At 44.6% G+C, this 52738-nt stretch carries 78 protein-coding genes and 2 tRNA genes (2 of these 80 cut by a window edge); 9 read left to right on the top strand and 71 right to left on the bottom strand.

The window, feature by feature from the left end; translation table 11 throughout:
* The 4 genes from HDCHBGLK_RS01330 to HDCHBGLK_RS01345 form a co-directional block, all read right to left on the bottom strand.
* Window position 1 carries a 1-nt sliver of an ABC transporter ATP-binding protein gene (locus tag HDCHBGLK_RS01330; protein WP_004606891.1) on the bottom strand. The gene continues 773 nt to the left of window position 1, outside the view, so a 1-nt sliver of its 774-nt coding sequence is all that appears in the window; the start codon is cut by the window's left edge — 1 of its three bases falls inside, at window position 1; the stop codon falls past the left edge of the window.
* 146 nt (window positions 2–147) lie between these two features.
* Entirely contained in the window at window positions 148–333 is a 186-nt protein-coding gene (locus HDCHBGLK_RS01335; protein ID WP_004606892.1) for a ferredoxin, read from the bottom strand.
* A gap of 63 nt (window positions 334–396) precedes the next feature.
* Window positions 397–1326 (bottom strand): carbamate kinase, encoded by a 930-nt coding sequence (gene arcC, locus HDCHBGLK_RS01340; RefSeq protein WP_004606893.1) that lies wholly within the window; start codon window positions 1324–1326, stop codon window positions 397–399.
* A 104-nt stretch (window positions 1327–1430) separates the two neighbouring features.
* Window positions 1431–2009 carry a CD3073 family putative ECF transporter S component gene (locus HDCHBGLK_RS01345; RefSeq protein ID WP_004606894.1) on the bottom strand — a complete coding sequence of 193 codons (579 nt, stop codon included), beginning with the start codon at window positions 2007–2009 and terminating at the stop codon, window positions 1431–1433.
* A gap of 201 nt (window positions 2010–2210) precedes the next feature.
* Between HDCHBGLK_RS01345 and HDCHBGLK_RS01350 the strand changes: the two genes are divergently transcribed.
* Entirely contained in the window at window positions 2211–2735 is a 525-nt protein-coding gene (locus tag HDCHBGLK_RS01350; protein ID WP_009248824.1) for a CD3072 family TudS-related putative desulfidase, read from the top strand.
* A 43-nt stretch (window positions 2736–2778) separates the two neighbouring features.
* Here HDCHBGLK_RS01350 and HDCHBGLK_RS01355 read toward each other — a convergent pair whose 3' ends face one another.
* On the bottom strand, window positions 2779–3015 hold the full coding sequence (locus HDCHBGLK_RS01355; protein WP_004606896.1) for an HPr family phosphocarrier protein: 237 nt from the start codon (window positions 3013–3015) through the stop codon (window positions 2779–2781).
* Between the two features lie 257 nt (window positions 3016–3272).
* On the opposite strand from HDCHBGLK_RS01355, the gene HDCHBGLK_RS01360 reads away from it, so the two are divergent.
* Window positions 3273–4454 carry an IS91 family transposase gene (locus tag HDCHBGLK_RS01360; protein ID WP_039909242.1) on the top strand — a complete coding sequence of 394 codons (1182 nt, stop codon included), beginning with the start codon at window positions 3273–3275 and terminating at the stop codon, window positions 4452–4454.
* Between the two features lie 35 nt (window positions 4455–4489).
* Entirely contained in the window at window positions 4490–4684 is a 195-nt protein-coding gene (locus tag HDCHBGLK_RS01365; RefSeq protein ID WP_004607984.1) for a hypothetical protein, read from the top strand.
* A gap of 260 nt (window positions 4685–4944) precedes the next feature.
* Here HDCHBGLK_RS01365 and HDCHBGLK_RS01370 read toward each other — a convergent pair whose 3' ends face one another.
* Window positions 4945–5973, bottom strand: coding sequence for a hypothetical protein (locus HDCHBGLK_RS01370; protein ID WP_004605815.1), 1029 nt, complete (start codon window positions 5971–5973; stop codon window positions 4945–4947).
* 321 nt (window positions 5974–6294) lie between these two features.
* Complete coding sequence (locus tag HDCHBGLK_RS01375; protein ID WP_050755125.1) at window positions 6295–6483, bottom strand: hypothetical protein; 189 nt, start codon at window positions 6481–6483, stop codon at window positions 6295–6297.
* Window positions 6484–6657: 174 nt separating this feature from the next.
* Here HDCHBGLK_RS01375 and HDCHBGLK_RS01380 point away from each other — a divergent pair, with 174 nt between their 5' ends.
* Window positions 6658–7065 carry a hypothetical protein gene (locus HDCHBGLK_RS01380; RefSeq protein ID WP_004605818.1) on the top strand — a complete coding sequence of 136 codons (408 nt, stop codon included), beginning with the start codon at window positions 6658–6660 and terminating at the stop codon, window positions 7063–7065.
* A gap of 41 nt (window positions 7066–7106) precedes the next feature.
* Here HDCHBGLK_RS01380 and HDCHBGLK_RS01385 read toward each other — a convergent pair whose 3' ends face one another.
* The 59 genes from HDCHBGLK_RS01385 to HDCHBGLK_RS18870 all read right to left on the bottom strand — a co-directional run bounded on the left by HDCHBGLK_RS01385 (window position 7107) and on the right by HDCHBGLK_RS18870 (window position 44422).
* Window positions 7107–7412, bottom strand: coding sequence for a hypothetical protein (locus tag HDCHBGLK_RS01385; RefSeq protein ID WP_004605819.1), 306 nt, complete (start codon window positions 7410–7412; stop codon window positions 7107–7109).
* Window positions 7413–7416: 4 nt separating this feature from the next.
* Window positions 7417–7596 (bottom strand): hypothetical protein, encoded by a 180-nt coding sequence (locus HDCHBGLK_RS01390; protein WP_004605820.1) that lies wholly within the window; start codon window positions 7594–7596, stop codon window positions 7417–7419.
* 15 nt (window positions 7597–7611) lie between these two features.
* Window positions 7612–8268, bottom strand: a complete 657-nt coding sequence (locus HDCHBGLK_RS01395) for an IbrB-like domain-containing protein (RefSeq protein ID WP_004605821.1) — start codon at window positions 8266–8268, stop codon at window positions 7612–7614.
* Window positions 8249–9637, bottom strand: a complete 1389-nt coding sequence (locus tag HDCHBGLK_RS01400) for a DUF3440 domain-containing protein (protein ID WP_233440724.1) — start codon at window positions 9635–9637, stop codon at window positions 8249–8251. Before HDCHBGLK_RS01400 ends, HDCHBGLK_RS01395 begins: the two co-directional genes overlap by 20 nt.
* Complete coding sequence (locus HDCHBGLK_RS01405) at window positions 9567–10979, bottom strand: DEAD/DEAH box helicase (protein WP_004605823.1); 1413 nt, start codon at window positions 10977–10979, stop codon at window positions 9567–9569. The genes HDCHBGLK_RS01400 and HDCHBGLK_RS01405 overlap by 71 nt, the downstream gene beginning before the upstream one ends.
* Window positions 10969–12138, bottom strand: coding sequence for a hypothetical protein (locus HDCHBGLK_RS01410; protein WP_039909441.1), 1170 nt, complete (start codon window positions 12136–12138; stop codon window positions 10969–10971). Before HDCHBGLK_RS01410 ends, HDCHBGLK_RS01405 begins: the two co-directional genes overlap by 11 nt.
* A gap of 340 nt (window positions 12139–12478) precedes the next feature.
* Window positions 12479–13417 (bottom strand): CHAP domain-containing protein, encoded by a 939-nt coding sequence (locus HDCHBGLK_RS01415; RefSeq protein ID WP_050755126.1) that lies wholly within the window; start codon window positions 13415–13417, stop codon window positions 12479–12481.
* A 64-nt stretch (window positions 13418–13481) separates the two neighbouring features.
* Window positions 13482–13655 carry a hypothetical protein gene (locus HDCHBGLK_RS18715; RefSeq protein WP_004605826.1) on the bottom strand — a complete coding sequence of 58 codons (174 nt, stop codon included), beginning with the start codon at window positions 13653–13655 and terminating at the stop codon, window positions 13482–13484.
* 82 nt (window positions 13656–13737) lie between these two features.
* A complete protein-coding gene (locus tag HDCHBGLK_RS01420) occupies window positions 13738–14175 on the bottom strand; it encodes a phage holin family protein (RefSeq protein WP_004605827.1) in 438 nt (145 codons plus the stop codon).
* On the bottom strand, window positions 14176–14313 hold the full coding sequence (locus tag HDCHBGLK_RS18720) for a hypothetical protein (protein WP_154648384.1): 138 nt from the start codon (window positions 14311–14313) through the stop codon (window positions 14176–14178).
* A gap of 56 nt (window positions 14314–14369) precedes the next feature.
* Window positions 14370–14750 carry a hypothetical protein gene (locus tag HDCHBGLK_RS01425; protein WP_004605829.1) on the bottom strand — a complete coding sequence of 127 codons (381 nt, stop codon included), beginning with the start codon at window positions 14748–14750 and terminating at the stop codon, window positions 14370–14372.
* Between the two features lie 398 nt (window positions 14751–15148).
* Window positions 15149–15961 (bottom strand): hypothetical protein, encoded by an 813-nt coding sequence (locus HDCHBGLK_RS01430; protein ID WP_004605831.1) that lies wholly within the window; start codon window positions 15959–15961, stop codon window positions 15149–15151.
* On the bottom strand, window positions 15962–16897 hold the full coding sequence (locus tag HDCHBGLK_RS01435; RefSeq protein ID WP_004605832.1) for a Gp37-like protein: 936 nt from the start codon (window positions 16895–16897) through the stop codon (window positions 15962–15964).
* A 41-nt stretch (window positions 16898–16938) separates the two neighbouring features.
* Window positions 16939–17778 carry a hypothetical protein gene (locus tag HDCHBGLK_RS01440; protein WP_004605833.1) on the bottom strand — a complete coding sequence of 280 codons (840 nt, stop codon included), beginning with the start codon at window positions 17776–17778 and terminating at the stop codon, window positions 16939–16941.
* Window positions 17779–20916 (bottom strand): phage tail tape measure protein, encoded by a 3138-nt coding sequence (locus tag HDCHBGLK_RS01445; protein WP_004605834.1) that lies wholly within the window; start codon window positions 20914–20916, stop codon window positions 17779–17781. It abuts the gene before it with no gap.
* Window positions 20900–21223: a hypothetical protein gene (locus HDCHBGLK_RS01450; RefSeq protein WP_004605835.1), complete on the bottom strand. Its 324-nt coding sequence runs from the start codon at window positions 21221–21223 to the stop codon at window positions 20900–20902. The genes HDCHBGLK_RS01445 and HDCHBGLK_RS01450 overlap by 17 nt, the downstream gene beginning before the upstream one ends.
* Complete coding sequence (locus HDCHBGLK_RS01455) at window positions 21223–21522, bottom strand: hypothetical protein (protein WP_004605836.1); 300 nt, start codon at window positions 21520–21522, stop codon at window positions 21223–21225. Before HDCHBGLK_RS01455 ends, HDCHBGLK_RS01450 begins: the two co-directional genes overlap by 1 nt.
* Before the next feature lie 50 nt (window positions 21523–21572).
* Window positions 21573–22139, bottom strand: a complete 567-nt coding sequence (locus HDCHBGLK_RS01460) for a hypothetical protein (RefSeq protein WP_004605837.1) — start codon at window positions 22137–22139, stop codon at window positions 21573–21575.
* Window positions 22129–22506 (bottom strand): hypothetical protein, encoded by a 378-nt coding sequence (locus HDCHBGLK_RS01465; protein WP_004605838.1) that lies wholly within the window; start codon window positions 22504–22506, stop codon window positions 22129–22131. The genes HDCHBGLK_RS01460 and HDCHBGLK_RS01465 overlap by 11 nt, the downstream gene beginning before the upstream one ends.
* Window positions 22506–22922, bottom strand: a complete 417-nt coding sequence (locus HDCHBGLK_RS01470) for an HK97 gp10 family phage protein (RefSeq protein ID WP_004605839.1) — start codon at window positions 22920–22922, stop codon at window positions 22506–22508. The genes HDCHBGLK_RS01465 and HDCHBGLK_RS01470 overlap by 1 nt, the downstream gene beginning before the upstream one ends.
* Window positions 22915–23229, bottom strand: a complete 315-nt coding sequence (locus HDCHBGLK_RS01475; RefSeq protein WP_004605840.1) for a phage head completion protein — start codon at window positions 23227–23229, stop codon at window positions 22915–22917. Before HDCHBGLK_RS01475 ends, HDCHBGLK_RS01470 begins: the two co-directional genes overlap by 8 nt.
* 1 nt (window position 23230) lies before the next feature.
* Window positions 23231–23542, bottom strand: a complete 312-nt coding sequence (locus tag HDCHBGLK_RS01480; RefSeq protein ID WP_004605841.1) for a phage head-tail connector protein — start codon at window positions 23540–23542, stop codon at window positions 23231–23233.
* A gap of 11 nt (window positions 23543–23553) precedes the next feature.
* Window positions 23554–24564 carry a major capsid protein gene (locus tag HDCHBGLK_RS01485; protein ID WP_004605842.1) on the bottom strand — a complete coding sequence of 337 codons (1011 nt, stop codon included), beginning with the start codon at window positions 24562–24564 and terminating at the stop codon, window positions 23554–23556.
* Window positions 24565–24594: 30 nt separating this feature from the next.
* Window positions 24595–25203 carry a phage scaffolding protein gene (locus tag HDCHBGLK_RS01490; protein ID WP_130574551.1) on the bottom strand — a complete coding sequence of 203 codons (609 nt, stop codon included), beginning with the start codon at window positions 25201–25203 and terminating at the stop codon, window positions 24595–24597.
* 100 nt (window positions 25204–25303) lie between these two features.
* Complete coding sequence (locus HDCHBGLK_RS18725) at window positions 25304–25456, bottom strand: hypothetical protein (protein ID WP_154648385.1); 153 nt, start codon at window positions 25454–25456, stop codon at window positions 25304–25306.
* 51 nt (window positions 25457–25507) lie between these two features.
* On the bottom strand, window positions 25508–25999 hold the full coding sequence (locus HDCHBGLK_RS01495) for a hypothetical protein (protein ID WP_039909447.1): 492 nt from the start codon (window positions 25997–25999) through the stop codon (window positions 25508–25510).
* A 55-nt stretch (window positions 26000–26054) separates the two neighbouring features.
* On the bottom strand, window positions 26055–26351 hold the full coding sequence (locus tag HDCHBGLK_RS01500; RefSeq protein WP_004605846.1) for a hypothetical protein: 297 nt from the start codon (window positions 26349–26351) through the stop codon (window positions 26055–26057).
* Between the two features lie 9 nt (window positions 26352–26360).
* Complete coding sequence (locus HDCHBGLK_RS01505) at window positions 26361–27137, bottom strand: minor capsid protein (RefSeq protein WP_004605847.1); 777 nt, start codon at window positions 27135–27137, stop codon at window positions 26361–26363.
* The gene (locus HDCHBGLK_RS01510) at window positions 27121–28521 is read right to left on the bottom strand and encodes a phage portal protein (protein WP_004605848.1); all 1401 of its coding nucleotides are present in this window, start codon (window positions 28519–28521) and stop codon (window positions 27121–27123) included. The genes HDCHBGLK_RS01505 and HDCHBGLK_RS01510 overlap by 17 nt, the downstream gene beginning before the upstream one ends.
* Before the next feature lie 10 nt (window positions 28522–28531).
* A complete protein-coding gene (gene terL / locus HDCHBGLK_RS01515) occupies window positions 28532–29941 on the bottom strand; it encodes a phage terminase large subunit (RefSeq protein ID WP_004605849.1) in 1410 nt (469 codons plus the stop codon).
* Complete coding sequence (locus HDCHBGLK_RS01520; protein ID WP_004605850.1) at window positions 29934–30410, bottom strand: transposase; 477 nt, start codon at window positions 30408–30410, stop codon at window positions 29934–29936. The genes terL and HDCHBGLK_RS01520 overlap by 8 nt, the downstream gene beginning before the upstream one ends.
* Before the next feature lie 20 nt (window positions 30411–30430).
* A complete protein-coding gene (locus HDCHBGLK_RS19180; protein ID WP_233440726.1) occupies window positions 30431–30937 on the bottom strand; it encodes a GNAT family N-acetyltransferase in 507 nt (168 codons plus the stop codon).
* A gap of 97 nt (window positions 30938–31034) precedes the next feature.
* Window positions 31035–31107, bottom strand: a tRNA-Ile gene (locus HDCHBGLK_RS01530).
* Between the two features lie 254 nt (window positions 31108–31361).
* Window positions 31362–31820, bottom strand: a complete 459-nt coding sequence (locus HDCHBGLK_RS01535; protein WP_004605851.1) for a hypothetical protein — start codon at window positions 31818–31820, stop codon at window positions 31362–31364.
* Window positions 31821–31832: 12 nt separating this feature from the next.
* Window positions 31833–32882 carry a tyrosine-type recombinase/integrase gene (locus HDCHBGLK_RS01540; RefSeq protein WP_004605852.1) on the bottom strand — a complete coding sequence of 350 codons (1050 nt, stop codon included), beginning with the start codon at window positions 32880–32882 and terminating at the stop codon, window positions 31833–31835.
* A 173-nt stretch (window positions 32883–33055) separates the two neighbouring features.
* On the bottom strand, window positions 33056–33742 hold the full coding sequence (locus HDCHBGLK_RS01545) for a hypothetical protein (RefSeq protein WP_004605853.1): 687 nt from the start codon (window positions 33740–33742) through the stop codon (window positions 33056–33058).
* A gap of 14 nt (window positions 33743–33756) precedes the next feature.
* Window positions 33757–34602 carry a DNA-methyltransferase gene (locus HDCHBGLK_RS01550; RefSeq protein WP_004605854.1) on the bottom strand — a complete coding sequence of 282 codons (846 nt, stop codon included), beginning with the start codon at window positions 34600–34602 and terminating at the stop codon, window positions 33757–33759.
* A 77-nt stretch (window positions 34603–34679) separates the two neighbouring features.
* Entirely contained in the window at window positions 34680–34838 is a 159-nt protein-coding gene (locus tag HDCHBGLK_RS18730) for a hypothetical protein (protein WP_004605855.1), read from the bottom strand.
* 23 nt (window positions 34839–34861) lie between these two features.
* Window positions 34862–35086 (bottom strand): hypothetical protein, encoded by a 225-nt coding sequence (locus HDCHBGLK_RS01555; protein WP_039909448.1) that lies wholly within the window; start codon window positions 35084–35086, stop codon window positions 34862–34864.
* A 26-nt stretch (window positions 35087–35112) separates the two neighbouring features.
* On the bottom strand, window positions 35113–35904 hold the full coding sequence (locus HDCHBGLK_RS01560) for a DNA adenine methylase (protein ID WP_039909449.1): 792 nt from the start codon (window positions 35902–35904) through the stop codon (window positions 35113–35115).
* On the bottom strand, window positions 35846–36028 hold the full coding sequence (locus HDCHBGLK_RS18735; protein WP_004605858.1) for a hypothetical protein: 183 nt from the start codon (window positions 36026–36028) through the stop codon (window positions 35846–35848). Before HDCHBGLK_RS18735 ends, HDCHBGLK_RS01560 begins: the two co-directional genes overlap by 59 nt.
* A gap of 19 nt (window positions 36029–36047) precedes the next feature.
* Window positions 36048–36266, bottom strand: coding sequence for a hypothetical protein (locus HDCHBGLK_RS01565; protein ID WP_130574552.1), 219 nt, complete (start codon window positions 36264–36266; stop codon window positions 36048–36050).
* Between the two features lie 46 nt (window positions 36267–36312).
* Window positions 36313–37428 carry a phosphoadenosine phosphosulfate reductase domain-containing protein gene (locus tag HDCHBGLK_RS01570; RefSeq protein WP_004605860.1) on the bottom strand — a complete coding sequence of 372 codons (1116 nt, stop codon included), beginning with the start codon at window positions 37426–37428 and terminating at the stop codon, window positions 36313–36315.
* Window positions 37415–37909: a ParA family protein gene (locus HDCHBGLK_RS01575; RefSeq protein WP_004605861.1), complete on the bottom strand. Its 495-nt coding sequence runs from the start codon at window positions 37907–37909 to the stop codon at window positions 37415–37417. The genes HDCHBGLK_RS01570 and HDCHBGLK_RS01575 overlap by 14 nt, the downstream gene beginning before the upstream one ends.
* Before the next feature lie 32 nt (window positions 37910–37941).
* Window positions 37942–38130 carry a hypothetical protein gene (locus HDCHBGLK_RS01580; RefSeq protein WP_004605862.1) on the bottom strand — a complete coding sequence of 63 codons (189 nt, stop codon included), beginning with the start codon at window positions 38128–38130 and terminating at the stop codon, window positions 37942–37944.
* Window positions 38131–38132: 2 nt separating this feature from the next.
* Window positions 38133–38411, bottom strand: a complete 279-nt coding sequence (locus HDCHBGLK_RS01585; RefSeq protein WP_004605863.1) for a hypothetical protein — start codon at window positions 38409–38411, stop codon at window positions 38133–38135.
* A gap of 2 nt (window positions 38412–38413) precedes the next feature.
* Window positions 38414–38551, bottom strand: coding sequence for a hypothetical protein (locus tag HDCHBGLK_RS18740; protein ID WP_004605864.1), 138 nt, complete (start codon window positions 38549–38551; stop codon window positions 38414–38416).
* Between the two features lies 1 nt (window position 38552).
* Complete coding sequence (locus tag HDCHBGLK_RS01590) at window positions 38553–39131, bottom strand: hypothetical protein (RefSeq protein ID WP_004605865.1); 579 nt, start codon at window positions 39129–39131, stop codon at window positions 38553–38555.
* Between the two features lie 16 nt (window positions 39132–39147).
* Window positions 39148–39975, bottom strand: coding sequence for a conserved phage C-terminal domain-containing protein (locus tag HDCHBGLK_RS01595; protein ID WP_233440728.1), 828 nt, complete (start codon window positions 39973–39975; stop codon window positions 39148–39150).
* A 5-nt stretch (window positions 39976–39980) separates the two neighbouring features.
* Complete coding sequence (locus tag HDCHBGLK_RS01600; protein WP_004605867.1) at window positions 39981–40394, bottom strand: hypothetical protein; 414 nt, start codon at window positions 40392–40394, stop codon at window positions 39981–39983.
* Between the two features lie 114 nt (window positions 40395–40508).
* Complete coding sequence (locus tag HDCHBGLK_RS01605; RefSeq protein ID WP_004605868.1) at window positions 40509–40799, bottom strand: hypothetical protein; 291 nt, start codon at window positions 40797–40799, stop codon at window positions 40509–40511.
* Window positions 40796–41344: a hypothetical protein gene (locus tag HDCHBGLK_RS01610; protein WP_004605869.1), complete on the bottom strand. Its 549-nt coding sequence runs from the start codon at window positions 41342–41344 to the stop codon at window positions 40796–40798. Before HDCHBGLK_RS01610 ends, HDCHBGLK_RS01605 begins: the two co-directional genes overlap by 4 nt.
* Window positions 41344–42057, bottom strand: a complete 714-nt coding sequence (locus HDCHBGLK_RS01615) for a hypothetical protein (RefSeq protein WP_004605870.1) — start codon at window positions 42055–42057, stop codon at window positions 41344–41346. The genes HDCHBGLK_RS01610 and HDCHBGLK_RS01615 overlap by 1 nt, the downstream gene beginning before the upstream one ends.
* Window positions 42044–42658, bottom strand: coding sequence for an HD domain-containing protein (locus HDCHBGLK_RS01620; RefSeq protein WP_004605871.1), 615 nt, complete (start codon window positions 42656–42658; stop codon window positions 42044–42046). Before HDCHBGLK_RS01620 ends, HDCHBGLK_RS01615 begins: the two co-directional genes overlap by 14 nt.
* Before the next feature lie 100 nt (window positions 42659–42758).
* Window positions 42759–43088, bottom strand: a complete 330-nt coding sequence (locus HDCHBGLK_RS01625; protein ID WP_004605872.1) for a hypothetical protein — start codon at window positions 43086–43088, stop codon at window positions 42759–42761.
* 68 nt (window positions 43089–43156) lie between these two features.
* Entirely contained in the window at window positions 43157–43417 is a 261-nt protein-coding gene (locus HDCHBGLK_RS01630; RefSeq protein ID WP_004605873.1) for a hypothetical protein, read from the bottom strand.
* A 4-nt stretch (window positions 43418–43421) separates the two neighbouring features.
* Window positions 43422–43670, bottom strand: a complete 249-nt coding sequence (locus HDCHBGLK_RS01635) for a hypothetical protein (RefSeq protein WP_004605874.1) — start codon at window positions 43668–43670, stop codon at window positions 43422–43424.
* 279 nt (window positions 43671–43949) lie between these two features.
* Entirely contained in the window at window positions 43950–44261 is a 312-nt protein-coding gene (locus tag HDCHBGLK_RS01640; RefSeq protein WP_004605876.1) for a hypothetical protein, read from the bottom strand.
* Window positions 44258–44422 (bottom strand): hypothetical protein, encoded by a 165-nt coding sequence (locus HDCHBGLK_RS18870; protein WP_004605877.1) that lies wholly within the window; start codon window positions 44420–44422, stop codon window positions 44258–44260. The genes HDCHBGLK_RS01640 and HDCHBGLK_RS18870 overlap by 4 nt, the downstream gene beginning before the upstream one ends.
* A gap of 141 nt (window positions 44423–44563) precedes the next feature.
* Here HDCHBGLK_RS18870 and HDCHBGLK_RS01645 point away from each other — a divergent pair, with 141 nt between their 5' ends.
* The 3 genes from HDCHBGLK_RS01645 to HDCHBGLK_RS01655 all read left to right on the top strand — a co-directional run bounded on the left by HDCHBGLK_RS01645 (window position 44564) and on the right by HDCHBGLK_RS01655 (window position 47109).
* Window positions 44564–44938, top strand: a complete 375-nt coding sequence (locus tag HDCHBGLK_RS01645; RefSeq protein ID WP_004605878.1) for a helix-turn-helix domain-containing protein — start codon at window positions 44564–44566, stop codon at window positions 44936–44938.
* 420 nt (window positions 44939–45358) lie between these two features.
* On the top strand, window positions 45359–45844 hold the full coding sequence (locus HDCHBGLK_RS01650) for a hypothetical protein (protein WP_004605879.1): 486 nt from the start codon (window positions 45359–45361) through the stop codon (window positions 45842–45844).
* 167 nt (window positions 45845–46011) lie between these two features.
* The gene (locus HDCHBGLK_RS01655; protein ID WP_004605880.1) at window positions 46012–47109 is read left to right on the top strand and encodes a tyrosine-type recombinase/integrase; all 1098 of its coding nucleotides are present in this window, start codon (window positions 46012–46014) and stop codon (window positions 47107–47109) included.
* 160 nt (window positions 47110–47269) lie between these two features.
* On the opposite strand, the gene HDCHBGLK_RS01660 is transcribed toward HDCHBGLK_RS01655, so the two are convergent.
* Window positions 47270–47344, bottom strand: a tRNA-Pro gene (locus tag HDCHBGLK_RS01660).
* A 143-nt stretch (window positions 47345–47487) separates the two neighbouring features.
* Between HDCHBGLK_RS01660 and dapB the strand changes: the two genes are divergently transcribed.
* On the top strand, window positions 47488–48285 hold the full coding sequence (dapB, locus tag HDCHBGLK_RS01665) for a 4-hydroxy-tetrahydrodipicolinate reductase (RefSeq protein ID WP_004605881.1): 798 nt from the start codon (window positions 47488–47490) through the stop codon (window positions 48283–48285).
* Between the two features lie 96 nt (window positions 48286–48381).
* Window positions 48382–48696: a YbjQ family protein gene (locus tag HDCHBGLK_RS01670; RefSeq protein ID WP_004605882.1), complete on the top strand. Its 315-nt coding sequence runs from the start codon at window positions 48382–48384 to the stop codon at window positions 48694–48696.
* Between the two features lie 69 nt (window positions 48697–48765).
* Here the strand turns inward: HDCHBGLK_RS01670 and HDCHBGLK_RS01675 are convergent, their stop codons facing one another.
* From HDCHBGLK_RS01675 to HDCHBGLK_RS01690, 4 genes are all read right to left on the bottom strand, one after another.
* Window positions 48766–49353 (bottom strand): nucleotidyl transferase family protein, encoded by a 588-nt coding sequence (locus tag HDCHBGLK_RS01675; RefSeq protein ID WP_004605883.1) that lies wholly within the window; start codon window positions 49351–49353, stop codon window positions 48766–48768.
* Between the two features lie 94 nt (window positions 49354–49447).
* The gene (locus tag HDCHBGLK_RS01680) at window positions 49448–51028 is read right to left on the bottom strand and encodes a DEAD/DEAH box helicase (RefSeq protein ID WP_004605884.1); all 1581 of its coding nucleotides are present in this window, start codon (window positions 51026–51028) and stop codon (window positions 49448–49450) included.
* Window positions 51029–51109: 81 nt separating this feature from the next.
* Window positions 51110–52609: a PH domain-containing protein gene (locus HDCHBGLK_RS01685; protein ID WP_130574553.1), complete on the bottom strand. Its 1500-nt coding sequence runs from the start codon at window positions 52607–52609 to the stop codon at window positions 51110–51112.
* Window positions 52587–52738, bottom strand: partial view of a PH domain-containing protein gene (locus tag HDCHBGLK_RS01690; protein WP_004605886.1) — the 3' end only. 358 nt of this gene lie beyond the right edge of the window; 152 of the gene's 510 nt are visible here — the last part of the coding sequence; its start codon lies beyond the right edge, outside the window; its stop codon occupies window positions 52587–52589. Before HDCHBGLK_RS01690 ends, HDCHBGLK_RS01685 begins: the two co-directional genes overlap by 23 nt.

Here is a 52738-nt window from a genome sequence, read left to right on the forward strand (position 1 = left end):
TTGCTCTCTCCTCACATCATCCTTGTCACATAGTTTCATTGTACTAGTAAACTAGTACAATAATATTATATTTTGTACTCTTTGTCAATAGTTCCGCACGAAAAACCGGAGATGCAGCATAGATATGCTGCATCTCCGGCAGATTTCCTATTCTTCAATATCAATTACGGATACAGGACAACTGTCCCTTGCCTCCGTTGCCGCGCTTTCATACTCAGGCGCCACATCCGCATATGCTTCAGCAACACCGTCATCATTAAACCGGAACACTTCCGGGCAGGCTGCTACGCAAGCCCCGCATGAGATACAGCCTTCATTGACTCTGGCTTTCATAGTTCATTCCTCCTTGCATTTTTCAAGTAGTATGCCCTATTTTTCCAATTCTACTCGTGTCCATTATTTTATAATGGTACCGGTTCTGCCTTTGAGCGCATCCTCCAATTTATCAAAGGATGTAATCAACGCCCTTCTTCCTTCACGCTTCTCTATAAACGCTACAGACGCGCTGAACTTTGGAAGCATATTGTACTCGCCGAAATGGCCTTCTTCCATATACTGTCTGGCCTGTTCTATGGTAATCTCGCCCAGTTCCTCTTCCTGCGGCCTTCCCATATTGATCTTGACCTTTTCAACGCTGGTCAGGATGAGCAATTCGTCCGCATCCACCTCTTCCGCAAGCTTGCCGGCCGTCAGATCCTTCTCGATGACTGCGCTGGCGCCTTTTAGATGATTGTCCTGCTTTAGTACCGGAATTCCTCCTCCTCCGCAGGCCACAACGATCTGATCTGCATCCAGAAGCGCTTTGATGGCATCAATCTCTACAATGCTGACCGGATTTGGCGCAGATACGATGCGGCGGAATCCCTTTCCTGGCTCTTCCACCACATAATTGCCTTTCTTACGCTCTTCATTGGCTTCTTCTGCATTCATATAGCGCCCCAGCACTTTCGTCGGCGTATAGAATGCCTCATCATAAGGATCTACGATCACCTGGGTAAGAATCGTACTGACCGTCCTGTATATCCCGCGGTTCAGAAGTTCCTCCCGGATACCATTCTGCAAGTCATATCCAATGTATCCCTGGCTCATGGCAGAGCATACGGACATAGGAGCTGCCGTGTAGTCCTGATGCGCCTTGCCAAATTCATTCATAGCCGTATGGATCATTCCTACCTGGGGCGCATTGCTATGTGTGATTGCCACCTGGCAGCCATTCATGATCAGATCTGCGATTATCTTTGATGTCTTCTTTACCGCTTCCTTCTGCTCTGGCAGGGTGGTGCCAAGGGCACGGTGTCCTAGTGCAACTACAACTCTTTTCTTCATCGTCTATACCTCTGCTTTTTTGAAAAATACTATTGTGAAACATAAGAAAATTATAGTATCTTTCTATAGAAAATGCAATGTTGGATTTGAACTGCGCAGGGGCACTATGCTTTTGCTTTTCTCTGCAGCATGCAGGCTGGTTTCAATGTCGCCGGCATGGACTTAATAAGAAGATAGATGATCAGGCATGAACCGATCTTATCTACCAGGTTATTGGCAAGTTTTGGAAGGAAAGAAGCGGCAAATATGCTTGCACCGCTCTGCTTAAGCCAGACAACCGCCACATCGGAAATCGTTCCCGTAAGTCCTCCATATACGGCGATTCCAATCGGCGTTCCAATAATCGGAGCGATAATTCCAATCGCGATTCCCGCGATCACTACATTGACAAGCGTAAACCTCGCCTTGCGGAAAATAAATCCGATAACCAGGCCGATCGCGATATTTACCAGCATAAATGGCATATCCGTCATTCCATTTAAGATCGCGGTCAGGAAATTAGTAAGACCTCCAACCGCAGCGCCATACCATGGGCCGAAATATATGGCGATGAAGATCGTGCCGATGGTATCCAGGTAGACCGGGAACTTGATCATTGCCATTACAATCCCAAGGACAATATTAATGGCGATTGCAAGCCCGCACATCATAAGTTTCATTGTGTTAGAAATTTCTTTGTTCATAGTGATTCCTCATTCCTTTGTTTATTTCATTGCTACGCTGTAATCGTATCAGCTGGTCTCATAGTTTTCCAATCATTATTTATAATAGATAGGGAACTATATTATATTTTTCTATAGCCTTTCCGGTTCAAGAACTGGTACAATAGTCCTGTCGATAAATGAAAATCAGCCAGCACATTCATGTGTTATAAGGAGTATCCCATGAAACAGAAAATTGTTATAGTCAGCCATTGCTTTCTAAATGATGCCGCCAAGCTCCGCAATCAGGACGCTGCGGATATGGAGCAGGAAAGGACAAAAAAGCGGTCATTCCTGAAGGAATTATTAGAACAGGGAATTGAAGTTCTCCAGCTGCCCTGCCCGGAATTCATCCTATATGGATGCAACCGCTGGGGACACGCCGCTTCCCAGTTCGATACGCCGCATTTTCGTCAGGAGGCCAGGAATATGCTACTGCCGATCGTCATGCAGCTGGAGGAATACGCAGCCTATCCGGACCGCTATGACATTCTGGGCGTCTACGGCATCAATGGCAGTCCCAGCTGCGGAGTAGACTATACCTACGACGGAGACTGGGGCGGCGAGCTTGGAGGCAAGGATGCCCCCTGCCAGTTAGATAAGGCGTACAGGCCCGGCATTTTTATGGATGTCTTTGCAAAACTACTGGAGGAAAGGCATCTCTCCATAAAGTTCTACACGCTGGATGCCGAAAACCGCCCCATATAAAGAAGGCAGGGCCACTCGCCCTGCCTTCTGATTCATCCTCTGGCTATGCCGCCACGATATACTTGCTGATCTCTTTAAGCACCTCATCGCAGTCTTCACTGTATATTCGCAGTTTCAACCGATTGCCCAGACCTAGCGCAATAATCCCCAGCAGGGATTTGGCATCTGCCACCGAGTTGCTGCCTCGCAGAATATCCATGCTATATGGGAAGCGTTCTACTGTATTTGTAAATTCTACTACTTCATCCGGGTTTTTGAATTGAATGATTACCTGGCTCATGTGGAATACTCCTTTCTCTCATTACTTATATATGTATCCAGCCCATAGCCGTTACCATACATCGATTTCATTCTTCCCATATATCTTACCCGGAAAAAGGAAAATTTATACAATCTAATTCCTAACGTGTTTTCCTTTTTTTGATGCCATTTGCTGGCGACAAATAAAAATAGTGTCTTCGACACTTCAACTCCCCTGCCCCTCAATCATGAGGGATAGGGGTTTCTTTTTGCTTCATTTTGCTTCATAATGGTCTTATGAATATCTTACAAAAAATTTTTATCGAACATTATGAAGAAATGATTTATCTTCAACATCCTCGTGATGCTATTGTTGAGAATGTAGAAAAAATGATTCATTGTGGCGATCCATCTTATGGTGGCGCCATGTATATTTGTCCCAATTGTGGTAATTTCAAATTTACTGCTTTTCGTTGTCATTCTCGCTTCTGTCCAACTTGTGGTAACATGTATTCCATTGACAGAACTACTGCTATGTCTTTTAAGATTATTGATGTACAACATCGGCATTGTGTTTTTACCATTGATGATTCTTTGCGGCCTTTTTTTCTTAAAGACCGTTCTCTTCTTAACTGCCTTTTTTCGGCAGTCAACAGCGTGATTTCTCGTATGTTCCATAAAGAAAATAAATCTGAATTATTTACTCCTGGATTTATTTGCGTCCTTCATACCTTTGGCAGAGATTTAAAATGGAATCCTCACATTCACTGCCTTGTTTCTGAAGGTGGTGTTGGTAATACTCTTTCCTGGCGACACTTCAAACATTTTAACTATCATTTTTTACGTGATGCGTTCCAAACTGCTCTTTTAAATGAACTCCATCAAAAAATAGGTCCAGCTTTCAAAAAAGTAAAATCTGCTATCTATGCAAAAGATAAAAATGGTTTTTATGTTCGCGCCATGCCTAACAAGTGTAATCCTTCTCAGGTTATCAAATATATCGGTCGTTATCTTGGCAGACCTGTTATTGCTACTTCTCGCATTGATTCTTACGATGGTGATTTTGTCACCTTCCATTACAACCGTCATGAAGACAATAAACTTATTACAGAAACTGTTCCTGTTTTGGAATTCATTGACCGCTTAACACAACACATCCCTGAAAAACATTTTAAAATGATTCGCTATTATGGTATTTACGCTCGTCACCGTAATTCTGACAATTTTTTACGAAAAGCCATTTCCAGAGAAAAACATAACTTTTTTCTTTCACTCAATAGGTGGCGTGATTCAATCTTACATTCTTTTGGTTACGATCCTTTAAAATGTCCGAACTGTGGAAAAACCATGCTATTTTTAGAACTATATTTTAATCATAATCCTGTTCCTTTGCATGAATTATACGAAAAGGCTATGCAAAAACATAGATGTCGTTCGCCTGCCTCGTTTTCATATCTTCCAAAACCTCTTTTCTCATGATAAACTCAATATATCTTAAGAACGGAGGCCACACTATGAAACGTATAACAGAAGCAGAACTCGCAAAGGAACTAAGGGAACAGTACATTAAAAATCCACCAGAAGGTATGACTTCTAAAGAAGTCCATGACATGAGTGACGACGAACTTCTGGATATGGATTATTTCTTACATGAATTTGATAACCTTGATGATGACGATTTTGGTGAAGAGGGCTTTTACATCTTTTAATCCAAACCGTCTGATTCACTATGCCCGCTTTTGAGCGGGCTATTTTAGTCCCCAAGTTCTCCGAAAGGAGAACTTTCCTATAAAGCGAAAAAAGGCATAACTTCCAGTTATAGAAGTTATGCCTTTTGAAAGTCGGGGTAACAGGATTCGAACCAGTTGAAAATACCGTAAACATAGCGTATTTACTTGGCTTGTGAAATCCGTGTTGCATTTCGTGTTGTATATAATTTTTATTGGTCAACTAAATAGAAAATTTCTATTTAGTTACATTTTTTTTCAGAAATATACCGAGATAATAATTCAATCTCTTCATCTTTTATGACGCCTTGGAAATATTCTAAAATAAAGTTTATTCCACCAATGCCGTCACTTTTATCTCCATTATTTTTCCAGTTTTCGTATAGTTCTAATATTTCTGGTTCTATTTTGTGGGAAGTTACATAATTCCGCGCTTTGAGCGTTTCCGTCTTAAGAATTTCTCCAATTTCTTTAAACGGCTCTTCTCTTCCCGTTAATTTATAGACACTATTGATTTTCTCAATAACATCCGAAACAAAAAGAGGATTTTTGGTATATGCATCCAACTCTACATAGGATGCATCAAGGATTTTTCTATATTTTAGATATTTTTCTATTTTGTTCTTATTTCTATCATAGATTTTATCAATGATTTTTGTTATTTCTTTTCTTTCCTCCTCCGTTATTTTTGCTATGGTATCAAATTTAACAGTTTTATCTTGTTCTTGGAATACAAGAACACTTATTGGACTCGAAATATGAAGCCGCTCCTGTAATTCTTTTCCTTTTAAATCCCCGTCCTTGCAGTAATCAAAATTGTTAATTGTTACTGCCTGATATGCAGAAGCATATTGGATTAAATGAGGTGGCAATGTTCCAATTACAAATTTATCTTCAATGTCTTCCGGGTTAATGTTTCCAGTAAAAACTGTAGCATTGGGATACATAACCTTGAGGATTTCAATTGTCCCATTGTGTCTAGATACAATGATTTCCTCCTTGTCTTCCTCCTTATCTTCCCACTGCACAATCAACTTATTAACATCTAAATCGGCGTTAAATAAGTCCTCAGAGGTATTAAATACCATTCCTCTCGGAAGTACCGGCGCATAATATTTCATGATCCCCATTTCTGCCATTATCGCCGGAGATAACGAAGATACTATTTCTTTTCTTCTGTATCTGTTGGAGTTCTCGGCATAATCTTTTAATGCCTGAAATCCGTATGCTTTTATAGTACAATTACTCAATATCTCATTTAACTTTTTCATATTCATACCTCTTTTCAATTTTTTTATTATGTGCTATTATTGTAGGGGAGCGGTGGCAAGCCCGCCCTCCTTTGCTTCTCTCTATATCTTTTTGTGTATCTTCTCGGAGTTCTTTTAACTCCTTCTTAGCCGTCTCTATATCCCCTTCTCTCCAGCAATTCATTTAATTTGTCCAAGTCTCTTTTTAGCCTTCTTAAATATGCCACAAATTCTTTCATATCTTCCATGAAACTCCTTTCCGATATTGTTAAGTGTTGCTTGCCTCTCTTAACTATCTTTATTATATACTATAGCGCGCTATATGTCAATAGCATTAGCGCACTAATTTGAAATTCTCTCAATTTTTTCATTGATCGCATCCAAATAGAATTGTCTCATGCTTGGATATCCGGCTTTTTTTGCAGCCTTTTCGTATCGCTCGAATTCTTCTGGCTTTACGCGAAACCTTATCTCCTTTAATTTATCCAGGTAGTTCATTGTATACTCTTTCTGCTTTTCATTGTAGGCCATTTTCCCACCTTCCTTCCTTTCTTCTTTATAAAGTATAACATGCAACACATTAGTGCACTATATGCATAATGCACTAAATTAGTGCGCTAATTTTAGTAGACTTGTCAGTTGAAATATAGGGCGCTATAGTTTATAATGTAATTACAAGGAAAGGAAAATGAAGGAGGAACAAAAATGAGCGAAATAGATACTATTATAAACAGGATTTATGGGATGAAAAGAAACCCCATAGCATTATCATCCCTAAACGCTGAGGAATATAATGATTATGAAGTCATCACGGAAATGCGTTATGAAAAGCGCGATATAAGTTGGGAGGAAAATTGGGAATGCGGAGAAGAGGTAGGATATAAGTACTGCTATGCATTCAAGCCCGGACGGCTTATCTATGACAAGCTGCTTGATTGCAATACTTATACCTATGGATCTGTATTAAGTTTGTATAAACTCTCTCAGGAGGATGATGGGAAAGATTATTTTGACCCAGATAAGGAAATCGAGATAGACGAATTCCGCTATATAGTCACAGACGAATGCAAGGAAATGAAGGAACATCTTAAAAGGATGGATTTATTTCACTAGATCGAAACGGCCTATCCAGCTTGAACAGGATAGGCCGCTATTTATACCTCGAACCATTCCTCCCCAATCATCAATCCAAGGCTCATATCATATTCTCCATCACAGATCACATGCCCCTTATGCATCCGATACCCTTTTTCCAGCACGTATCTGCATGGGAACGGGCATTCGTACATGTCAAGATCTCCATTATCCTCTGCCTCTGAAAGCAGGCATTCTGGTATTGCCATAATCACATGGCCGGTTTCCATATCGTTATAATAATAGTTGAATTCCTTCAGTTCCTCTGGAATTCCCGCATAATTGTCCTTCGTGATTCCGCTTAGTCCTTCATGGCTTCTTCTCAACCTATCATCTCCTCTTCTTCTCTATTATGATCCGGTCCTCGTCCATATACAGGACGACCTCACGCTCTTCCGGCGTTATGCCAAGCACCCTCACCATTTCGGCAGGAAGGCAGACCTTGTAGTTTACGGAATTCCTTCCGGCTGTCCCTCCGGCCCTTCCGATTATTATATTCCTTTCTACCACGCCATCACCTTCCTTCTATTCCTCATAGTATTTCCCCTTGAATTCTTCCCATGATCTGCTGAACTCATGGTTCATGAATGCTTCCTTCAGGCCTGTGATCTGCTTCAGCCTTATGACCTCATCCAGATCCATTCCAAGCCGCCTGCATATCTTCTCGTCATCCCATCCCATCTGCGATAGTTCCAGGACGATTTCCGACATTGGGCGGATTCCATGAGTTCCACGCGCCCGGTTATGGCGGATGGTAGATCCTATCCTCTCATCCTCCGTCTTGTCTATCGTTGACACGGGGAGATATTCATGCACCCTGTTTCGGATGTCTGCATGCTCCCTTCCCACGCGGTTTCTGTGGAACCCGTCCACGATCTCCCGGGTTCCATCCCCTAAGTCATAGGTTACAATAGGCATCGTGTACCCGTCAAGTTTTATCGACTCGTAAAGCAGCCTCATTTCCGGGCCAGCGACATGATTCGGATTATACTCGTTCGCATGTACGTCCTCCTGCCTTACCCACTGTATGCAGTCGCAAGGCTCGTCCCTGAACGGGCTGACCTCGTGCAGGCATCTCCTTGCGTGATTCAGCGCCTCTACCTTTTCCTTATCATCAAGGCATCCGATCTCCTCTGACAGTTCGCGCGCTAGTTCCTCTATCCTATTCATTCTCTTGTCCATGCTCTTCCGCCTCCATTTTCTCCGCTATCCTCTTGAGCCTCTTGCTGTCCGTGTCCCTGGGCCTGATGATGTTGCTGTATTTCTTCTTCAGTTCGAACAGGCGCTTCACGTCGGACTTGGTCTCTCCAAAGGAAAGCCTCGACATCCAGAAGTCGTTCTTCTCGATCGCCCGCGCTATCCTCCTCCATGACGCGGCCTTCTTGGCTGACTCTAGTTTCCTGTCTGCCTCATCCGGGATATTGTCGGCCGATATGCCCTCCTGCTTCTCATACCATCCAAGAAACGTTGATATCTTCCTGTAGTAGTGGTCCCGCACTTCCGGGGCGTACATCCCGATGCTCTCAAGCAGGAATACCGCGTACTGCTCCCATGTCATTCCATCCGGCTTTTCCGACCTGATGTTCCCGAGAAGGGAGGATCTGCAATAGATGTTCCCGAAGTTTACGCCATACACCCGGTCCAGGACCTTTTCCCACGTCTCCGGCTCAAGCGTTCGGAACTGATCAAGCCCCTTCCGCTGGTCATCCCCGTACGGCTGGCATAGGCGCTGCTCGTATATGGATACCCCGTTCTTATTCATCAGCTCGTAGATCTCGTTGAACAGGAGTCCGTATCTTGCCACCGCCGTCCAGTCATCCTCTGTCCTCCAGTCATAGAGCGGATAGAAGTTCCAGCAGTCCAGCGCCTCTGATTTGCAGTGCGCCCTCGTAGTCCATCCGTAGTCCTTGTATCGCTCCTTTGTCCCACTGATGATCGTCCGAAACCGGTTCAGCGACTCGTCTGACCGTATGCCGATTCCCGCCGCCGTCTTCCCGCCATGCTTCTCGTTATACCATTTCGCAAACCATTGGATGAATTCCTCGAATTCCATCCCGCGGAAGAACCAGTCCCAGCCTTCCGGGTGATCGTCCTCCGTGCACAGGATGATATCGTCCCTGCGGCTCGGGCAGTCGCGCACCCATTTCTCCCGGTCCTTCTTATCCCAGCAGATCCATTTCGGCTGTATTGCAGATACCGCGTTTCTTAGCGATAGCGGCATTGCCACCCAGTACCACTCGTCCACGACATCCCTCGTGGCATCTATCAGATCGTTCACGTGGTCGATCGTGGCCTTGTACTGCGCCTCAAGATCTATATACAGGACAGAGAACCTCTTTCCCGCCTTTCGCGCCTCCTGCGCCATCAGCTGCAGCATGATCGAACTGTCCTTTCCTCCTGACACTGACACGTAATAGTTATCAAACTCCCTTAAAACGGTCTGGTATCTCAGGATTGCTGCATCATATACGTTGATATCCTTATATACCTTCGGCATCTTCATCCTCCAATTCATTGCAATCGAATACTTCATGGCTGTATCGGCTCCCATACACGTATCTCTCCAGAGCCTTCATCCTGTCCCCTGACTTCCCGATATCGCTCTTGATACATTCCAGGATATTCTCCTTCCTGCTGAGGCATTTCAGGATCTGCTCGTCTATCGTATTCTCGGCGCATATATCCGTGATATATACGTCATGGCCCTGGCCGAGCCTGTGAACGCGGTCCTCCGACTGCATCCGTTTCCCAAGATCCCAGTCGTTGGACATGTATATGATATTGTGGCAGAACTGTAGGTTCAGCGAGAATCCCGCGCAGTTCCTATTCGCAATGAGGTAGTCGCTGTCTCCGGCGAACCGGCGAAGCGCGATATCCCTCTTTCTCTGCGGCACCTTTCCGTCAAATCTTACCGCTCCCGGAATGATCCTGCAAATCTGCTCGATCTCTGACTCGTACCGGCAGAATATGATCGTCTTTTCTTCCGCCAGGATATTCATTAACATTTTTATCCTTGGATTGTCCATCGGGTCATGGAACATCTCTACGGCATCGAAGTGCGAACCTGATTTATTGAATATGAGCCGCTTTCCCGATATGATGGCCTGAAGCCCCGAAAAAAGCCTGTATATCGTTTCCGGCTTCCATTCGTCCACCTCGAGCATCAGCCTGCCTGCGGCTTCCGCATACTCTTGCAGCTGCTCTTCCGTAAGAGAGAAATAAGAGGTTTCATAATGCTTTTTCGGAAGTTTCATGCACTGCTCCTTTGTGATCTGGAACGTGTACGGCCCTATCTTCTCTGCCAGATAGTCCGTGTTCAGGACGTTCCTCAGTTTCCCGTACTCGTCATATTCCAGATGGTTAGCCGCAAAACTCCAGTAACTCCTATATCCCAGTATCCTCCAGTCCAGGAGATAGAACTGCGCGTACAGGTCTGCCTCGTTCCTCGATATCGGCGTTCCGTTCAGGATCATCCTATACGGGCATTTCTCCGCGATCCTGCGTATGTTCTCTGTCCGATATGCGCGGCTGTTCTTCACAAGCAGGCTCTCGTCTATGACGAGAAAGCACCGCTTCCTCTCGCTGACGGATATCAGGTATGAGATCGCCCGTATGCTCGTGCTGAGCGTCTCTATTCCGCAGATCGTGAAGATGCCCAGCATCTCGTCCGGGCATTGCTTGACGATCTCTCTCTTTATATTCTCCTTTGCCGAGCATGGGCATAGCCATATCACGGCATCTATCTTTTTTTTCTCGTATCTTATCCTGGCAATCTCAAGGGCAGTGATCGTCTTTCCCGTCCCCTGCTCCATGAACAGTGCCCCCACCTTGATCCCTATGAGTTTTTCTACCGCTTCCTTCTGGTGCGGAAGGAGTTCATTCTTAAGCCTCATCTTTCAGATCCTCTATGATTGCCCTGGATGATTCAAGGACTTTGCGAAGCCTTTCCTCATCCGTTGGCTTCTTCCTGTCCGGCTCTCTGACATCCGCTTTCCGGTATCCGTTCGTCTCCTCTGCCTTGCGCTTCTCTTCCATTCTCGCACGCTTCGAATACCGGAATCCCATTGTCTCGGCAAAATCATCCAGTTCCCTATAAAATTCTGCCGGAACCATCATGCATCCGTCCCTCCATGCTGCTCCCGGGAGTTTTCTGGCCGCCTGATACAGCGTGTCATTATATCCGTCCCAGCATATGGCGAACATCTGCCGCTTCGCGTTCCACTTGATCCATCTTCCCGTCTCTTCCTCAAAGCCTACAGATATGGCCATCTGCCTTGTCCATTCGCTGTAGAACATTACCGTGAATCCGTTTGCCAGCAGCGCGTTCCCGATCTCTGCCGCCCTGTCATCTATGGCTCCTGTGAATTCGTCTATCGCCTTTTCCCATGCGCTTCCATTCCACCGGAATCCCTTTTCCTTTACGATCCCGATAAAATCATCATCCTTCACGTAGCGCGCTTCAAGGCTTCCTGAATCCGATACTGACAGCCTGACTATTCCAGGCTTGACCGGATTTTCCGGTGCCACTGCAAGCCGGATGTCCTCATCGATCATCTCTTCCATCACGTCCTTGGGAATCTCTTCCTCCTTTTTCAGATATTCCCTTGCAAAGATGATCAGCGTCTTATGCGCTTCGGATCTCCTGTCTATCCAGAATCTCGCATCCGTATGCGCCATGCATCCGCAATCGACCGCCTCTGCCAATTCTTCCTTGTCCATTTGTTTCCTGGATCCATCCTCGCATTCGATCATGACGCTATCCTTGACCCTGTCAATCATCCACAGCATTGACTCTATGGCGGATATCCTCAATGTCATGGCCCATTTCACCTGCTTCTCCGTTCCCGCAAGTTCTGGAAGTTCCATTTCCTTGGACTTTTCAGCAGCCTCCCGGCTCTTTCTATCGCGCTCTTCTTCCTGCCATTTTTCATAGCATTCAGGGCACATATGTTCAAAATGGCGGTCTGCCTTCCACTGCCTGTCCTTGGTAGGCCCTATGATGTTCACTCTTCCTTCATGACCGCAGGAATACGTCCCGTAATACCATGCCATATCTATATCCTCCATTCTATGATCCCTGGTTTCTACTGTATAGATATAGTATATATCATTGGTTACCAATAGTCAAGCATTTTGCAGATAAAATCCCGTCCATATTTATCATTTTTGTTGACTTATTCCCAGAATTGGGGTATTATACTTATATATTAGCCATCCTGATAACATTCGGGGTGTGGATTGCAGTAAAATTTTTAATTTTCATCTGCCACGTTTCGTGGCTATGCCCTTAGCGGCATGCCTATCCTGCTTACGCGGGATAGGCCTTTTTGTTTTCTGACGCAAATAATAGGCCCCGGAGTTTTTATGCTCCGGGGCCTTAGTGATGATATTATTAATTGATTGCGGTAAGGAATGATTTTCTTCCGGCCACCTCATCCTGCACCAGAGACTTGTCCCCCTGGAACATTCTTGTAGCCGCCGCGCATCCGCTTCCGAATTCTCCTGGATGCTCCACGCCATTAGGATCATATCCGTTAAGCAGCAGGAGTATCTCCCATGCAGTAACCATGTACTGAGTCTCGCCCTCGCACACATAATGCTGTGCAAATGCCGCATCTGTCTTTTTTCCCCAAATGCCGTCCTCTTTCAGTCCGGCATTGTAGTCCATATTCATGGCATGCTGTACGCAGCGTATCGCCGCCTTCTTGGTCTCAGGTCCGCGGATTCCATCCACGCCAATCTTAACGCCCGTGAAATTGATCGCATGCTGCTGTCCCTGCCTGATAAGGTCCTTTCTATGGATTCCATAGGCTCCATTGCTTCCGGATTCCACAACAACCGGCGATGGCATAATGATAGTGGCGCTTCCCCAATTTGGACGTCCATAGCCCATAATTAGATTGCTCCACTTGCTGATCACGCGGTCACATACCATGTCATTTCTGTTTCCCTCGCGGACGGTGAGGGTGTTCCCACTAACCTTAATGATCGCTCCAACATGATCTGACACTCCGTCTCCGCCCCAGTCGTAATAGATGATATCTCCTACAGCCGGAGCGTAGTTTCCTGCATATCGGCCTGTCCATAATCCCCTTGCCTTGAACCAGTTGATTCCATACGGGCAGTAGGCTGTGTTAGGCACTTTCCCCTGGTTTCCTGACTGGTACCCCGCCGCGGATATGGTAGCGTGGCACCACGGATCCTGATGTGACATCTTATAGGATTCCACTCTCTGCGAATTGTAGATATCAATAATGATATCATCCTGACCTCTTGCCTCGCTGTATCCGAACCATGAATCTAATACATCTCTATATTCTGTCCAACCCATATCATATTCTCCTTCCTGTGCGATGTCGCACAAAAAGAGAGCCTGTTTCCAAGCCCTCTGAATCCTACTTCTTGATTTCAATCTCCCAGAAGCCGCCGTCCTTAGTCCAGATTTGGACTCTGTCTCCGTCTCTTTTAATGTGATCCACTTGCGGACTGCGGCATACCTGTATGTACTCCTGCACGGACAGGATATTGCCCCTTGCCCGCACAAGATCGTCTATCTCCCAGGTGTACATTATTCATCCTTTCCAATCTGGTTAATGATCTGATTAGCGCATGTACTCATGTCTGCCACCAGTATGCCATGCACAATGGCCGTCAATAACGGCCTGCGCTATCCCTACCGCCATTCTCCCCATCCTTGTCTCTTAACTGCAATAATATTTCCTTAAGTTTCTCCGGTATCGGTATGAACTCTGCCGCATTTTCTAGTAGGCTCAGTGCCTCATTGCATATATAGAACATAATCACCACTTCTCTCAGCGGTATCGTTCCGCCTATAAGTTCCTGAATCTTGAATGAAAGCGCGATCACGATGAACATTAGAGCCTTCTTCAAGATTCCCCTGAATCCAATCTCGGATGACATCCGCTTATTGTAGATACCCTTGATCCACCCTGTCGCATAATCAAGAATTGCCAGTGTCACGATTGTCTTAAGCATCACGTCCCATCCTCCCATGTGATAGGACAAAAAACCGCCGACGATCCCGCCGGCGATACTGATCCAGTTAAATACCTTGTCCATTTTCTTCATTTACCCCACTTCCTTTGCAAGTTCCTCCATGCCGGAGTCTGTAAGTATCTCCTTGACCTGTTCCTTAAGCAGCCTTGGTACCTGCTCATACGTCTTTTTTCCTAACATAATCTGCTGTGACCATAACATTGCCATCATTTCCTTACCTTCCTTTCTCTGAAAAAATATAATTAGATATGTTAATAGAGTTACCATTACTGATATACCAGTTCCGACATTTCAAGAATGCACTGTTCAAGCATGTCGTTCTTCTCCATTAAGGCCTCATTAGCCGCCTCAAGGGCCTTCATGCGGTCGTCCGGGCTTTCGCCCTCCTTGTACATCAGCACGCCCATGATTCCGGCCGTATACTTGACTATCGCGTCAAATCTGGTATAGTTCTCATACTCCGCTACCGTGGCATTCCTCTCCTGGATCGTCATCCGCCTGGTGGCGAACGCATCCGAGAACATTGTCCTTAATTGCTCTTCGGTTGCAGAGATCGTCTTGAACAGCAGGCCTCCATCTGCCTGTAAGGAAGCCTGCTGTATTTGCAGTTCCTGTCCATCGTTGAAAATGGTTTTCAAAATAATCACATCCTTTCTGTGCGGCAGAGCGCAAAAATAAGAGCCTTTCGGCTCCGGATTTACGGTTACGATATTTAACTAAATAGAAAATTGCCTGCGTGCAATGAAATATATACAGGAGTCGCAAATCACGCACAGTACGATATACCAGACATTACGCCTTATGATCTGCTGGTTATATACGGTGGCCCCGGAACATACGCCAATACTTCTATGGTTGTCCCAGTAGCGTCGATCGTGTACAAGGATGACGGTCAATTTGCGCTTGGGGTATACCAAGGAAGTAGTACTTTCTGGGAACTGGAATTCAATTTTCCGACCAGCACCAAAATTAACATTGCAAACTATAAGAACCAATCCTGGACTACTCCGGCAATCCGAAAGATTTTGGGGATAAAATTTATAGATTATTTAGAAAAGTAACTGACTGAAAATTCATAGGCTGTATTCGTACCACCTTTCAGATTGATCTGCAATTCTCCAGATGCAGTAATTTGGCCAGATGTCACGGCTGTGCCATATCCGACAGGGAATCGTGTAACGGCAACTGGAGCCGGGAGATTTGCTATAGTTTTCCATCCAGATCCAGAGGCAATCCATATATTACCGCTCACGCATACATTGTTATATTTTTCAATGGCAGAAAAGTAGTTAATTCCGATGCCAGAGATAGGATCATACTCAGTGATGTTTTCCAATTTTCTATTTAGTTCATCTGTCATCGTCTTAAGTTCTGCCATAGATGTAAGCACTTCATACAATGGATCTATTGACACTATGTTGATTCCGTCAAGCGTAACCTTGTACAGAGGGAATTCAGAATATATATCTCCAGCCCTGATATTCCCATCTATATGGCTTGGAATAGCCGGACTGTCTACGGATGGCGTTCCATTGATGGACTTAAGAAACTCTGTTTCTATTCCGCTTGTGGTATCCTTGCTGTACACCGATACAATCAGATCAATCCTCTTTTCCCCCTGCGTACCATATTCAATTATTACCTCTTCGCTTTCTCCTTCCGGTATAATTACATGCCTTCCCTGGTGGATCAGGCTGCCATCATGCACACGCACCACATTATTTGACAATAACTCAGCCTCCATCTTTCGACCGATATTCAACACATAATTGTCCGGGCCTGTAATGGCTTTCTGAAAATCAGCATCATCTTGAGAATCAATGTGATCCGTTGCGCTCACTCCTGTTATGAGTTCCACCTAATCATCTCCTTCTATGGTATAATCTATTGTTTCCCTGTCATCCGTAATCTTAAGTATCTTTCCAACAACCGGCTTCTTGACATATATACCTGTTATATAATCTCTGCCGGATACCGTATCTCCTACCTCAAGTTCCACATCGTCTACCGACATCTCAAACTTCTTGTAATTCATAAGTTTTTTGAAACGCTCGATCCCGTCCTTTTTTAATTCCTCCGCATCGTTTATGGATGTATACGAATATAGCGCGGTTCTTTCATCAAGCCCCGTATAATACTGTGTTTCGCCTATATTTCCGTCCGCATCCGCATATAGATGCAGGACAAGGCGGCTTTCCTCTTCTCCCTCTCCTGCACATATGAGATGGTTAATCCCGTTCCTGCACTCGCGGGCTGTAAAATTGATATGATAGTCCTGCGAGAATTCAAGGCTCTCTGAATAATCCACAGCCTCTACTGCGCCGATCTCCACATATCCGGGTCCGTCATTGCACTCTATGTACTTGATCGACAGCCTATATCCCACCTGAGATAGCATCCTGGCTAATCCGTCCAGCATGGTTGTATAGCGATCGAATTGATAGTCAACTGTAATTCCAGTATCTTGCTGCGAAACAGAAAACAGATCGCCGAACGAATTTCCAAGTATTCCTGATATCACGGAATTAAGTTCTCCTGATACAGTAAGGTGTGATGACCCTTTTGGTGGCTCTACTATCTTCTTCCCCATCATCCCGCGCCATGTATCGCCGCGTACAATGACCCGACCTCTTTTCGTTGATGTCTCTATATCTCCTATAACTCCCCCATATTCTGTCCCTGGCACGAATAGCCTATATCCATAATCAAGGCCCGAGTGATTCCACTCCATAAGCGACACTTCAAATTGGAAGTCATTGGTATCGCCTATATCAAGATCAAGGTTCCTCTCCATATCCCAATACCTGAGTTCTCTTCCATTCGCATCCGCAATTATCAGATTAATAGCAGTTCACTCCTTTCGTGGTACAGGGTAATGTCTATTCCAAATGACCCATCCCAGATCACATTGCTCTTGCCCGTCGGTATCAATTGGAATACGGATGATTCCATATTCCTGCTACCAAATTCGTTGACGATCTGCTTGTTGGCCTTATACCGCCTTATGGTCTTGCTCTTAGAGTCAATGACCATGTATTCGCCGTCATCAACGCTTGTGAACACCTCATACACGTGTCCGTTAATGGATACCCTTGGATTCAGGCTTTTTCCATATATTGTCATAGAGAAGTTGCAGTCAGAATAATGCTCATTTCGGATTATTCCGTTCCCCTTCTGCGTATTCGTGTAATTGTGCGGATAATTGTACGGATAATTCTGGCCTCCAATACTCTTGCTTTCCGCTCCAGAATACGGCAGATATTCGAAAGTCTCTTCCGTAATCCAGTAAGGCCAGTCCGTCACAAATTTGATGTATACAAGCGCAAAATCAACGCCCATGTTCCAATCCTTCTTCTGGCTGGTAACGGCATTGCAGAGGACATACTGACCATGATAGTACAGCCGCCCCCTCGCATTGTTAAGCACATCCGTTTCCAGTGCCTCAAACAACCTCTTTCGTGCCTGTACATATTCTTCATGCGTATTCGCAAGGATATTGATAGTTACGGGCATCTCGCATACTCCACGGGAAAACGACACTACCTTCTGTGCATCGTTGGCCTCGTAATCCCATGAGTAGTCTGTTATCTCATTGATATCATTGACTAGATAAGGGAAGGACGTAAGATCAAGCACCACATTATTACTATTCACATAACATATATCTGGGTACATCTAAGCCCTCCCTTCTGACCAGCGGGAATATGCACGGCCCATCTCCCTGTCATTCAGTTCTATCACGATCCCCTTGATCTCGCTTCTGACAATGTTTCGGATATAGTCATAATTGGTATTGTCCCTGCCAGATGAATACTCCTTGTTTTCCTCGGAAGTAAGAACTCGCTCACCCTTATGCAATACTGCTCTGTATCCATCATAAGGAACATTATCAAGACCGTTAAAGTGGTGAAGTTCCGTAACTCCATCCCATGCCGCAATAGAGGGATTATCCATATACTGCGCCGCAATATGAATAGTCCTGTCCCTTGTTGCATAATCTGCCTTATCGTTAATTTCCTGTAACGCTGATATCGTCCCGTCCTTGTTTACGGTAATGTTATAAGGCGTATTGTTGATGTTGACAATTCCCGTCCTGGTTCCGTCCGTATGCAGTTTCAAGTCATCCATAGATTTAACTACGTTTCCATTTGCGTCCATGATTTGGCCAGTATTGCTTACATACAGGCCCATTGATGAGCCTATCGCCTGATATGCGCCGCTCTGCCTACTTGCCATATTCTCAGCATCCTGCGCCATCTTTTCCGTATATCCTCCGCATTCTGCCGTAGATTCATTGTATATGCCTACAATTGCGCCAGTATTTTCATCTACCGTAACGCGCATATTCTGCCACATTCCGGCTTCCTTATTATATATCTGATAGCATCCGCTTTCGGTTATCTGGTTCAGCCCGTCATAATGATTCATCATATTGTAGAGCCTTTCTTGACAGGCCTTATCCTCATTCGTAAGTATCGTTCCGTTAAACTTGTTAATTACATCCAGCAATTCAGGATTCTTCTCCTTGATGATGTTCATATACTCGTCATAGAGTTCATTCTGCTTATCAATTTTCTTCTGCTTATCGCTCTCAAGATTGGCAATCTGCTTCTCCATTTCCTCGCGCTCTGCGCCAGTACATTCTGCTGCTTTGGACTTGAGCATTTCAATCTGTGTATCATATGATGCCTGAATCTGCACGATCTCATCATCACGCGCTTTCGCCTTTTCCTGCATCAAGTCAGACGCGCTCTTAGCATCCAGGTTCTTGACTCTCGCGGCAAACTCATTCTTAGCATACATGATCTCTTCCTGGGTTCCACCGAGATTTTCAAGTTCGATCTGCTTGATTCTCTGCGTCTTTTCCTCTACTGCCGCAATCTCCTGGTCATTTAATGCCCTGCCTTCATTTACTGCCGCCTGTTTGATAGCAAGTATCTCATCCTGTAGTTTCTGCACTTCGCTGATCTGGTTATCGCTTGACCTGGAAAGTATATCTAATACCCTCTGCTCGCTTTCATCTATCACCTCATCATCAGCGACAAATAATTCCTTCAAGGCCTTTTGGCTTTCTTCCTTCTTGCCAGATATGGTATCAACAGCCTCCTGGCACATCTCCGATACGCGTCTTGTAAATTCTGCGCTTTCCTCTTGCGAGATCACATCATCAAACCCAATCTCATTAAGAAATACGCCGAATTCCTGTAGTGCCTCCGTGGATTTTTCTACCTCTTTCTGGAATTCCTTACTGATATCATCTGAGAATTCCTTATGTACAAGCCCTAGTTTTTCCAACTCTTCCCTTGACTTCACTTCTACGCCGTTAAGTTTCGCAAGCACCTTTTCCATTCCCGACATTTCATCGGATGACTCTATCACAGATCGCTTCATCAACTGCGTATTCTCGTGGGCGGCGTACATTCCGGCTCCGACAGCAGCAACGCCGACCACAAGCGGCGCACAGATAGAAGCGAGACTTCCCATTCCGCCAACCAGCCCAGTTCCGCCAAGGCTACCTAACGCTGTACTCGCACCGCTCATAACGCTGCTTAATTTTGTGAATGTTCCTATCCCTCCGCCTACCACTTTAAGCACAGGGCCAACGGCTGCGGCCAATGCCATCCATTTTATAACATTCTGCTGCTCCTGCTCTGACAACCCCGCAAATGCGTCTCCTGCCTTGCTTAATACCTCAGATACTTTTGTGATGACTGGAATGAATGACGCTCCGATCTTTATTCCTTCATTCCTTAATTTGTTCAAGGCTCCTTTTAATTGCTCTGCTGGGGTCGCATCCATTTTATCGAAAGCCGATTGCGTAGCACCCGCGCTCTTGTTCATAGCGTCCAGCATTCCATTGTACTCCTGACCATTTCCTTTCGCGAGAACCAATGCCGCTGATCCAGCCTCCACTGAGCCGAACATGTCTTTCAGAGTCATTCCGTTCTTCTCTGCGTACTGGCTCATCATGTTCAGAATGTCTGACGTTGCAACGCCTTCCTTCTTGAGTTCCGCAAATCCTTTCCCTGTCAGTTCCCGAAGGGCCTTGTCAGACGTACTTCCTGTTTTTCCTAACTCGGAAAGCATCTGCTTAAGATATGTTCCGGCCTCTGCCGTGGCAATACCGTTCTTGGTCAACTGCGCGTAAGATGCAGACAGTTCATTCATCCCAAAATTGACAGAACTGGCAATAGGGATTACCTTGCCCATGCTGCTGCTCAATTCATTTACGGTTGTCTTGCCGAGATTCTGGGTGGTAATCAGCATGTCAGACAGTTTAGTAGCATCTTCCGCACTCAGGTTATATCCATTGATCGCCGTGGTAAGGATATCCACTGCGCTTGCGCCGGACGTGAATCCGCCTTTTGCCAACTTCATGGCCTCAGTCGTGAATTCGACCGCCTTGGTCTGATCTACGCCTGCGGATATGGCCTGATATACGGATTCAGAATACTCATCAACCGCAACCTTGGTTTCATTCGAGCCGCTTATCAGGCTGTCTTTATATTCCGCAAAATCCACGACGCCATCATCAAGCAGCGTACTCACTTTCGCAAAATTGCTTTCAAAATCAACCGCCATCTTGGTTGTTGCAACGCCTACGCCAACAATTGGGAGGGTTACGGACTTCGTCAGCACTGATCCTACTTTTCCAAGCGTCTGTCCAGTCCTTGTCAGGCCAGACAGGCTCTTCTCCACCCTGTCAGCCTCGCTCTTTCCAAGCGTAGCGGCATTCTTCATGTCTTTCTTGAATTGTTCCGTATCTACTTTGAGTTTTGTTACCAGTGGTGCTAACTCAATTCCTGCCGCCATTACATCCACCTCCGCTATGCATTCTCACTGATTTTTCATCAGCCTTGGTCTGCTGCAATCTCCATAAGTTCTTGAGTATCTCCATGCCTTCCTTGGATTTGGTGTAACTTGCGATCCAACTCTCCTTGTTCAGCAGCAAAAAATAAGGATAAGGCAGTTCCAGAACTTCGTTAAAATTGAATCCCGTATACTCGCTTATCCTTCTAATAATTCCAGTTTTTAAACGATACTCTTTTTCCCATTCCTCTTCCGGAAAATATTTTTCGCATATTGCCTTTCCAATTTCTCCAGGAGGAATGGGGATCATTAGTTTGGGTCTGATTCCGCTTCGTATCGCAATACTGACATTGTATTTATAACATTAGTAATTGCATCCGTTGTCCAGTCATATAAGTCCTGTTTTTCGAACTTCCGTCCTTCCTTATTATGGTTCATAAATAGGATTGCAACATCCATCCGCTTATCGTTGATATTATCTTCCGTCAAATCCTTCTCGATCATATCTACCTTGTCTATCATTCTTAGGGTAGGCTGCATTACATGTATGACTTCCCCGCATATCCTCATTTCCACACTGTTGTCCAAATACTTGTCTAAGTCCAGCATCTTTTATCCCCTTTCAATCAAAAATAAGGAGGGCGCATTATCGCGCTCTCCTATGCTGCTACGATCGCGGCAGCCTCTTCATCTGTAAGTTCTTCCTCAAACTTCGCCAGAAATCCGTCAATCTTGTTGATTGCCGATATCTCCGCATCAATCGTCAGTTCCTTGCCCGTGAATTCAAGCGCGAATCCAGAGCCGCCCTGTCCGATCATCGTGAATCTGATCTTCTTCCCGTTCTCCTTCTCATGAACGAATCTCATAAGCACCGTCTTAAGCGACTTTCCCTTTCCGGTAAACACGATGGTTCTTACCTTCTTTTCCTTGTCCTCTGTATACTCACCCGTGGAAAGCATCGAGATATTCTCCATGTTCCAGGTAAGCACACCCGTCTTAGCCGTAATCTCTTCTTTTGTAATGAACGATTTCACGATTTTCTCATACTGGTTCAAAACGTCATACTTGGTCGGCTTATAGTTTATAGAGAACCCTCCACTGCAATGCCCTACGTTGTGATCTGCGCTCTCAATCGTTGAATCTTGTGGCAGTTCTGCTCCCTCAAATTCGTACATGTAGACTTCGCCTGCTCCAAGCAAAATCTCATCCTTATTCTTATTTCCCATTAATTGTCCTCCAATCTATCAGGTAATATCTTTTCAGTTCCCATTTCTGCAAATCCTCATTAAATATCCGGCCGCCGCCAGATGAAAGCACCGACCGAAACCTTGTATCTCCATATGATATGAATGGCGCGTCCTCTTCCATTGCAAGCAGTTTCGCAATTTTATTGTGAGCATCCATGCCTGAATCATAGTCGTCTGAGATCACATTAAGGGTCAACTGGCTCTGGCTCAAGTGCCCCGATAAAATATCCGTAAATGTATAGTCAATGTTAATCCCTTCGTCCGGGTCTACAACCATTACAGGATATAGCCGCGATGCAAATTCCGGGATCATGCACTCTATGTAATTCTTGATATCCAATTCCATTACGATTTACCTCCCAGAATCCTTTCTATGGATGATTTTTTTGAGAGTTTCGCATCTTCCAGAAACGGCTGCGGTCTCTGCCCGCGTGTCCAATGGAATCCCTTGTATTTTCCTGCCATCACCGTATAGCCCCACGGAGTTTTCCTGCCATTTCCATCCTTCGCATAGATTCCAGTCCCTTCATGCACATAAGGCGCATACTCAAGCGTACTGCCTATCATGCCGACTATCTCAGAGGCCGAGATATCAACCTCGCTGGTGATTGAAGCCCTGAGAAGGCCCTGATCTACCGGGCAGTTCTTTTTCGCCTCGGCCTCAACAACATAACACGCGGTTTTCATATTCCTTCCTACATCAGCAATGATTTCCAGCATTGCCGCATCCATGCTGGACTCAAATCCCGCATTATCAGACATCCGTGGTCACCTCCTTAAGAAGCAGGCTTGACAGCCTCCCGGAGTCGTTGCATGACATCACCATATATACAGCATCATCATTCTTAATCCGATATTTTCCTGCCTTTAGCCCCTTTCGATGCGTAAGCCCTGTATGTGTTGATACCTTGTATAACTCGCTTGCATGCATTACGGTTTCATCAATTTTATATACCGCAACATCGACCTCTGAGACATATACCCATTCCGGCTTAAATCCGCCAGATGGACTTCTGACACGCTTTTCTTCCTGAATCGTGTATCTGCTCATATCCCGGTTTATTGACATGTTATCTCCTCCTGCGTAATCTCCTGTGCCGATATATGACACGCTTAACTGACGGTGGCAACTCATTGATATATGACACTGATACTCCGCTATTGCTCTCGCTTGCTATGCCCTCTGTTCCGTCTCGATTGAACCTGATAAGCGTCAGTTCTTTCACTGCCAATTCACATGCCTCTGGCAACTCCTCGTCTTTTTCATAGTTGATAGCGTCCCGGATTTCCAGAACGCTATCATGTACCATATCATCAAGGATATATATCTTGTCACCCAAGCCAGGACGTTTTAGCAGGCTCTCTAATATTCTCTCTTCCATACGATCAACTCCTACAGTTTGTGCTTGAACTCCACAATCCTGATCTGCTTTGGCTCATATACAGGGTTCCAATTCTGCGCGTCAGAAAGTTCTGCTCTTGTAGGACCTTCCTTCTTGTTGCTTACCTTGGCGTTTGTGAACTGAATTCCGCGCGGATGAAGTATGTTCGTCCATCTGTTAATCAGGTAGTCAATACCGGAACCCTTCTTCTTGTCCCGATCTGTCTCGGTTGGCGCGAATCCTACTGGATTTCCATTACCAAGCGCAATTGCGCCCTGACCGAAAAGGTATGTAGAGAATACCTGATTTGAGCCAGAGCCAGTTACAGGACATCCGTCATCCACAATGACTCGTTTCCCCTGATATAATCCGAACGACACGTCATTCGATGGCTGTACGGTCTCAATAAGATTCTGCTTCTTAAGTGCCGCCTCCGTAGCACTATGCATTACAACACCCGTAAGTGCCGTCTTATTGTCTCCAAGCAACTGTTCTGCATCAATGAAAGCAGACCCGCTCCACTTAGCCGACGTTCCCGAACCGCCAGAAATGTCTAATATATTGCTTGCAAGTGGCGTTGTCGCCGAGGACGCTTCTGATGCTGTATAAGAGCCGAAAATTCCCTTTAGAATAGCAACTAATTCCTTCTGCATATCACGCGCGCGGAACCCTGCCACCAGTGATGCAATCGCAAGCATCGGATCGCTTCCAGCAAGCGCGGCAGACAGATCAGTAGCACTCCACATCTTTGCGCGCCTGATGATTACTGCAACGTCCTGCTCGGATTCAATTCCAGACGGCGTCAAATCCTTCCCCTCCACTACGGGCTCTGACTCACCCGTCAAATCCTCGAAAAACGGCATATTCACTAGTGGAGAGGCCTGTGAAGCCAGTTCGTCAAATTTAGTATCATTAACAATAATTCCACAGTTATATAATGCCGATTTCTCCATTGTCTTCTGGATTACGTACGGCGTAAATAACTGTGGTACAATTACATCTGATAATGTTGTTCCTGCCATGTGTTATCACCTTTTTAACCTTTCTCGTTCTTATAATGTTACTCCGGCTGCGGCTGCCATTTCCTGTGCCTGTGCGGGGTTTTCCTTAAGCATTTTTCCTTGCTCCGTCAGATTGAATGTCTCTTTTGCGAATGGGTTAGTAGTCGCTGCACCTGTACCGCCCTGCGGATTGTAACTCTGATGCTTCTGTCCAGTAGGAAATAGCATAGGAATTGATTCCTTATAGGATTTCACGATTTCATCTACCCCAACAGGCTTTCCGTCCTTGTCGAACGTGAACTTCTCTAGCCCACCATGCTTGTAAATCAGATAGTCAGCATCTGTGCATCCAGCATTTGAAATTACTTCCTTGAGCCTGTATAACTTCTGCATATCCTTATTCGCTTTCTGCAAGTTTTGAATTTCTGTCTTATATGTCTCAATCTTTCCTTGCAGTTCCTCATTTCCCTCAGTGCTTTCCTGCAAATCCTTGATGGTGTCATTTGCAGTATTAAGTTCCGTGACCTTTGCGTCATACTCATTTTTTGATATAATGTGTTTCGGTGCCTCTTTGCTGATTTTTTCTAATGTCTTTTCCACATCCAACTTTCCATCTTCCCCGTATACCGCATTTCTTAAGATTTCCTTTAACCATTCCATTTGTTTCACCTCCATAGATTTTTACCGGCTCTCCCGGCATTGGCTGTACCGTTGTTCTTTATACCCTGCAACATTAAAAAAGGGTAAAATAAAAGAACGCTTACGCGTCCTTCGTTTTTGCTGCTCTTTTTTGAATTACCCCGGCTTTTTTCAATTGCCTTGCCCTTGACTCGGAAACCTCAATCTCTTCGCCTTGTCCTATGTTCCTGTGCTTTTCCACATCGTAATAAGACCTTATAACCTTTACAATCAACCCCATCACCTCCAATCAAAAAGCCACTCGCAAAAGCAAGTGGCTTTTTCTTTATTCTAATGACGCGTCACGCGAAATTATTATTCTTGTGTCTCCATTATCCATTGTAAAATATCCTATCGTCCATACCTTTCCATCACTTTTAATTATATATCTTCCGTCTTGCCCTGGGCCATATTTTCCTTCGGTGCTATCTTTGTCCAATTCTCCATATACATCTTCTATATATTTCTTCGCATCATCCAAAGTTGCTTCTTCCGAATCATAATACACTGACGAAATCAAATCCATTTCAGATTCCGTATTTGAGAACTGGTAAGTAACAGAATATTCTTTTCCATCAATTTTTCCCGGTTCACTTAAGACATAAGATATATTATCTTCCGTATCAAGTTCTTCCTTTTCTAAAATATCTGACTTTTTATCAGTTATGCTTATTTTAGAATTATGTGGCAATTTTGTAACATCATCTTTTCCACCACATCCAACTATCATAACGCAACACATAACCGTAACAAATAAAACACTTACAATCCTTTTCATTTCAAATCCTCCCTGAAATATATTATATCCATATATTACCACCTCGGGAGTCTGTCTACAAGCGATTGTTAAGAGCATCCATGAGATATTTCTTACGGTCACATAATATCTTGCAGGCCTCCGGGTTATTCGTTCTCCTTGCCTTGTCAATCAACTTCTGTATGCGCTTGATCTCGCTGTTAATGTAGCATACATGGTGCTTCGCCTTGCAGTGCGGGCAGAGATAATATACATCTATCAGTCCATCATCCTGCACATGCTCTATCATCATCTTCGCTGTCGGCTCAAATGCTTTTCCGCATGTACACTGTATCTTCAATTTCTTATTTGCTGTTACCTTTAACGATTTCATATAATCCTCCTATTCTACTTCCGGCAAATATGTGCACCTGCAGTTCGCATGAAGTGGAAGTATAGGCTCTTTTCCAAGCGGATATACCTTATCATGATATCTCATGCATGTCTTGCATGTCCGCTCATCCAATGCCGCCCATACCCTCACACTCTCTATGCCTCCATCCTTATATCCCATGAGTACCGCACTATTGAGGTAGTGCATCGTCTCTGTCCGTATAAGCCGATGGCAGCTATTAAAACTGTTGCCAGTATAGTTATGCAGGCTTATCGCGATTTCGGTCGCTGTCTTTCCTTGCTGTAATCCAGCAAGGAGGATGTCATTAAGGCCGAACGCAAGTTGCTTCTGATTTTTCCAAATCCTGCCAGAGAAACTGTCACCTCTCCAGGGTTCATTCATCAACTTATCCATAAGTTCTCTATTTGGGACTGATATCCCACGGACTTCTAGGAACTCTGTTGTTGCCACATACACATCCTTGAACCCATCCTGCATATTTTCAGTGGCCTCGTTCTGCACTTCCTCGCCCAGACACTTGATAATGCTCTCGTATCTCTTGCATAGTTTTTCAAGGCGGTCGCGCTTATACATATCCGATAGCGATAGCGTGCCGTTCCGGCTGTACTTCTCGGCAATATAATAGAGTTCCTCCCTGATCTGTCGGCTTGCGTCAAGGTAGAACTCCAATATTCTGCGGTTCTTTTCTTCTATCGTGTTGTACATCTCCCAGGTGGTATTAGCAATACGCTGCTCCCAATACTCTGCGCTATTCTTCTTCTCCATCCGCTAACCCTCCATCGGCTTTGGGAACATTGTCCCATTGCGGCTCCCTTTCCTTCCTCTGCTTTTCAAGCCTTTCAAACTCTTTTGTGGGGTCATCTACCCAAGGGTGCCTGCGTACGATTGTCTCATCTGATATGATTCCCTTGCTCTTCTGCGCTATGTCTGAGAGTTCCGCATCATTCGTGACGCTCGTCCTTGTCCACGTCTGCTCAATATTATCTGCTGACAGATTGTGGAATCTAAGGATGGCACGCACAAGCCTGTTAAATGATATTCTGAATTCCGTCTCCATGAATCCGGTCTTAAGTTCGAGAAGCGAGTACAGGTATCCCAATGCCACGCCTGAACTGTTACCAAAATTCTGTGGGTCTGGATCAATCGCCATCCCTTGTTCAAAGATAGATTTACGGGTCATTGTCAGCAGTTTCTCCCTGGCCTCTACAGGTATCTCTATTGCCAGTGTGGATATTCCTGATCTGTCGTTTGGCCCTTCGCTTTCCACCTGGATTATCTTGGTATTATTGATTTCCCGTAGTATTTCAGTCGGACTGTCAGCCTCTCCACCGTAATTTGTGAGGACGAATATGATCTCCTGAATATCTTCCAGATCGTTCACGAATCCTGAATATATCTTGTCATAGGAGTCTATCAGTTCCTTGATGTCGTTGAGATCATTCGTGCCCTCATCGTTGTTGTTGAAGAATATGAATGGCACTTCCCCAAGCCCATGCTGATAGACGCTCTCATAAGACTCAGAATTAGCGGATACGTCAATCGTAAGATACTGGCGGTAAGGTTCCAGCGCGTCATATCCATTGCTATCAATCCTGCGCCTGAATGATTCTGCCTCTTCATCCGTCCAGAATTCGTAAATGTAATACTCGTCTCCTGTAGCGTCATCAATATCACGGTATGTGCGGAGTACTGCCTTAAGTTCCTTCTCCAACTCCTTGTTCCATATTGGCACTACCTCTCTTGAGTCCAGTACCGAATACTTAAATTCTCCGTTCTCTCCTTTCCAGTAATGCAGCCAGCCTACGGATGTATTAGAGGCCTGCACGCATAATGCCTTGCACTTCTTCTGGAATGCATCACCCAAGGCTTTCTTAATGGTTTCATTTGCCTGGTCATTCCCCGCATCGAATAGCACGGGGTCCGTAAATGCGTATGCCGCTTTCTGGTTGACTTGCAGTTTATAGAAGTTGCTCGGTATTCTATTGTCCGCGTTTCTTAGCGGGTCATCCTCTATCTTATCCTCGCACTTGATCGTCATGATATCATTTTTCTTTCTGTAATACCTGTTAGCAGTATCCGCTTCAACCACGAACTTTTCATGTCCAGGCATATACGATCTTAGCATTTTCTTAGCAATTTCTAATTCCATAATTCCTCCATTATCCCATAGACACGCCGCCAGAGTGTACCGTGTTCTCCGCTACTCCCGTTGTCGCGTCTGGTGCATCATCATGTGCATTGTTCCCTTCCCGCTGATACTTGTACATTGCCTTGTAGTAGTCAGGCCATCTGTCTTTCCAGTTCTTCGGGTAATATATGTGATTCATAACCCAGGTGCTGTTGGACAGTATTCTTGCGGTCTTGTTTTCGGACTGATGGAACCACTTGACCTTGGTCTTGTTGCTCTTATACTCCTGCTTAAGTATGTTGATTACGGACCTTGCGAATCCGCGACCGCCGTTATTCGATTCAATCTTCGCCCTGTTCACGCCATATTCTAATAATGCCTTTGCTACCATCGGCTCCGTATCCTCCATTGGCTTCTGAGTATATATGACATCAAGCACATAGGCCTCCTTGTTATATACGCCATACGTAATACTGCACAGGTAATCGCTTCCCTCGTCTGCCGTATCCGTATAATTCCTGATGGAAGAAAATAGAGGCTTGCCTGTAGTATCCCGGGGAACGTCATCATAAGTCTTGAAGGACGTGTATAACTGACCCTTAAGATCAATAGGCTCCTGGTTATAGTTCGCGCTTGCTATGTCCTCTCCCATTGCGCTAATCTTGTCCATATAAGAAGCATAAGAAAGGATTTCGGGGCACAGCATCGTATGGCTCTCCTTGTCTATAAGCGCCTTCATGGCAATATGGCGATATCTCTTGCCTTTCTCCTTGCACCATTCAAGAACTCTTCCAGCCAAATCCTCGCTGTGCCAGCGCGTCATTATTATGATGATCTTCCCGCCCTCTTCAAGCCTTGATAGCATCGTATCGGTGAACCATGTCCAGTGTTCTTCCAGCACCCTGGCATTATAAGCCTCTTTTGCAGCCTTGATTAGATCGTCTATAATCATCAGATCACACCCGAATCCCGTAGCCGTTCCAGTGGGTGAAGTCGCAAGGTAATTGTTATATCCTCCATCAAGGCTCCACAGTTTCATTGCCGCATCACCATACTTAATGCGGACTCCTGGAAATACATCAGAGAACACTGGCTTATACATATCTGCTTTCACAGCCTGTATGCTGTTCCTTACATTTTTCGAGAACATGGTCGAGAGTGTTTCGTTATATGATCCGGTCATAATCTTTTTCGTGGGATCATTCCCAAGAACCCACTCTACAAGATTGCCAGCCGTACGGCTCTTTCCATGCCGCGGAGGCTCATTGACAATGCATACTTCCTCGTCAGACTCAACAAATTCCTGCAACGAGTTGCATAACTGTACCAGGTATTCCCTATCGTCCCTGTAGAAGTCAGGTGCTTTCAACTGACAATAAAAAAAGAACTCGCGTCTTGCAAGTTCTGTCCTGGCACCCAGCCTGATTAGTTCCTTATCCATCCTTAATCAACTTCTTAAGTTCTTCTGTCGTAAGCCCGTTGTATGGATTATTGACATTCATGGCTCCTTCCACGCTATAGTCTCTCTTGTCCCTCCAATCGCTAGGCTTTCGATTCTTAAGCCAGAATATTTGTGCTGTCGTGTCCGGGGCCATCTGCTTCTTTACAATCTTCGTAACCATCAACTCCGGCTTGCCAGTATCTTCATTGAACACTCTTTCTCTCGTAACCTCGTCATACTCGTATCCAAGAGCCTTTTTAAGCAGCGCATTCTCTACTTCCCGGTCTACTACTTCCTTGCCCTTTTTTAAGGCGTTAGAAAAGTCAGGGTACTGCTTCTTCCATGCGTATATGGTTTCTCGGCTTATGCCGATGTTTTTTGCTATCTGCTCATCCGTCAGTCCATCTCTGGCCCATCCTTCGATCTTAAGCAAGCCTTCCGGCTCTATCCATTCTTGATACTTAGCCAACCCTGGATCACCTCTCTTCCCTATGCCTTCTTCTTAGCCTCCATGTAATCGGCTAACTCTATCTCATACAGTTTTTCATCGTAGTATCTTCCATCTGTCAGCCTTGTACGGTTTTTATACGTCCCTACTATCCGGCCTCCATACTTCCTGCATATCCTGTCATATGATTCTTCTATAGGATTTCCGATAATGACAGACCATTCCAGGCGGCGTATAGCATACCTGGAAAATATCTTGTCTAATGCCTCTCCCAAATCATAGCCAAACTCAAATGACGGCTTATCCTCAAAATTGATTATCCCCAGAGCATATGCATACTCGCTTGATCTATCTATCCGGTATTCAATCGATCCTATGACTTCTCCGTTTCTAACTGAAACATACTGATGGCGGGTCCATGTATCATGATTGATATTAACATCCTCATAGAAGTTTCCAGCATGATACCACTTATATCTATCATCCATCCAGGTTTCTCTTAATTTTTTTATCAATTCTTCCTGATAATTCAGTGCCCAATCTAACATATTCTTTCTCCTTATTGTTTGCGGTTTTTTATTTATCTTATAAGGAGGTTTGTCGGATGGATTCACATGTTGTGAAGAAACCGCAAAAACTCCACAATCGGGATGCCTGGACTCGAACCAGGGGCTTGCTGCATATAAGGCAGTCGCTCTACCATCTGCGCTACATCCCGTTAACGGGCCTCTGTACCCGTTAGCAGTAATATTTCTCGTGCCTTGCACTGCACTATCTGATTTTAGGGTTCAGCACCGCCGCGCTACCGAACGAACCGGGTTACGTCCCTCTGCATGCAAAAAACCACCGGAAGGATGTTCCTACCGATGGCCCATTGCAAACTCAGGGGGAAGACATTGTGCACTGTCTAACGACCATACACTTTTGTCATTGTAATAATAACATAAGTAAAACGGTCGGAACGGTCAAACATTATTTTCTTATGCCAATTTCCCTTTCAAAAGCCTGCCTGCAACTTTCCGCCGTATGTGGGTGTCCCATTCTGCGTGCGATCTGTCCCCAACTCAGCGAATCATCCAGACACCTGTATCTGCATATCCTCCTTATGCGGCTGTCAGGAATGCTCTCTATGTACTGCTCTGCCTCCGTGATCTCCTTATCCAGCCTTGTGATTTGACGCTCAAGCATATTGCTGTATATGCGCTTGTACCTCAGCCGCTTTTCATACTCCGGCATCGGGAATCCGGTAATCCGCTTCGTGCCAAGCGGCTTCTTCCCTTTCTTTCCGCATGTCACGGAGTCTGACACGACCGTGCCCTTATCCTCAAGCCTCTCTATCTCCCTGTCATTGTCCTCTTTCCTGCGCCGCAAATCAGATAACTCCTTTTTGTGGCTGCATAACTGAGTCAGTATGCTCTTGTCTATCTCCATCCTTCTCCTTCCCTATGCTGCCGCCCTTCGTCTTACGTCACGCAATGTGTCCGGCGTGGACTCCGCATAATAGCGGCTCGTAACGTTCGGGTTGCTATGTCCAAGTATCTCCTGGATATCCCCAATGTCTACTCCCTGGTTCTTCAACTGCATTCCCAAGGTTTTTCGCATCTTGTGTGGATATACGCGGCACTTAAGCCCTGCGCGTCCGGCGATCGTCTTAAGAGATGCCCTGATTCCAGTCTTGTCAAGACGGTTATGCGGCGATCTCTCCCACACAAATAATGCCTCGTTCTCATCCTTCCTGCTCTCCAAATACTTGCGGAGATGATACCTTGCCACCTCGTCCAGATAGATCACTCGGTATCTTCCACCCTTCTCGCCAAGAATGGTCACATCTCCCGTATTCCAGTCGATGTCATCCCTATTGATCGGCACGATCTCGCCTACCCTGGCCCCGGTGCTTCTCAGGGCTTCTACCAATGCCCTGTCTCTCAGGGTAATGCATCCTTCCCTTAGTTCCTCCATCTGACCCGGCCTGAAATAGTCTATCGGCTTTCTGCGCTCCCTCTTCGGCTCCACGCATTCGACAGGATTGTATGTCACAAACTTCTCCTTGCGTAGCCATGTGAAGAATGCAGATAGATATCTGCGCTCGTTATTGCAAGTGCTGGCCTGGTTCTTGCCTCTGTTGTTCTTCACGTTTCGATTCTCGTAATACCGGAGATAGTAGTCTATGTCTATCTCGTCTATGTCGGTAAGAGGCTTGTCTACCTGGGTAATAAGACGCGTTATCGCTCCTATATACTGATCCATCGTCTCTTTTGCCAGCCTGCTCTTCTTAAGCCTGTACAAGTCGATAAGATAGTTATTCTTTTCCTCCGTGCTTGTATCCACTTTGGCCGGAAGGGTCGTGATCCGCTCCACATTCAGGAATACGAACTGTTCCTCTATTACTTTCTGTAGGATATCCAGTGTTACCGCGTCCAGATATACGGACATTTGCAGCATAATGTTGTTAATAATGTTGCTCTTAATATTTACATTCTCATTTGTATACATAATATTTCCTCCTTGGTATTGCCTAAGAAGAAGTCATATGATACAATCTTCTTAGGTGAATGAGCAGTGGAGATTATACTTTGGTCGGTATTCCACTGCTTGTTTTATTTTATTTTCAACGTACACTCACCCAATTTTTTTAAAATATACTCATCTACCGTATAGTGCGGCAGTCACTTTTCTTCTTCTGGTTTCTCGCACCTCTCAAATGCGATAACCCATACCCACGGATTCGCGTCCCAACCGTAACGATCAAGGTCTGCTTTCTTGATGGTGGAGTTCCATGTATACATAAATCCAACAAATGGCGGTTCAATCCAGCCACTGTTGTAGCAATCAGTACATGCGTATGCCGTTCCTCCACAGTGACAACGCTCTCCTTCAAAACCTTCCTTTATTGCCTGCTCGTCATCAATATCCTGCAATCGCTCCACCCGTACATCCGTAACCTTAAGCCAGATACGGGCGGCTTCCTTTGGCATATGGATTGATGGTTTCCAATTGCAAATCTGTCCGCACTCTCTATCAATGCATCCGTAAATTGGATTATCCACGCTTGCTTTGAAACAATACTTATTATGTACAATTTGGCTATGTATCGTATTCCTGCAACACTCTTGCCATGTTTCCCGGACATACAGAATATCTCCTGTCTGACAGGGCAGTTTAAGTTCTTTGTAAAAATCGAAGCACGCACCTTTTCCAACGGTTCCAAACAGCGCTTCCCATTCTTCACCATTAAACTTTACATCATATGTTCCATCCGGCAGGCCCTTAATCACCCGCCGCGTAACCGTCTTTCTCCCGTCCAGTATCGCCCGAACCATCTCGGTATTAAACAATATCGGCAATACACGCATGTTATCACTCCTTTCTAAGTCAGAACTCCCGGAAAGTCCGATATGCTCATCTGACTATTTTCAAACTTTAGCATCTCATTTTTTGCTCTTCTGTAAAACGTGCGGTCAATTTCAAATCCAAATGCATTTCTTCCAAGTTCATGAGCCGCTCTTAATGTTGCTCCGCTCCCGCAACACGGGTCTATTACCACATCACCGGGATCTGTGAATGTCTCTATTAACTTTTTAAGCACTTTCACGCTTTTCTGTGCTGGATGGATTTTCGGAACATCCTTCCCGTCACGCTCCCACATAAACCAGTTAAACACCATATGACCTGTTCCCGGTATCGTCTTGCCGTTTTCGTCTGACTTTACACCGTTTCGAAATTTTGGAAGCCTGTCACGATAAAGTAACAAGGCGTATTCTGTAGCACCTACAATCCTCATATTTGCTTTTAATACCTGTGGACTGTAGTTTTTGCAAAACACAAGCGGTATGTAATGCACGAACCCATGCTTTTCTGCCGCTTTTATTAGAGTCTGTATCTGTTCAAAACTGCAAAACACGATCATGCATGGAGAATCGCTGCTCCTTCCTCTTCGCACTGGCTTCTTATCATCTCTCTTTAACATCTTTGAACAAAAATGAAAATATTCGTAAAGATTGAAGTTAAAATCTGAATTAAACGCTGCCTTACCGGCGAGCCTACTCTCTCCATTCCTATTGTCACCTCCGTTATACCACATTGGATTGCTTCCGTAAAAATTGTTCCCCACATTATATGGCACATCTGCAATAACTAACTGTGCTCTTGGTATTGCATATCTTTTGTAATTCTGCATAGAATCACGATAAATCTCGCATTTTAATTTACTCATTCTTCTGAAAGGAACCGATGCATCTTCACTCTGGCCAGAGTTCCGACTCCTTTCTTTAAATTTTCATTGACTAAACCCTAATTATCCTCAGTTAATGCCTTACTCTTATGAATCATTAATTCCCGCACCACACACTGAAAATCAGCATACAAATCAGCCACCTGCTCAAAATCCAGACAGTCCGCGAATTGTTCTTCCATGAAGGCTCTGGTTTCGTCGTTCACACACCTTTTCATTTTTATTCTCCTCCAGAAAAATCCTAATTTGAAATTATTGGCAAAAATTGAAATGTCCATGCCTCATCCATAATTGATACGATATTTCCATCTTCATTGATTGCCAAAACCTCGATCCTATTGGGCTTGATCACCGTTTCCCTTGCTTCCCAGTTGATATCATCTGGCATCCTAACATTCATTAGTGCTACGGCATTCAGTATCTTGTCTCCGTGTACCACCTTAAACCTGCTTAAATCAATTATCATATTCGTTTCCTCCATCAAATGCTAATTTAGATAACCAACGATATCTGTGTGCTATCAAGGTTATAATTCATCCACAATGTTTCCGTCCTTTTCCGTCCACCTTCGGCTCTTGTATCCTTCTGTGTTTTATTCCACCCAGTAAGCATGCTGTTATATAGGTCGTTATCATATCCTGATATCAGCACCTTTCCTGGATGTCTGGTAAGCATCCCCAATAATTCTTTATGCTCTTCATCGGACATTTCACATTTATATAAATAATTCTTACGTGTCCCATGTAGATATGGAGGATCCGCATAAATAAATACATCCTCTGTGTCATATCTCCCAATCAGTTCTTCGGCCGGAAGTTTCTCAATCTGCACTTCTCTTAATCTCTCCGATGCCAATTCTATCGTATCAGGAAGTGCCGCCCATGCTCTGGCTGGATTTGGTGAATTCTTTTGCTGACCAGATTTAAAGCCGTTCCGGTACAAATTTCCACATCCAAAACCCATCCAGCACTTAATGGCAAACCTCCTCGCATTCTCCAGTTCATCCTCTGTCTGTTCATATGCAGCTTCATATTCACTTCTGGAGAATGGTGTCAACTCAATCGCTCTCCTCAACTCTGATTCTCTATCTCTCACAATTCGAAAGAAGTTTACAACCTCTCCATCTAAGTCATTAACTGTCTCGATATGACTTTTCGGCTTGTTAAAAAGTACAGCCAGGCTTCCGGCGAAAGGTTCTAAATACACATCATGCTTTGGTATATATTCACATATCCACGGTGCAAGACGATTCTTTGCTCCTGGATATCTCAGCACACTCTTCATAGATCCTCCTTCCTCCGCTAAATGCCAGCATACCATACTGCGGAATATTGTTTTCGCTATGCAGGACAGGTGTCATCATAATATCCCCAGTTCCAAATATTAACTTCGCCTTTCCATTTACCATTGTTTTTCTCCTTTAAATCCTAATATCCGTTTACCCAGTCTAAATATTCCAGTCCGAGCCAGTTCTTGAAGCACGCAAGATTTCTGCATTCTGAATAATCGTGGTTTTTTGTTCCGCAAAAAATATCACAATTTCTGCACATTTCATGCAATTCTTCGCAGCTATCTTTTTGATTCAAATACGGCTTTCTACTCTGATATACTTCTTCTAACTGCCTTTCTGTTTTTTCTTTCAGCATATATACCTCCGCTAAACGCCCAATCTTCTCACTTAAATCCATCGGCTCATGGTTCTTCTTCGTCTATCCATACGTTACAACCGCATTTTTTATTTATGTACTCAATTACTTTCCTGTACCCTAATCCGCCTTCCTCTACTGGTTTTACTGCAAATTTATAGGTTTGTGGCTCTATCTGCTTTAATCTCTTTAATCTCTCTGTATCGAATTGAATACCAAAGAGACATAATTTGCACCCCGTTCTTTGTTCTCCTGTAAATCTTAGTTCCCCGTTTTCTTCTACTAATTTTCCATATACAAAAAACGTAGGTAAATCATATTTTTTTATATATTCCAGGACGTTCTTTTCTAACCAAAATCCCATAGGTTTTACCATTATCTTTTTTCCGCTTGTAACAAAACACCCTGTTTTTTTGTATTTACTCCTTCGGTTTTGGCTTTCTTCTGCCATTTCTCCAATTATCGCTATTGACCCTATATCATTTTGTATTCTTTTCTGTGGTATTTTCTTTAAGATCGTACAGCATTCTTCCGATACCTCAAAATCTGCAATTATTAACGGTCTCCACTTTTTTGGTAGCCTAGATTGTGTCGCCCCTTCTGTATTATCTTTTCTTATTCCTGTAAGGTATAGCACTACCGTATTGCTTGCCCCTAGTTTTCTTAATAAATTTGCGCTTTCTATTCCGTTATCTAATTTGTCGCTTATATCTTCCCATTTTATTTTTTCTTTCTTTATCCATTTTCTTATATCTCGAACTTTTCTACATGTTGTTTTACTTACTACCGGGTAGCCTATATCTTTTACTACCTCGTAATACGTCTTTTCCCCTCTTACGACATACAAACGTATCTTTATATCGTGTTTCCTTTCCATTAGATCACAATATTCTTTGACAAATAGTTCCATTTTCGCAAATTCATTTGACGTATTAGAAAATACCACATTTAATGGCTTTTTCCCGTGTTCTTCTTCGCTCTTTTTCCACATCCACGCTGTCATATCTAATAACACCTGGCTGTCTTTCCCTCCGCTAAAACTTACAGATATATTCCATTTGTGCATTATGCACGCCTTTAATATCGTTTGAATTGTATAATTTTCTTTTTGTATTGTCGTCCAACTCTCTCTTTCTCTTAATTCTTCTTCACTCATTGCCATTTCTTTTTACCTCTTTCGTCAATTCCATATATTCTAATGCCAGGTTTTTATAGTCCCGTGTCGCTGCGCTTCTCGGCGTTACTTCTACCAGGCTCTTTCCCTTCTCAAACGTCCAGGCGTTAACCTTCTTACTGTGTCTGATATGCGTATAGAACGTGCTGTAAGTGCTTTTCTGTAACGCTTCTTCGCCTTTGACTACCTCTATATCGTTCGTAAACATGGTAACAAGGCACTTTACCAGTGATAAGCCCAGGTTATACGGTCTTACTTCCTCTATTACCTCTGTCAGTTCTTCCATTCCGTCTAAGGCGTTCTTATCTGCCTTAATCGGTATAATTACGTCGTTTGCTGCTGCCAGGACGTTAAGTACATTGATTCCCACACCTGGCGGGCAATCAATAAAGCAATAGTCGTAACGGTCTTCTACTTGGTCTAATACTTCCTTAAGCCTTGTCATTTGATTAGCTTCCCGATCTAACATAAGGTCAACTGCTGCCGCGTCTAAATGCTAAGTTATTGATTATCCCGTACCAATTCTGTTTCCTCGTAATGTCCTTGTTGTCCGTTGCTATGCTCTACCCATACCGTTCCATCACCACAAACTTCCACAACAACACCAGTGATATACTCTGCTGGATTTAGAAACCACCTTACTTTATCTCCATCCTTGAATCCTTGTTTTTTCTTATGTTTCATAGCCATACTTACTTCTTACCTCCTTCTCCAGCATATACGAATATGCGTATCTCATTTCCGTCACTGCCGTCATTCTCAATCTCTATGCGCCCGTTGTATACGGATTCCCTGACTCCCTCCCCGTATACTATTACCGTGCCCGTAAGGCATGGCTCCGGCTCTGTTATCACAAGCGGCTGCGCCTCTGGCTCCGGCTGGTCAGGCTCCGCATTTAGATGCATCCTCACGGCTACCGCCGCCGCAAGCAGAATCAGGATGATTGCCGCTGCTATCAGTTTCTTCCTCATGGCTATTTTCCTCTCTTGATGATCTTCCTCTTCCGCTTGGTGCCTCCGTACCTGAATGCGTTCATGTTCCCAGGCTTGACATTAGGAACTACGATCTGCTGCTTGCCGGAAGAGTGCGTGTATCTGTTGTTTTCGAACATGTCATATCCTCCATACTGCTTTCTGGCTATGCCCGTATCCTGTCGTGGATACCCTTACATCGAGTTTCTTCTTGGCTCTCATGATCTCCTTCCTGGAGATGCACATTTCATCGGCCTTCGCAAAAATATCCTGTGCCAGTGCCTCGCCGGTCTCCATCATGTCCGTAAGAAGTTTCTCTGCCCGGTCGCTCTCCGTCTCAGAAGCGGATATGAGCATGTCCTTGACCTTCTCAATCTGGATGGTGTTTGCATTGGATTTCCCGAATATCTTCTCAAGCATCTCTGTCTGACCACTGACTGCTCCCTCTATCTCGCATAACTTCCGGTGTATGTTTTCCAGCACCTTTGCTTCTGCTCCCTTCTGTACAGGATTCTCCTTCTTTACAAGGCTGCCAGCATCAAGTCCCAGAAGCGTGCACATCAGGCTCTCCATATTCTCAGGCTGCTCCGGCCTGTGCTTGATGCTGACTATGTAGTCCTTCCCACGCCCGATTTCAATGGAGAACCCCTGCTTCGTCTTTCCCTGCCGATTAAGTTCTTCGCACAGTTTTTCGTAGTCTATTGTCACTTTTTTAATCAACGTTCCATATTCCCTCCTACTGTATTAGTTTTCTCTCCAAGTCCGACATATCCTTATAGTCGCGGCCTTGGAAGTTGTTGAAGCCATTATTTGCTCTTCTTGTCTGCTTTGCGGATGGGGCCTGTAAATAATTCTCAAATTTAGTCCCGAATAGCGTGGATGGCCTTATGTATGGCCTCATATCCTTTTCTCCGGGCTTCGGCTCTGCTCCCCATTCCTGTACTTTCTTGTCAATCACAGCCTTGAAATCCTCAATGGTATACCCATCATTCACGCGTGCCTGAATATGCTTGCGCGTGTCCTTGGATGTCGAACGATATGATGTCCCAGCCTTCTGGTTTAGATAATCAACAATCTCCTTGTACGGGTACTCGGGATTGCGCTCGGCACTTGTGCCAGAGGGCATATTATCTATACTATTCTTATCATTCTTATCATTCTTTCTTTCTTGGTTGTGTACCCTTCGTGGTCTCCTTTCGGTTCCTTCGTGGTCTCCTTTCGGTTCATTTTCAGTTCCCAAATCCTGATATTTTCCGTAGTTTACAACGTTTATGACGGTTCCTTGACGGTTACCAATTTTCTCTATCATGTTGACCGACACAAGAAGTTCGAGAAACCCTCTTACCTTCTTCTTGCTCCATCCCCAGCGGTCCATCAACTTGAGTTCGGATGTCAGGAAACTGCCTCGGCTTATATGCTGCATTCGGTTTCCAACCAGAACGTCCTTACCCTTGTGGTTCGCAAGCAGGATTATGTCTATCCAGGCTTGCCCCTTGCTGAATGGCCTTTCAATCCAGATGGGATTGTCAAGGATGCTCCTATGTACTTTTATCCACCCGTCCATACTCATCAAGCACCCTTTCGGATTCCGGCTCGCCTCGCTTTTTCCACAATCCCGTTTCTGCTGGCTCTCCAATCTATGCCGCAGTTCCGGCATGTCTGCCTTGCAGATGCAAGAGACCAGCCTATGCTTCTAAGCCTGTTTTCCTCCTGCCTTACATATGCGGCAAGCATGCCTCTCTCAACATCGTCATTCATATCCGGGATAAAATAGCCCCTCCCATCCTGCATGTTGAGTATCGGAATGTCTCTCCTGGCGTAGTGGATCAGGTCCCTAACCTGTCGGTCTGATATGCCTGTGCGGATGGCCAGCGCATGCCGTGTGATGGCATTCATGCGTCCTGTCGGAATGTAGTCTAATATGTTGAGGGATTCCCTGTTGATTGATTTCAGGTAATCCTCTAATTCGATCTGTCCTACCATGATCCTCCCTTCTCCCAGGCCCTTACGCCTGGGTGCTGGCGGTCAATAAGTTACTCGTGATACATTGTTTCTGTGTGCAACACGGCTAGTTGCATATATAGTCAAGCCTGTTGGCTAACTACTGTAGTAGAATTCCTGCCGGAACTGCTCCTCGCTTCCATAGTGTGCAATGTAATATTCCTTGCACCTCTGCCGCAATTCCTTGTCCACTTTCGCCGCTTCCTTTCCGGCATGCACGCCGTTCGGATGAAGCGCTGGGGTCAGCGGCGCTATGAAACCGTACTTCTCGCACAACTTGCGCTCCTGGGAAGTATGGCTGAATACGTGGTGACGCTCCACGCCGTATATCCCGGTATACATGCAGCAGTCCATGTCATCCGTGAATATGCTCCATAGCCTCTTCATGCCTCAACCCTCCATTGCTGCTTCATGCGCTCCAACTCGTCCGGGGTGGCGGTCTCTATGCCCTGCTCCTTCGCATCCTGCACAGTCCCGTCAATCAGGGACGACATCTCCGCGGTATTGTAGGTATGGGAGCCGCGCAGCAGGAGGTACACCCGGTACGCCTTGCCGTCATCCATGATCCTCGTCTTGTCCGTTGGCCTGACGTGTATCTCTTCGCGCTCCATCATGTCGATGTCGTCCCGGATGATTAGCGGCACGATGCTGTCATTCTCGATCGCCAGTTGCCCGTACTTCTGCAAGAGCGTGTTCTTCATGTACGCCTTGCTGGTCCCTAGCGTATCAGCCAGTTTCCCGACCAGGACGTGGAAGTATGCGTTCGCGTTCAGTGACCGCTTCTTCCGGTACTTCTTGATGGTGATGGATAGCGGGAAGTCCTTGAGGCTGTCGAATGCCCCTCTGGCATCCTCATTCAGCGTCAGGACGGCTTTCTGCTTTCCGGCCAATAAATCCACCATCAGGCTGTCAAAATGTCCCGAAAAGTCCATTAATTATCACCATACTTTTTTTTAAACCCTTGCATAATCTCCGCTGCCTGATTGTCCGTCACCGTTTCCTCCGTGATACCGTTTGACGCATATAGCATTTCAACTTCGATCTTATGCTTTTCGCAAAGTGCGCGAATAGTCTTTTTCTGCGCAACAGTAGCAGGATTTTCTGAAATACCCGCATCATCTTGACTCTCAAACTTTCCTAATTCATATACTACCTTGTGCGTCTTTGAATTCTTAATTTGAAGCATATTAATAGCATTCTTGTCATCATATCCGATTTTGCTAACATAGAATCTGTCATAGCATGCATGTGCTTGTTTTCCGTTCTTGGTGATTTCTTTGATATCACAGTATTTAGAATCAATCCATATAAACGGGGCCGTGTATAGTTCTCTTCCAATCCCCCAATTAAAGCAGGCACGCTTGAAACTATCTGATGCAAGCCCTTTCTCCTTCTCTGAATTGCTTTCTGTTCCAGTGTCCTCTTTGGATATCCACATGTTTTTATTGTCATCCCAGATACTTACAGTGCAGTTTGCGTTGTCTCTGCTGTGTGATCTCTGCCAGTTCTCAGGGCCAATTATTTCATCAAGAATATTCATATCGCATCTGGCATCTTTGTAAAGCAGAAGTGATAGTCCATTGCCTTTCACGGTGGCAACGCGACATTCAATTTCGTTCTCTCGAAGCAGCCTAAACTTCTCCATCTTCTATATCCTCCTTCTCAACTACCCTGCTAGCCAACATATCGGCAAAATGAAGAATCATATATAGCAGGGTCTCTTTTCCCTGTATCTCATACTTGAATGGCCCATATAGTCCGTTATGCCAAAGAATTGCCTGTTGTTCCTCTTCCGTCAAGTCAATGTACTTTGATATGATAGCCAATGATCTTACTTCATGATCTACAGATAGTAGTTCTGGGTTTACTTTATAAGGTTTGCTATCGCTTTGCTTAGGCTCTGGGTTTGGGTTAGCCTTTGTTGCTCTCCCCTTAATCATGTTAGGGATATATCCGGGCTTATTGAACTGTCCCATTTTCCCTATATCATGAAGCAGAGAACAAATGATTAATGAATCAGTTGTTTTCTTGTCTATCTCTTCTTTTCCAGTAATTAATTTTGCAAGTCCAAACGCCATGTAATATACATTAAGGCTATGTTCCGCAAGCCCTCCCTCTTTTGATAAGTGGTGGCTTGTACTGCAAGGGGATGAAAAAAATCCGGCATCCTCCATATATCCGATAAGTCCAATCATTCCAGTTCTTTCAGTACTTAATAGCAAATCTCTAATTTTTCCTGATAACATTCTTCTACCTCCAATAGTTCTTCTAATGTTAAGTTTGTTGCCTTTCGTTTATGTAACTTTTCCAAATGTTTGTCACGACAATCGCAATGCTCTCCCGGGTCTAGGTGCGCTCCGCAGTGTTCACAGATGTATCCGTACATTCCTGCACCTTCTTTCTTAGATCATCCAGGTATTTCTTGCAGTTGCTGTATGTGCGTTCGCTTATGCGGTCAAACGCAAATGAATAGATTGCGTCATATCCGTGGCCTGATCTGAAACCATCGTCCATTATTCTCACTTCTATGCTCGTGCCATAATTTGACGTTTCAAAACCAATATATGGATATCCGTTTTCTCCATGCCCATGCTCCTGTATTTCCATGCACAGGCTCAGGAGTTCATGAATCTTCATCTTCTCTCTGTTCGTCATTGATTTTTCAAATTTCTTCATTTGACGTTTCCTCCAATTTCTATTATAATTATGTTGATCGATTATTAGAGTGCCCGAGGCTTTCCAGCCTATGAGGGCGCTCTTTTCTTTTCCATCCGTCTCCGATGCTCCCAGAAGAGAGCATCATCAAGCACCCTGTATACCGCTACCGAGAATGCTAGCGCCCCTCCGCTGGCTGCCAGGATTGCTATGCCCTTGAGCATGTCCATCCCGTTTTCAATGCCTCCTAATGTCCCCAATATCAGGACCGTGGCGGCCACTCCTGTCGCCTGGGCTATCTTCTGCCCTGCCAGGATTGCAAGACGTGTCTTGCTCTTGATTTTCCTCATTTTCCTACATCACTTCCCTTCCTAACTTCTCCTTCTCGTCATCCGGCATTTTTAGAGCCGAGAATAACGCCTGTAATTCATCTATGTTGAACTTACCAGGATTACGTAAGCGAAGACAAAACGTGCTGTATGGCATCCCTATACGCTGTGCCATCCCCTTCTTATCAAACCCCATGATCTTCATGCGGTTTTCGAGGCTCCCTAGCAGTATGCGGTTTTTCATCTCCTTGTCGCTTACCTTTAATGCTGGCATTTACCCACCTCCTTGTTGTTATCTCATGGTATTTCTCCTATAATTTGATTAGAATGGCCTTCACGCCAAATAAATAATAAGGAGACAATACGATGTGTACCATAATACTTACAATCGCAAACCTAATTCTTACTGTTATCACTGTCACATGCACCATTATCTCTATCCGCTACACCAAGAAGCAGACCGATATAATGCAACAGCAACTTGAAGCCACTTTGAAGCCAGACTTTCCAACTACATCACGCCTGGAATCAATAGCGAATGCTATACGACAACTCAAAAATTAATTTGAGATACAAGGTTTGCTATCAGGCCTATGAGGCACAAGGATTGTACAATCAAAACTGCTATCTGTGTCTTGTGGGCCTTATTCATCTTGCGAATACTGCCTTCAAGGTTCTTACTGTAATCATCACGCTCGATTACCTCTTGAATGCTAAAAGAGTCTCCCTCTAATGCCACATCCATACATATATTCAGTTCTGCTACATCGTTTTTAGAATTACCATATATGCTGTAATGCTTCATATTAGTGATCTCTTCGCCACCAATGTATAACTTACCGCCTTTTAATTCTAAGGTTTTCAATCTCCACCCTCCTTCCCGTCTGGATTATCTTTCTTTTTGAGTTCCTGAGCCTTAAAAGCCATCCCTTCACCAAAGGAAAGCAATTTTTCCCTTTCTAACTCTGTGAGTTCTGGTATCACGCTTTTAAACGTTTCAAGGATTTTCTTTTCGCGTTCTGACATTTTATCACCTCGCCTTATTGCTTGTTAAGGACATTATATTTCATTTTAAAGTCCTTGTCAAGCATTTATTTTTATTTTTGTCCTTTACAAGCATTTTCACATATGTTATAATGCTTCTATAGAGAAAGAGAGGTGATTTTAATGGAAGTCTTTGAACGAGTAAGAGACTTAAGAAAGAATATCTTACATATGACACAAGAAGAGTTTGCAGAATCAATAAAAATTTCCCGTTCTAATTTGGGTAATATTGAAACAAAAAAAGTTGCTGTGACTGAAAGAGTTATTTCCGATATATGCGAAAAACACAATATTAATAAACAATGGCTAATTCATGGAACAGGCGACGTGTTTATTGAAATAGACAAAGAAAACCTATTAATGGCATGGGCCGGATCAGTTCTCGGTGAAACTGATGATTCATTCAAGAAACGATTTGTGAAGATGCTCTCAGAACTAGATGAATCTGACTGGGAGACGTTGGAGAAGATAGCAACAAAATTACATAAAAATGGCTAGGCAAATGCCTAGCCAAGAAATGCTTTGACAAAATACAGTATCCGCTCGACTTGTTTTTCTTCTGCTTCAATAAGCATTTCCATGATGATTTCAATTGCTTCTTCCTTGTTCATATGTACGACCTCCCGAGATAGCAAACACACGTTCGAAATTCCTTAATTAAATAATACCCCCAACTGTATTATTTTTCAACATTAATATTTCGAACAAGCGTTCTTTTTTGTTGATAACTCTGTGGATAGATTGTGGATAAGAAACTTTTTGGCTAGCAGACCATCCGCGCTTATCTCCTTTCTGGCATCTTCTTATAATTATATTTTATAACAATTTTAATGTATTGTCGCTGGAAAGGATTTACATAAATTCCATAAAATGGTAACACAATTATATTTTTCAATGTAAGGGAAAGAGAGGGACAATATGAGAAAGAAATTTCTAATCGCCGCTTTACCGGCAATGATCTCACTATTAGTAGTATCTTGTGGAAAGTATCAAAAAGATGTATGGGCGTTTCTCGATGTCAAAATTGGTGATTCAAAGGAAGATGTTAAAGAGAACTACGGAGATGATTGGGAATTAAACCAGGGTGACGTATATGCATATACAAACATTAAAAGCCCATATGACTGCGAAGAACAATATGTTAGTTTTTTATTTGATAGTGATGAAATCATATATTCAATTAATGCAACGTGGACACTGGAGACTGCTGATGAAGCAAAAAAACTTTTCGATTCATTAAAGAAAAAATCTACAAAACAGTATGGTGATGAATATGAATCTGGAAAAAGCGATAATCCTGCTGAATATGCAAGGTGGTCATCTGATTCATCAATAATAAATATTTCGTTGACAGATGATGATTTAAACGGTAACAAAGTATCAATCAATATTAGAAAAGAATAAAATAAAACCGCCCAGTGCTACCAACACCGAGCGGAAATGATACATCCTAGAAGATGCACCAAATTGTTAACACGTATATTGTAGCATCTTCCAGGGCACTCGGTCAATCAGAACGAAAGTTCGTGATTGAGTGTTATTTTTATACGCATTTTTAAGGAGGATGAAACATGGCAAAGAAAAAAACGCCCGTACTACCATCTGGCAACTACAACAAGAAAGTATATGATTACACTGACAGTTCCGGTAAAAGAATATATCGATCATTCACGTCCGATGATGAAGATGAACTTAACTTCATGGTCGCAGAATTCAAACTGCGGAAGAAAAAGACCAAGGGACATCCAGAGCGTATGACTCTAAATGAAGCAATCACAAAGTACATTTCCACATCTGATGCAGTCCTTGGAGCCAAGACGATAGAGGAATATGAAAAGATACAGAAAAACGGATTCCAAATGCTTATGGATGTGGAATTGGAGAAAATCACTAAGGAATTACTTATAGAGGCTGTTAACACCGAAGCCAAGCGGCCTTGCAAGCGGCACACGAAGAACCCCAAGCCCATATCTCCAAAAACGCTTAAAAACGAATATGGCTTGATATCCTCTGTTATCAAGCGTTATTGCCCTGGCGTTGACACCAACGTAACCTTGCCAGCGGTACAGCCGCCTATAAAGAGCCTGCTGCCGCCTGAGGTTATTTTTGAGATCGTAAAGGGGGAAGAAATCGAACTTGCCGTATTGATCGCAATGTGGCTGAGTTTCTCGGCATCTGAATTGAGGGGGCTGAAACGTTCTTCCATCCACGGAAACTATATACAGATAGATCAGGTTATCGTAGATGTCAGGAATACACCAGTGGAAAAAGATGTAGCGAAGGTTGACACGCGAAAGCGCAAGCATAGAATTCCGCCATATATCAAGGAATTAATTGATATGCTGCCAGAGGACCAGGAATATCTTATACCGTTCTCAGCATCCGTACTGTCTAAACGATGGACAAGGCTTCTTAAAAGGAATGGATTGCCACACATGACATTCCACGAACTACGCCATGTAAATGCATCTGTAATGGCAACTCTACACATACCAGACAAGTACGCTATGGAACGTGGCGGGTGGAAGTCGGACAAGGTTATGAAGCAGACATACACCCATACTTTCGATGAGGTAAGAGAAAAGTCAGATGAGATCATAGATGACTTTTTTGAGAGAAGAAGAAAAATGGGAGAAAAGATTATACCTATGAGGGGTATAAGGCAATAAAATTGAGCGATTTTAATATGCGATTTCGTGTTGCATTTCGTGTTGCATTTTATTATATTTTGATGTTATTTTTGCAACATGATGGATTAATTCTAAAATATCAAAATGCGCTATCCCTATATTTACAAAGGATAGCGCATTTTCAATGATTAATAAATAGTCGGGGTAACAGGATTCGAACCTGCGGCCTCACGGCCCCCAGCCGTGCGCTCTGACCAAACTGAGCCATACCCCGCTAGAGATATTCTATCGAATCGCGTCGAATATTGCAAGTACTATTTTCTTTTTTTATGAATCCTTTTTATAATTCCCATTTCTATGGTACAATAATCATAGTTTATATCAGGTATTTCATTGTATGTGAAAGGAGTATATATTATGAAAGTAATAGTTGTAGGACCACGAGGAAAAATGGGAAAACTAATCACGCAGGCGGCGGCTGCCAGGGATGACATGGAACTGATGGCTGGCGTGGGACCAAAGGGCCGCGATTACATAGGAAAGGATCTGGGAACGGTTGCCATGATTGGCCGCGAGCTGGGCGTTCCTGTTACCGATGACTTGGAAAGCGTTATTGACGGCTGTGACGTCATTATAGATTTTTCCACAAAGGAGACTGCTATGGACGTGCTGTCTCTTGCTATCTCTCACAAGAAGGCACTTGTATGCGGCACCACCGGATTTGCCGAAGAAGAGATGCAGCGCTTTGCGGATGCCGCCAAAGATATTCCTATGCTGTACGCCGCCAACACTTCCAAATTAGTCAACATTATGAATAAATTGCTGGAACTGGTAGCCACGACTCTAAAAGATGAGATTGATATCGAGATCCTGGAAATGCATGACCAGTGGAAAAAGGATGCTCCCAGCGGCACTTCCAGGGAAATGGGCGAAATCATGGCCCACGCTTTTGGCAAGGAATTAAAAGATGTCGCCGTATACGGGCGGGAGGGTGTATCGCCCAGAGAGCCTGGCACGATTGGCTACCACTCCCTGCGGGCAGGGAATATCCCAAGCAGCCACACCGTATTCTTTGGCGGCATGGGCGAGCGCCTTGAAATTACCCACCACTCTTACAACTGGGAATGCTTTGCAAGAGGCGCTTGCGACTGCGCCGCATTCCTGGCAGATAAGGCGCCGGGCTTCTACACCATTAAGGATGTATTAAACTTATAATAAATCGTAAATTCTTCTTGCCATCTGACAAGCAAGGAAGTATAATTGTATTAATCAAATAATACAATTATACATTATCTAAAGGAGGACTATGCAATGATCTTAGTAAATACAGATTATATCTCAGGTAAAAATTTTGAAATGATCGGCCTTGTAAGAGGAACCATGATCCAATCCGTTCATTTTGGAAAAGATATTATGAACAGTTTCAAGACTCTGGTAGGCGGCGAACTTACATCCTATACAGAGATGATGAACGAGGCAAGGGCTATTGCTACCAAGCGCATGTGTGACGATGCACAGGCCATGGGTGCGGACGCGGTGGTCAACATCCGCTATGCTTCCAGCGCTGTCATGCAGGGCGCGGCAGAGGTTATGGCATACGGCACGGCAGTTAAGTTTGTGGAATAGGCATACAGCCAGGGATAAAATATAAAGGACGCATAACACTTTGATTTCATGTTATGCGTCCTTATTTATTCACATCAGGTTAATATCCTTTTCGTCCATCCGCATTTTTTCCAATCGCTTGATTCGTTCATCCAGATGGTTCTCCGTCAGATAACGATATACGCTTTTGGGTACCAGATGGGCCCATTCCTGGTCGGTGGCGATGCAGCTTCTGATCCAGGAGGCGGTCACGCCTTTTTCTTCCGGCGCCTTTCTCCACAAAACCTCTACGTCCAGCCCAAGGCTTCTTAATATCTTGTATTTCTCCTCGTCCCATTCATCGCACAGTCCCATATAGTATACGGCCTCTTTGGGTGCATACTGGAGAATATACTCGGGGCAGCTGATTGGGAACGGAATCACGTCGTACTCGGATTCCGGGACCCGAAACTCCTGCATAGCTCCCCGTATCATCTCATAGCGTTCAAAATAGGTAAGCGGGTTGGCCGATTTGGCCGAACGGTTGATATCATTGACCGAATCCCTGGTATGCATGCTGTCTGGGTTCGTAATGCCAATGTATAATTTCCTGCAGCGCATCTTGGCAGCCAGGATATACTCCATATGCTTCAAGTGGAGTACCTGGAATCTTCCATGTATTACTCCGGTTTCAATCATACGTATTCTCCCTTTTTCGGGTAAAAGCCCCTCTTAGATTCATCCTTATTATTGCACTTTTAGTATACTCTGATACATCTTTTGATTGCAAGCACTATTTCTGGTTGGCAGGCTCCACTGCTACGGACTTTCCTTTGATCTTGGCATGATCCATCGCATTCAGGATATCCCTGGCGTATTCTCTTGGCACCTCTACGAAGGTATACTTATCATACATATCGATGGTTCCCACTACCTTGCCCGGCAATCCGCTCTCTCCTGCCAGCGCGCCCAGAATATCGCCCGGCTTTGCTTTATGCTTTTTTCCAATATTGATGAACAATCGTACCATTCCTGGCTCCTCTGCTCCTGTATCCTCGAACATATCTTCACCGTCTTCTTCTTTGGTTCCTGAACACAGTTTCAAAAGCGCGGCGGCAATATCCATGCTGGTATAGTCTGAATCGTTTACTTCCGCCTGAATCATCTGGAAATACGTGGTAAGATCCTCTTCCTCGATAATCCGGTTGATGGTTTCCATCAGCTTATCCATCTTAGTATTGGCAACATCGTCAAGAGACGGCACTTTCTGTGCATATATCTTAGTCTTGCAGTATCTCTGGATTTCCTTCAGCTTGTATACTTCCTTGCCGGTAACGAATGAGAAGGAACGGCCGACACGTCCTGCACGCCCTGTCCTTCCGATTCTATGAACGTAATACTCATCATCCTGCGGAAGATCATAATTGAATACTGCCTCTACTTCTTCAACGTCAATGCCCCTGGCCGCCACATCTGTAGCTACCAGAATCTCTGTCTTCCCTTTTCGGAACCCATCCATGACGCGGTCTCTCTGGGCCTGCTTCATATCTCCGTGAAGTCCGGCCGCAAAATAGCCTCTTCCCAGAAGCCCATTTACCAGCAGGTCAACCTGTTTCTTCGTATTACAAAAGATAACGGAAAGTTTCGGATTGTAAATGTCGAGAAGCCTGGAGAGCACTTCCTCTTTATTCTTCGGCTTTACTTCGTAATAGAACTGTTCAATATTTGGAACCGTCAGTTCTTTTTTGGTAACCTTGATCAATTCAGCGTTCTTCTGGAATCTCTTAGTGATATCCAGAATCGGCTTTGGCATGGTCGCAGAGAAAAGAACGGTCTGACGCTCTTCGGGCACGCCTTCCAGAATCGTCTCAATATCTTCCCTAAATCCCATGTTCAGCATCTCATCTGCCTCGTCCAGGACTACGGTATGGACATTCTCCATCTTTACCGTCTTTCTTCTCATATGGTCCATCACACGTCCGGGTGTTCCGATAATCAGCTGCGTACCGCTTTTTAATGAACGGATCTGCTTAACGATCTCCTGTCCTCCATAGATCGGAAGCACCTTGATCGCATGCATATATTTGGCCAGATTCCGGATTTCTTCCGCCACCTGGATAGCCAGTTCTCTGGTAGGGCACAGGACGATGGCCTGTAACTTCTTATTCTTGGGATCTATCTTTTCCAGCAGGGGAATTCCAAATGCCGCCGTCTTTCCTGTTCCGGTCTGAGCCTGGCCGATGATGTCTTTTCCCTCCAGCATAGCCGGAATCGCCTTCGCCTGAATCGGTGACGCCTCTTCAAATCCCATGTTCTTTACTGCTTTCATAATCTCCGGGCATAATCCCAGATCTTCAAATCTTGCTTCTTCCATTAATTACATATTCCTTTCAAGTCTCAAAAAAAATACTCTTTACCTGAACCCAAGTAAAGAGTACTCACACAGTTTCCTTTGCTATGATACCATATTTGACTTGATTATGTCTACTTCTTTTTTCGGAAAATATGGAATTCCCTGCACCCGGCTGTCTGCGCTGGCCAGAAGATACAGGCTGCCTTTCTGGATTCCCATACGTTTCGCGATAAAATTCTGCTCCAGCTGGACATGCTGGATCTTCTCATAAGACACATAGGATAGGCAGCGGCGGAAATAGCCGTTCGCCAGGACTACGCATTTCTTGCCCACGGCAAAGCCTGCGGTGGCATACCGAAGCGCCATCAAGAAGATCGTTAAGGCGATGAGCCCTGCCATTCCTGCCCCTATCCATCCTCTGTAGCGGGGCAGCAACTCTGCTAAGGTCCCCGCTACGCCTGCCACGACCGCGCAGTAAGCCAGCAGAGGCATCATCCAGGCTGCCAGGGTCCCCTTTGGCTGTCTGGATACCGGCATTCTGACCGCATCTTCAAATTCCGGCAGAAGACTATGCAGCTTAGCATCCAGCGCTTCTTTCTTACTGTAGAGCAGCAGGAAGGACTGCTTCTCCGCTTCGTCATCTCCCATCCCGACGTTCACGATCTCCGCCATATATCTGTGTGACATCCGTCCAAGAAGCGACTGGGTCAGCTTCAATGCATTGATCTTGTCCACCGGTATGGTATAACTTACCTTTTTCAAGAATCCGTAACGTATATACAGCCGGTCTTCTATTCTCTTTACTTTGAAATCATAGTATTTGACAAATCCTTTGATAATATCCCACAATGCTGACATAAATACGGTGGCCATCACCAGAATGCTCGCCAGGATTCCCATAATGCTTTTTCCGGCGAATCCCTGGCCCAGCGTATCCGATACTACTTCCGCCATGCCGACGGCACATCCCAGAAGAATCAGCAGAGAGAACAGGTTGATGGAAAATAGTCCATGGACGACCATATCTCCAAGTGACGCCTCCACATCATACTGCGGCTGCCCTGCATCCGCCTTCTTTTCCTTTATGCTTTCCTCCCCGGATGCTTCCATCAGATCCATAAGATATTGACGAAGCGACTGTGCATCCTCTTTCTTAAGGACAATCGTAACATCCGTCTTGTTGGCCGTTGTCATGCTGTTTGTATCCAGTTTTATCTTGCTGGTCCCCGCCAGCATCTCGAATAGGTTCCGTTCCATATTCACATTGGATATATTCTTGATCCCTATGGTATCTTTCTTCCGGTTAAGCGTATTTCTCTCAATCACGATGGTATTGTCATAGATGGAAATATAAGTCTTCGACCAGACGATGAACTGCCAGGCCGCCCCAATTGCCAGCAGCAGGAGGATCGCGCCGCAAGCAAGCAAGATAACTTTCGCGTCTTTTGCATCCATTCCCGAACTATTGGCCAGAGCCTTTACATTCTGCGCCAGGCCGCTGATCGCGGCAACAATGACTAATAGCAGCACCCGTCCCAGGCGTTCTGCCACAATAGAAATATGATTTCGGAATCTTATGTTATTCTCCATCTTCTTCTCCATCTTCTTCCCCATCCTCTTCCCTCTGGCTGACAACGATCTCGTTGATTCTGCCTCTTAAGTTCTCTGCTATCTGTTCTGCCTTCTCTTCCTCCAGAAACCGGATCGTGACATCGCCGCCTGCGGTGGTCA

This window comes from [Clostridium] scindens ATCC 35704, from assembly GCF_004295125.1.
GTDB classification, from domain to species: Bacteria; Bacillota; Clostridia; order Lachnospirales; family Lachnospiraceae; genus Clostridium_AP; species Clostridium_AP scindens.

Bases quoted from the DNA above. Each gene is read 5' to 3' on its own strand.
- HDCHBGLK_RS01370 (WP_004605815.1), bottom strand. From the start codon at position 5,973: ATGAAAAAGTTAAATGAGATATTGAGTAATTGTACTATAAAAGCATAC.
- HDCHBGLK_RS01495 (WP_039909447.1), bottom strand. From the start codon at position 25,999: ATGAAAAGGATTGTAAGTGTTTTATTTGTTACGGTTATGTGTTGCGTT.
- terL (WP_004605849.1), bottom strand. From the start codon at position 29,941: ATGGATAAGGAACTAATCAGGCTGGGTGCCAGGACAGAACTTGCAAGA.
- HDCHBGLK_RS01485 (WP_004605842.1), bottom strand. From the start codon at position 24,564: ATGGCAGGAACAACATTATCAGATGTAATTGTACCACAGTTATTTACG.
- HDCHBGLK_RS01350 (WP_009248824.1), top strand. From the start codon at position 2,211: ATGAAACAGAAAATTGTTATAGTCAGCCATTGCTTTCTAAATGATGCC.
- HDCHBGLK_RS01620 (WP_004605871.1), bottom strand. From the start codon at position 42,658: ATGTTATCAGGAAAAATTAGAGATTTGCTATTAAGTACTGAAAGAACT.
- HDCHBGLK_RS01465 (WP_004605838.1), bottom strand. From the start codon at position 22,506: ATGGAATTGGATATCAAGAATTACATAGAGTGCATGATCCCGGAATTT.
- HDCHBGLK_RS01645 (WP_004605878.1), top strand. From the start codon at position 44,564: ATGGAAGTCTTTGAACGAGTAAGAGACTTAAGAAAGAATATCTTACAT.
- HDCHBGLK_RS01670 (WP_004605882.1), top strand. From the start codon at position 48,382: ATGATCTTAGTAAATACAGATTATATCTCAGGTAAAAATTTTGAAATG.
- HDCHBGLK_RS01625 (WP_004605872.1), bottom strand. From the start codon at position 43,088: ATGAAGAAATTTGAAAAATCAATGACGAACAGAGAGAAGATGAAGATT.
- HDCHBGLK_RS18715 (WP_004605826.1), bottom strand. From the start codon at position 13,655: ATGTACACCTGGGAGATAGACGATCTTGTGCGGGCAAGGGGCAATATC.
- HDCHBGLK_RS01550 (WP_004605854.1), bottom strand. From the start codon at position 34,602: ATGAGTAAATTAAAATGCGAGATTTATCGTGATTCTATGCAGAATTAC.
- HDCHBGLK_RS01630 (WP_004605873.1), bottom strand. From the start codon at position 43,417: ATGAGGAAAATCAAGAGCAAGACACGTCTTGCAATCCTGGCAGGGCAG.
- HDCHBGLK_RS01380 (WP_004605818.1), top strand. From the start codon at position 6,658: ATGAGCGAAATAGATACTATTATAAACAGGATTTATGGGATGAAAAGA.
- HDCHBGLK_RS19180 (WP_233440726.1), bottom strand. From the start codon at position 30,937: ATGTTAGATTGGGCACTGAATTATCAGGAAGAATTGATAAAAAAATTA.
- HDCHBGLK_RS18720 (WP_154648384.1), bottom strand. From the start codon at position 14,313: ATGATGGCAATGTTATGGTCACAGCAGATTATGTTAGGAAAAAAGACG.
- dapB (WP_004605881.1), top strand. From the start codon at position 47,488: ATGAAAGTAATAGTTGTAGGACCACGAGGAAAAATGGGAAAACTAATC.
- HDCHBGLK_RS01455 (WP_004605836.1), bottom strand. From the start codon at position 21,522: ATGCTGGACTTAGACAAGTATTTGGACAACAGTGTGGAAATGAGGATA.
- HDCHBGLK_RS01600 (WP_004605867.1), bottom strand. From the start codon at position 40,394: ATGGTAGGACAGATCGAATTAGAGGATTACCTGAAATCAATCAACAGG.
- arcC (WP_004606893.1), bottom strand. From the start codon at position 1,326: ATGAAGAAAAGAGTTGTAGTTGCACTAGGACACCGTGCCCTTGGCACC.
- HDCHBGLK_RS01395 (WP_004605821.1), bottom strand. From the start codon at position 8,268: ATGGACAAGAGAATGAATAGGATAGAGGAACTAGCGCGCGAACTGTCA.
- HDCHBGLK_RS01570 (WP_004605860.1), bottom strand. From the start codon at position 37,428: ATGGCAATGAGTGAAGAAGAATTAAGAGAAAGAGAGAGTTGGACGACA.
- HDCHBGLK_RS01415 (WP_050755126.1), bottom strand. From the start codon at position 13,417: ATGGGTTGGACAGAATATAGAGATGTATTAGATTCATGGTTCGGATAC.
- HDCHBGLK_RS01355 (WP_004606896.1), bottom strand. From the start codon at position 3,015: ATGAGCCAGGTAATCATTCAATTCAAAAACCCGGATGAAGTAGTAGAA.
- HDCHBGLK_RS01475 (WP_004605840.1), bottom strand. From the start codon at position 23,229: ATGTCAATAAACCGGGATATGAGCAGATACACGATTCAGGAAGAAAAG.
- HDCHBGLK_RS18740 (WP_004605864.1), bottom strand. From the start codon at position 38,551: ATGTTCGAAAACAACAGATACACGCACTCTTCCGGCAAGCAGCAGATC.
- HDCHBGLK_RS01560 (WP_039909449.1), bottom strand. From the start codon at position 35,904: ATGAAGAGTGTGCTGAGATATCCAGGAGCAAAGAATCGTCTTGCACCG.
- HDCHBGLK_RS01450 (WP_004605835.1), bottom strand. From the start codon at position 21,223: ATGATCCCCATTCCTCCTGGAGAAATTGGAAAGGCAATATGCGAAAAA.
- HDCHBGLK_RS01435 (WP_004605832.1), bottom strand. From the start codon at position 16,897: ATGGAGAGGAACCTTGATCTTGATATAGGCGATACCAATGACTTCCAA.
- HDCHBGLK_RS01650 (WP_004605879.1), top strand. From the start codon at position 45,359: ATGAGAAAGAAATTTCTAATCGCCGCTTTACCGGCAATGATCTCACTA.
- HDCHBGLK_RS01410 (WP_039909441.1), bottom strand. From the start codon at position 12,138: ATGGCATGGTATTACGGGACGTATTCCTGCGGTCATGAAGGAAGAGTG.
- HDCHBGLK_RS01365 (WP_004607984.1), top strand. From the start codon at position 4,490: ATGAAACGTATAACAGAAGCAGAACTCGCAAAGGAACTAAGGGAACAG.
- HDCHBGLK_RS01375 (WP_050755125.1), bottom strand. From the start codon at position 6,483: ATGGCCTACAATGAAAAGCAGAAAGAGTATACAATGAACTACCTGGAT.
- HDCHBGLK_RS01610 (WP_004605869.1), bottom strand. From the start codon at position 41,344: ATGGACTTTTCGGGACATTTTGACAGCCTGATGGTGGATTTATTGGCC.
- HDCHBGLK_RS01440 (WP_004605833.1), bottom strand. From the start codon at position 17,778: ATGTACCCAGATATATGTTATGTGAATAGTAATAATGTGGTGCTTGAT.
- HDCHBGLK_RS01655 (WP_004605880.1), top strand. From the start codon at position 46,012: ATGGCAAAGAAAAAAACGCCCGTACTACCATCTGGCAACTACAACAAG.
- HDCHBGLK_RS01405 (WP_004605823.1), bottom strand. From the start codon at position 10,979: ATGAGGCTTAAGAATGAACTCCTTCCGCACCAGAAGGAAGCGGTAGAA.
- HDCHBGLK_RS01595 (WP_233440728.1), bottom strand. From the start codon at position 39,975: ATGGACGGGTGGATAAAAGTACATAGGAGCATCCTTGACAATCCCATC.
- HDCHBGLK_RS01480 (WP_004605841.1), bottom strand. From the start codon at position 23,542: ATGGAAGAGAGAATATTAGAGAGCCTGCTAAAACGTCCTGGCTTGGGT.
- HDCHBGLK_RS01575 (WP_004605861.1), bottom strand. From the start codon at position 37,909: ATGTTAGATCGGGAAGCTAATCAAATGACAAGGCTTAAGGAAGTATTA.
- HDCHBGLK_RS01555 (WP_039909448.1), bottom strand. From the start codon at position 35,086: ATGATAATTGATTTAAGCAGGTTTAAGGTGGTACACGGAGACAAGATA.
- HDCHBGLK_RS01545 (WP_004605853.1), bottom strand. From the start codon at position 33,742: ATGCGTGTATTGCCGATATTGTTTAATACCGAGATGGTTCGGGCGATA.
- HDCHBGLK_RS01565 (WP_130574552.1), bottom strand. From the start codon at position 36,266: ATGCTGAAAGAAAAAACAGAAAGGCAGTTAGAAGAAGTATATCAGAGT.
- HDCHBGLK_RS01335 (WP_004606892.1), bottom strand. From the start codon at position 333: ATGAAAGCCAGAGTCAATGAAGGCTGTATCTCATGCGGGGCTTGCGTA.
- HDCHBGLK_RS01505 (WP_004605847.1), bottom strand. From the start codon at position 27,137: ATGGAGAAGAAGAATAGCGCAGAGTATTGGGAGCAGCGTATTGCTAAT.
- HDCHBGLK_RS01360 (WP_039909242.1), top strand. From the start codon at position 3,273: ATGAATATCTTACAAAAAATTTTTATCGAACATTATGAAGAAATGATT.
- HDCHBGLK_RS18735 (WP_004605858.1), bottom strand. From the start codon at position 36,028: ATGGTAAATGGAAAGGCGAAGTTAATATTTGGAACTGGGGATATTATG.
- HDCHBGLK_RS01420 (WP_004605827.1), bottom strand. From the start codon at position 14,175: ATGAAGAAAATGGACAAGGTATTTAACTGGATCAGTATCGCCGGCGGG.
- HDCHBGLK_RS01580 (WP_004605862.1), bottom strand. From the start codon at position 38,130: ATGGCTATGAAACATAAGAAAAAACAAGGATTCAAGGATGGAGATAAA.
- HDCHBGLK_RS01500 (WP_004605846.1), bottom strand. From the start codon at position 26,351: ATGAAATCGTTAAAGGTAACAGCAAATAAGAAATTGAAGATACAGTGT.
- HDCHBGLK_RS18870 (WP_004605877.1), bottom strand. From the start codon at position 44,422: ATGTCAGAACGCGAAAAGAAAATCCTTGAAACGTTTAAAAGCGTGATA.
- HDCHBGLK_RS01445 (WP_004605834.1), bottom strand. From the start codon at position 20,916: ATGGCGGCAGGAATTGAGTTAGCACCACTGGTAACAAAACTCAAAGTA.
- HDCHBGLK_RS18730 (WP_004605855.1), bottom strand. From the start codon at position 34,838: ATGAAAAGGTGTGTGAACGACGAAACCAGAGCCTTCATGGAAGAACAA.
- HDCHBGLK_RS01680 (WP_004605884.1), bottom strand. From the start codon at position 51,028: ATGGAAGAAGCAAGATTTGAAGATCTGGGATTATGCCCGGAGATTATG.
- HDCHBGLK_RS01460 (WP_004605837.1), bottom strand. From the start codon at position 22,139: ATGGGAAATAAGAATAAGGATGAGATTTTGCTTGGAGCAGGCGAAGTC.
- HDCHBGLK_RS01675 (WP_004605883.1), bottom strand. From the start codon at position 49,353: ATGATTGAAACCGGAGTAATACATGGAAGATTCCAGGTACTCCACTTG.
- HDCHBGLK_RS01510 (WP_004605848.1), bottom strand. From the start codon at position 28,521: ATGGAATTAGAAATTGCTAAGAAAATGCTAAGATCGTATATGCCTGGA.
- HDCHBGLK_RS01490 (WP_130574551.1), bottom strand. From the start codon at position 25,203: ATGGAATGGTTAAAGGAAATCTTAAGAAATGCGGTATACGGGGAAGAT.
- HDCHBGLK_RS01615 (WP_004605870.1), bottom strand. From the start codon at position 42,057: ATGGAGAAGTTTAGGCTGCTTCGAGAGAACGAAATTGAATGTCGCGTT.
- HDCHBGLK_RS01535 (WP_004605851.1), bottom strand. From the start codon at position 31,820: ATGGAGATAGACAAGAGCATACTGACTCAGTTATGCAGCCACAAAAAG.
- HDCHBGLK_RS01540 (WP_004605852.1), bottom strand. From the start codon at position 32,882: ATGTATACAAATGAGAATGTAAATATTAAGAGCAACATTATTAACAAC.
- HDCHBGLK_RS01635 (WP_004605874.1), bottom strand. From the start codon at position 43,670: ATGCCAGCATTAAAGGTAAGCGACAAGGAGATGAAAAACCGCATACTG.
- HDCHBGLK_RS01400 (WP_233440724.1), bottom strand. From the start codon at position 9,637: ATGGGAGCCGATACAGCCATGAAGTATTCGATTGCAATGAATTGGAGG.
- HDCHBGLK_RS01685 (WP_130574553.1), bottom strand. From the start codon at position 52,609: ATGGAGAAGAAGATGGAGAATAACATAAGATTCCGAAATCATATTTCT.
- HDCHBGLK_RS01470 (WP_004605839.1), bottom strand. From the start codon at position 22,922: ATGTCTGATAATGCGGGATTTGAGTCCAGCATGGATGCGGCAATGCTG.
- HDCHBGLK_RS01585 (WP_004605863.1), bottom strand. From the start codon at position 38,411: ATGAGGAAGAAACTGATAGCAGCGGCAATCATCCTGATTCTGCTTGCG.
- HDCHBGLK_RS01605 (WP_004605868.1), bottom strand. From the start codon at position 40,799: ATGAAGAGGCTATGGAGCATATTCACGGATGACATGGACTGCTGCATG.
- HDCHBGLK_RS01345 (WP_004606894.1), bottom strand. From the start codon at position 2,009: ATGAACAAAGAAATTTCTAACACAATGAAACTTATGATGTGCGGGCTT.